Below are 57671 nucleotides of genomic sequence, written 5' to 3'. Positions count from 1 at the left end.
TCATTACACCTTGTTTGACCGGGACGCTACCCCGTTGCGGGCCACTGCCACCTTATCTCTGGTGGCGGATGAGAGCTTTGTTATTCAGACTACCGAGCAACAGTTAAGGTCACCGCCGGTTACTGCGGTTAACGTAACCGATATGCTCTCCCTGCCATTGATTGCACTGGGCGCTGGCGCTTCTCTCGCAGGGGGGATCGATTATCTCTCCCTTGCCTGGCAAAACGGTCTGGATAATCTTGATGATTTTACTCCGGGACAAACGCTACAAGCACGGAGGGAGGTATGAAGATACCCACAATAGCGATTAAGATAGGCGGCAAGGTACTCAATCAGTTTACTGTCATCAGTTTGTCAGTAAATTATTCTATCAATGGCATTCCTTCGGCTAACATCACTCTGGGTATCATCGGTGATACCAGCCATATTTTTGATGCCAAGGCGCAGGCTGAACTGGCAAGTTGTCGTCCGAATCATGAGCTTATTGTGCAGATCCAAAAAAATGTGTTGTTTAAAGGGATCATCGTTCGGCAGACCTTGGGGCTTAAAGGTCAGGACAGTCTGATGATTCTGACGGCAAAACATCCACTGCAAAAATTAACGCATAGTTTCCACTCGCAACTATTCAGTAAACAGAGCGATGAGGCGATTATCAAGAAGCTATTCAGTCAGGCTGGTGTGCCCGTCGCGATAAAACAAGCGCCTCAGCTTAAGACGGTGCATGAACAGATGGTGCAGTTTCGCTGTAATGACTGGACTTTTCTAAAAAGCCGGCTTAGTGCTACCAATACTTGGCTACTCCCCGGCAATGACGCCAATACGTTGGTAACGCCGGAATCACTGAATCAATCAACTGTACATACCCTTCGTCAGCGCGGCAACCACCAGGACGTGGTGCTGTTTGAAGCTAATCTACAATGGGATAATCAGCGCAGCCCCAAAACGATAAGTGTACAGTCTTGGGATATTACCCAACAAAAGCTGTCTCAGGCGATTCAGGCAAAGAACAGCGGGTTTGGTCGCGGTCAGCTTGCTGCGGACATTCTGAAACCGCTTACCGGCCAAGAGTGGCAATGGATTTTCAGCTACCCATTGGATAATGAACAAACCAAGCAGTTTGCTCAAGGCATCATAGGCAACCGACGAAGCCATAATATATCCGGTAATTTTGAGGTTGAAGGTGATGATCGCTATAAACCGGGTGATGTTTTGGCATTAACTGGCTTTGGTCAGGGGATGGATGGTCAGGCGATTATTACCGGTGTAAAGCAGACTATCACTCAGCGGCAAGGCTGGCGTACCCGGTTAACTTTAGGTATGCAATCAGATGTAGAACACGTTGTGCCTCAGGTTAAAGAGCTGCATATCGGGATCGTAGAAAAATACCACCAAGACAGCCAATCGCTGGGCCGTATTCCGGTCAAAATACCGGCTTTAAACTTAACCAACGGCACTCTTTTTGCCCGCTTAAGTAAACCTTATGCCAGCCATGAAAGTGGATTTTGTTTCTACCCGGAACCGGGGGATGAGGTGATTATCGGTTTCTTTGAATGTGACCCCCGTTTTCCGGTGATATTAGGATCTATGCACAACCCTAAAAATAAACCGCCGTTGGAACCGAGTGAAAAAAATCTGGTGAAAACGTTAGTGATTAAGCAAGGAGAGAATCAGCAAGCACTCATATTCGATAATAAAGATAAGACGCTCGCATTTAATAGTGGAAAAAATACATTATCTTTGCAACAGGATAAAGATATCACCATCAGTTCCGCTAAAAATCTCATCACTCATGCACAGGAAATTAATCTCCAGGCCGATAAATCCCTGTCAGCCGCTGGAAAATCTGGGGTTGATATTAAAGGGGCAAAAATTAATTTAACACAATAATAGGGTAGTGAGATGGCAGATAAAATATTAGCTGATATTTATGGTCGGGGTTGGGCATTTCCGCCTCAATTTTCTATTAAAGATAATGCGCATTCTGAAACACAATCTGGCGTAATAATGGCGGAAGGAGCAGAGCATGTCCGCCAGAATATGAAAATTCTTTTTTTAACTGAACCTGGTGAACGGATTATGCGTGAAGATTACGGTTGCGGCTTAAATGATTATATGTTTGAAAATATCAGTGACGAATTGATGGCACGGATTCAAACGCGTATTGAAGAACGCGTATTACGTTATGAACCCCGTGCAGCAGTGACTGAAATTCAGGTGAGTCAGGGAGCAGATTTGCTTAATACCTTACATGTTCAGGTGACTTATGCCCTAAGGGGCAGCGAAATCAGCCAACAAATTGAAGGTATTCTTGAGATTGGTGAAGGGCCGATACGGGTGATCTTATGAGTAAACAACTGGTTATTGATGGCGACATCCTGCTATTCGAACCCTTGTTCGGCAACCGGCAGGTCATCATTTTGGGGTTGGCAACCATCAGGGGCAGTGGGCACGTGCAAATCCGGGGAAAAAAGATCGTGATTGTGGGAGATGAAAAAAAGGTACAGTTTCAAGCGCAGTATATTACCCCGAGTCACCCGATACCCGGCATGGGCATGGTCACCATTGCTCAATTGGATACCAGCCAGCAGGTAAACTTTTGCCGTAGCCCTGTCACGATGATTGTTGTTGGGCAGCAATTTATTGCCCGTTTTACGCCGTCACAACCGGCAAATAATCCATCGACCGGACCGGATGTAACAGTCCCAAGTATGGGAAAAGGCCGTTTTATTGCCAGTCAGTATACTGTCAGTGCCGGGTAGATAACCTCGCTAATCTTATTTTTAAATAACAACGATCTCCTGAAAACATATTAAGGTTATATTCAAATAACAGGTGGTATAAATATGGGACAGACCGGATTAACGAATAAACTTGCCGCTATCGTATCGGATACTGATTTTAAACTTGATGAAAGAAGTACACTGGATATTTTAAACTGGCTTAAAGAATACGCTGAAAAAATCCCTTTCGATCAAGAGAAAAAACAGTTCTGGAGTAGCTTCTATTTTTTTCAGAAAAATAACCCTCAGGAATTAGCGAATATTTACCAGAATGCGAATAAAGCAAATGGTCTTTTACCCGCTCATCAGGCTTTTTTACTGGCTTTTTTAAAACTATTAGAAACGACTAAAGCATTATTTAATACCTTTCCGGCTCGGCATCGAAATCTTTATTATCGGGAATTATTGGGCTTGAAACCGAGAGATGCTCAGGCGGATCAGGTGGCGATAGGTATTACCCTGAATTCGGATCGTATTGAATATCTTGTTCCTAAAGGAACCCGCTTTGATGCCGGACATGATAGTGCGGGAAATCCGTTACAGTATGTGTCCGAGTCGAATGTATTGGCAAATCAAGGGGAACTGACCGACTTACGTTGGTGTCGGAAAGAGGGTGATGGCTGGAAATCGGCAATACCATTAAATCTTGCAGATAACATTGTATTCCCTGAAAACGGTATTCAACTTTTTAGCCCAAAGCTTAATGGTGTTCCGGTTCTTTACGGCTATCTGATCACTTCGCCGCTATTTGCGATGCTGGCAGGAGAAAGAAGTATTAAAATAACACTGGCAGACAAGTGGGCAGGTAATGATTGTCACGTCACCGCTAAGATTAGCTCGGGAGATCACTGGCTTTCTCTGTCTGTAAAAAAAGAAAAAGATACCGATGATCTGATGCTTTGCTTATCAGCTAATGATGATCCTATCACTCCTCCTGACAACCTTGATGGAATGACATTTGATGCACCGGTTGTACCAGTGCTTAAATTGGGCACTGCTCAGGGACCTGTGCTGCCCAAGATTAAAGATATTGAGATCAGCATTAACGGCAACCGTAATGTGCACTATGCCTCTGACGGCGGTATTGAACAGACGGATACAGCCAGCTTTCCCTTTGGTCAATTGCCATCGTTAGGTGCTGGTTTTAATTTGGTTGCCCCGGAATGGTATGGCACTGAAAGTGCAACACTCACGATGACTCCTCAATGGGTTGGCTTGCCCAAAGAGGGTTTTAAAGAGTGGTATAAGGAGGTTAAGAAGAATGAAGAGGGCCAAGAACTCTGCCCTGTTTATAGGATTACTGCAAATGATGCATTTAAAGCACAGGGTTACTTAGTCACTCCTCAGAAGAGAGAAAAGCTTAATGAGGTGCAGTCATTATTCAGTGGAGATAAAGAACCACAAGGACAAAGCCTGAAATTTACCTTACCGGCAATGAATTACCCTCTTGCAGACAGCCCAAAGCCTAATGACTGGCCTGCGTCAATACGCCTAGAACTGGTCGAGCAGGATTTTATGCATACCCAATATTGGCAAGATCCTACCGGTAAGAATTTGCCCTATACGCCACAAATCAGTGCGTTGCAGATTCAATTCAACGCTAAAGCTAAGCCTGAGCAATTTACTGTTTATCCTCTGACGCCTTTTGGCCGGGGCGAGGCAGCAACAGAAACGCCGGCACTTGCCAATGAAGCATTTTATTTAGGCTTTACGGGGATACTACCGGGGCAAACGTTATCTCTCTATTGGCATCTAAAAGGCATTAAAGCACTCACTTTATCCTGGTCTTATCTCGACAAGAGCAATACCTGGAGTAAGTTGGATAAATTAGTTGACGATCGAACTCGTAACTTGTTTGACCGGGGGATCTGGCGCACTTTATTGCCACAGGATGCTTCAAATCAAGCAGCTTTGATGCCGACGGGGCGGTACTGGCTCAAAGCAGAGATAACTGATAAGAATAAGACTGATCCTCAGGATTACCCTGGAATTAAGGGCCTGTTGTATAACGCTACCACGGCAACTTTAGCCAACGCAGAAACTGTTGAGCAGGATCATTTTATTAACGGATTGGCCGCTGGCAGCATTAAACAACCTGTAAACACGGTTGTTGCCATTAGCAACGTCACCCAACCTTGGCCTTCCTGGAACGGTCGCCCCCGGGAAACGGAGCAAGACTTCTTAAAACGAATTCCTGTCCGGCTCTCCCACCGTAATCGGGTACTGAGTTGGGGGAACATGGTCACCTTACTAAAAGATCATTTTGTCAGCCTATTTGATGTCAGACACCATTCTGGCGGTAAATTAACCACCATTCCTGCGCCGGGAAAACAACAATTAATTGTTATCCCCGACAACCGTTACAAAGATAATAATGATGCTCTACGTCCAGAGCTGAACCCGGCCCGGTTGGCAGAGATGGTTGAATGGTTAAGTCGATTAAGCAGCCCTTGGGCAACCATTGAAATTAACAATCCTACCTACGTTAACGTCCTGATCAGTTATCAACTGGTGTTTGTCTCGGGTGTTAATCCCGACTATGGCCATCATCAGCTACAACAGGAATTGAGCCGAAACTATATGCCGTGGGGAGAAAATCCGGCTATCGGTGTAACAACCGGTAACTGCATTGATTACTACCAGTTATTAGCCACGATCCAGCAATTCTCTTTGGTTGAACGGGTCATGGGCTTAACCTTGGAAAAATATGGAAAGCAGGCAGGTGCAGTGGGTGAAAGTATTTGGGCTGATGATAATGAAGTATTGATTTTAGTCTGGTCAAAAGAAAAGTTCGATAAGGAGTTAGCACATGAGTAATCAGGATGCTTTGTTTTCCATCGTCAAAGATGATATTGCCTTTGATACCTTACTTAACCAGGCAAAGGCTGTTATTGAACAACACTCCGGTAACTGCTGGAGTGATATGGGTGAAAGTGATCCCGGTGTCACCTTATTGGAAGCTTGTTGTTATGGTGCGTCAGATTTAGCTTACCGCCACTCATTACCACTCAAGGATCTGCTGACGCCCAGTAAAGCGGAACAGACACCCGGCGATGGTATTTTTCCCAAGGAGTTTGGCCCGCAACAAATGCTGACTTGCGGCCCCATTACTGCTGAGGATTATCGTCGGGCATTGCTGGATTTGCATAGTGACGATACAGTTAATGGTTACTTTTTATTTAATGATGTATTACTGATATGTGAACCAGAAGATAAGCGCTATACATACTGGTATAGCAAAACGGAACGAAAATACAGTTTTCAAATGCCAAAATCAGAGGGTGAACAGTTAACATTAAGAGGAAATTATTGGCTTTATTTACTCCCGAGTCGGGGAAGTGAGGATAATAAAACGTTGTCTGAGGATAGATTGAAAGCATTTCTGAAAGATAATCGTAATTTGGGAGAATGGGTTAGTAAGGTTATTTGGTTAAAACCCGTTGATTTACCATTGAAGATTGATATTCAGCTTGCTAATGACGTTAAAGATATTGCTGACATATTTGCGCAAATTTATATGATGGCGGAACAAACTGTACTTGAAAAGCCATTGCGTTATACCACTCAAGAAATGAAAGAAATGGGTTACAGTAATGAAGACATATTTGATGGCCCTTATTTACACCACGGCTGGATACCTAAATTACCGCCAATCAGAGACTATGACGCTTCTATGGTATTAAATTTAAGCCCCTTGGTTAACCGATTATTGGCTATTAAAGGTATTCAAGGCGTTACCCGGCTGGAATTAGATAAGTATGATGCTGGCATTATTTCTCCGCTATCGGGTGATAATTGGTCTTGGAAAATTGTTAAAGGGTATTATCCCAGGCTATGGAGCAGTGACCCCTTAGAATTGATTACCTCATCAGACAGCCCACTCACCATTACCGCCAAAGGTGGCGTTAATGTTACCGTATCTAAACAAGATATAGAGAAAAAGGTCATGACGGAGCCTCTATTTAATACACATCCAGAATTATTGAATTGGGGCAGGCATCGTAAAGCCCTGGATTACTATCCGGTGAGTAATAAATTACCTGCCTGCTATGGATTGCAAACTCATAAACATACCCTACAACAAGTGCAGTTACACCAATTTATACTGCCTTTTGAACAAATGTTAGCTAACAGCTGCGCCGAACTCGCTTTATTGCCAAAACTATTGGCTTTTAAACAACGAGGAAATACGGTATATGGTGCACAATGGCCTTTTAAGGAGAATACAGTCAGTCATAAAGTCCATCAAAATATAGAATCTGATTTAACAGAAAAGCTTCATAATGATTCATATATCTCTCATAAAGGTATTCTTCAGGAGAGAAACTATGCAAAAGAGCTGGCTATCCTTGAATATCTGTTAGGCTATTTTGGTACTCATCGAGCAGCCAGACCACTTATCCTCAGCCAACAGGATTTTCTGTCCACTCAGCGCGATTATTTGGCTCAACAGCCAGAGTTGGCCTATCAGCGTAATAATATTCGGATTGATAAAGTATCAGCGCTGCAAAAACGGATTGCGGCCCGGCTGGGTTTGGGGAAAAAATGTTTCAATGAAACCCCGGATCTGGCTGACCTTCCTTTTTACTTGATTGAGCACCGTCGGCTCTTACCCGTAAAACCTGATGTGGCATTTGACAGTGAACAAACACCTGATGGATTGGAAATTAAAAGTCATCCTGATTCTAAAAGTCATCACTTAATTATCACCCAGCAAAGTGCAGCAGGGCGGTTATTGCATGGACAGATGATTGATCTGATTATCAAAGGCGATAATGAATTCACGTTGCGGGGCCAAGTGATCACTGAGATTACAGAGAAATCATTTTATCTTGACACCCGTAACAGCGTTGTTTTGGAGTACCGGTTGAACGAAGTGCAGCAGGCATTTACGGATGGCAATCTGCGTTGGTGTGATAGCCCGGTGTGGTTGGAGGATATGGATTATCAACTGGTTTATGCTGATGATGCAGATCAAAATGGTGATGAAGATGAACGTTGGATCACTTCCAGCCCTCAAAGCCCCTTTCCTGCTATGATCAAAGAAGGTGACGAAATCACGTTAAAATATAAAATTACTTCCTATGAACCAGTCAAAAAAATATCAGCTAACACGAAATCCCCATCTGACTATATGCTTAAAGCTTCGGTAAAAAAATTCGATCGTATTAAGGGTAAAATATTAATTACACGCAATAAAGACACCAAGGTTGCTTTCCCACAAAGGGAAAATGCATGGCGTTATCGCTGGTATTTCTCCAGTGCAGAATATGCTCATACTGATCGTTTTTCATTTGTCGTCAGCGTAGTGATTAATCGTCAGTTAATTGAGAATAAAAATGTTGATCCTCACAAACTGGAATCGTGGGTAAAAACCGAGATTTTGGCTGAATTTCCTGCTCATGTTTCCATGATTATTCACTGGTTATCCCCAGAACATTTCAGGAATTTTTCCAGCACTTATAAGCGTTGGCAAAATAATGGTACTCCTTTAGGGGATGAAGCATACCATATTTTAGAAATGTTAACGCTGGGACGTCTGCCTTCTGCATTAACTGGCATAGGGAATATGAGAATTGCCACTAAAGAACAGAAAACTGAGGTCATGGGTAAATCTGAAACAGAATGGCATTCTGAATTCATTGAGAGTAATCAATTACTATATATACCGAAAGTTCAAGAAAATATTCATCGTAGTAAAGAGAATGGAAGAAATCCATTAGTTGAAAATTCTCAATTTCAGTCTGGGGATAATAAAGACAGAGATTAATTTATCTATAGGTAAAAAGCGGATTAATATAGTATTACAATAAAAGATACTTGTTGTACTATTAAATTCGTTATCTTTAATTATTACTATGTCATTATGCAGTCATAATTTTAGGATGTTAGCAATAGAATAGACTAATATATAAGGTGATAAAAATGGAAAAGAAAAATAATATATCTAATTCAGAACTTAGTTCAGAAAATAATAATAACAAGGCAGATCTCTCAGCAGATGATTTAAAAAAACGCTTTAAAGCAGGTAGCATTCCATTACAAATTGATTATGAACACTTAATTGATATTGCTGATATTGGTCGCAAAGCAACCGGGCAAGCACCGAAACAGAATGGACCAGGAGCAGGATTGAAACTGGATGATAATGGTACACTTAATTTAAAAATAGGCACTATCACCAATAAAGACTTTTCTCCCTTAATGTTAAAAGAGGATATTTTGTCTGTAGACCTTGGTAGTGGTCTGATTAATGAGAACAATGGGATATGTGTTGGTCAAGGCCATGGCATTGTTGTAAATACAGATAATGTGGCTGTTAAAGCTGCCAACGGTATTACCGTTGGTGAAAAAGGGGTGGAGGTTAAGGCTAAGAATAATGGCAGTATTTCCGTTGACTCAGATGGCATAGCTGTTAAGTGTTGGAAAGGGGGTGGGATTGTAGTAACTGATAATACGGGTCTTTATTTAAAATTGGAGGGAGGAGATGGAAGTAACGCTTGGAGTGGTGTAAGTGGTTTGAGTTTGAGTGAGAGTGGTGTAAAAGTTAAAGCTGGTAATGGTATTAAGGTTGATGGTGATGGTGTAAAAGTTAAAGCTGGTAATGGTATTAAGGTTGATGATAAAGGTGTCAGTATTGATCCTGACAAAGTACTCCCCAGAGGAATGATTGTGATGTTTTCTGGCAATAGTGCCCCTACAGGTTGGGCATTTTGTGATGGAGGAACTTATAATGGAATTACAGTGCCAGATTTAAGAAGTCGTTTTATAATGTGTGGTGAAACTATTTCTGAGACAGGGCAAAGTAGTAGTAAAGCCAGTAGTAATGGCAATGGAAAAAATTTTTCCAGAAATACAACATCAACTACAGTTTCAGTAAATGTTACTGTGCAAAACAAGACATTAACAGAATCACAAATACCAAAACATAAGCATATCGGGGGCCTTCCCTATATTGAAACTCTGGGATTTGCATACGATCATACGAATATAGGATCAACAAAATACCAAATAAATAATACCGCCTCCTCTTCCCTATGGCACCCAGAAGCACATGGAGATGATCATCATCCATATACTTCAGAAGTGGGTGGTGGGCAAGGACATGATCATGAGGCAACAGCATCATCCCCTTCACATACTCACAGTGTTGATGTAGTTCCGCCTTATTATATTCTTGCTTTTATTATGAAACTTTAGTTCCATTCAACACAGACAAACTTGAATCATCTATTATTCTCTAATTATAAAGGACATATTAATATGATTTCAGAGCCAAATCTGTTGCGTCGAATTACCATTACTATTGAGGCTAATAATCAACAGGAAGCTAAAAAAATATTTCATGGCTCTCTACTGAATCAAGTCAATATATATAATTTATTCGATTTATACTTTAATGAATATACTATTAACAGAAATATATATTTAGAAACATTATCCCTAAATCTTGGTGAAATCGAGTTGCATGATTTCAATTCAGTGTTTCCGATTCGGCTTAACGCTGCTCTAAGTAAAGCATTGGATCAATATCAGACGAATAATAAGGTGAAAATTCTTACAGAAGATCCAATAATACCCGAAAGTACTTGTAAGCCCTCTTTATTACATAGTAGTTCTTTGTCCAATATCGAGGAATTTATTCAGTATTTATATCAAAAAAGTTCTCAGTTAAATCCTGAAAAGGGAATGGAGAATAATAGAAATATTGATATTAATGTCTATATATTAATTAAACAATTAATGAAAATAGGGAAAAAATTAACATTATTACTGGCAAAAAGCTGTCTATCTGAACACAGCTTGCAGCGGCTTTTATCAATCAATCAATCTGCTTTATTAACCGCTATTAATCGCAAGTTATCAGAGGATACTGATATATTTCAGCATCAAGGAAAGGCGGTTTATTCCTGGCAACTGGTATTGAATGCATTGGGATATATACATCGGCATGATATGCAGGAAATACCTAAACCAGATGTGAAAGTGATATTATATATCACGGCTGAACTTGAAAGCAGCATACTTGATGTTGTGTCTATTATTACGTTATTTCGCCAGAATATAGCAACTGAGAATGCCTTATTAAATGAATGGTTGAAGCCACTTTGGCAAATAGAATTGATTCCACAACTTTGTAAAAAACACCTCTCTGTTCAGGAATGTGAAAATTTAGTTAATCGTTTTGGTTGTGAAAACCAGAGTTTTAGAGAACAAGCTCTACGGAAAATAACCGAAGTTGATCCATTATTAACTGAATTATTACAGGCACTGGAGACAAAGCCTCGGCAACATCTACCACTATTAAATCAGCATCAATGTTCATTAATAGCCACAGCGATTCAAAAAGGAGAGGTCAAAGCTCAAAATATTCTCCAGCTATTTCAACATCCAGCGTTATATAACAGAGCAGGTACAATTTGGTTAGTACCGCTATGGCAATTAGTTCCTGTTTCACAGGTATGTAAGAAACATCTTTCTGCTAAAGAATACCAAGATCTTTCGCAACGTTTTATTCTAAATGATGCAGATAAAAAATTAATTACCGAGGATCGACAAGCATTATTGACATTGGATAACCTAAGCATTACAGGTAATCACTGTAACCAACCACGAATTATCAATAGATCACACGTTGACCGGGTTTTATTGACTAAACAAATTTTTCCGTGTCAGGTCAATAATGCTGGAATATTGGTTTTATGGCCGATGTTACCTGCGTTATTTAATCAGCTTGGTTTGCTTGATGCACAGAAATTTATCCACCGTCAGGCTCAGTTCAATGCTGTGGGTTTCCTTGATTACCTGATTTGGGGAAACGAAGAAGTACAAACAGAACAAAAGATCTTGAATAATATCCTGTGTGGGTTAATGGCTGACGAATTTATTGAATTAGCGCCTCTTGAACCAGAAAAACAGTTAATAATAGAACAATGGCTGGATGCTGTTATCAGTCAATTTCCTACTTGGAAAAAATTAAGCCGTAATGATGCGCGCCAACTGTTTTTACAACGACCGGGTGAATTGTTGATAGATGATCAGGAAATAAAAATCAAAGTACAGCATCAACCATTTGATTTATTATTAACCGACTGGCCGTGGCCATTAAATATGGCAAAACTTCCCTGGCTAAAGTGCCCTTTACAGATTGACTGGCAAAATATTTAAAAGGTTTATATGAACTCTTTACTTAAAAAGAATCACTGTATGGTGGCTGAATTATGCTGGATTTATCCCCATCTGGAACGTATTGATTTGTGGTTACAGCATTACTATTATCAAAACAGAGATAAATACGATTCCTTACCAGAGAGTTTTTTACTCACCGAAGATGAAATAAAACAACGTCTGGTGACACCATTAGGTATTCCTCATTGGATAATTAAAGAGGATGATATTGTTAACCTGGCTGAAATCGAAGAAAACCCATCTTTTGATATATTATCCTTATTGGTTGAACGTTTTGAACTCACTGAATTTGAGCGTGATGCTTTATTATTAGGTTTATTACCCCATTTCGACAACCGTTATCATGCGTTATTTGCTGCTTTGCATGGTAACAGTAAGAAACAGTGGCCGAGTTTTGCTTTAGCGATTGAATTATTTAGTGAACGTCAAAGTGATCGGCAATTACTGCAAAACAGCTTCTTACCGCAAACACCGTTAATTCGTAACCACTTATTACGGCTCAGTAACTATGAGGAACCTATTTGGCTACAAACGCAGTTTTTAACTCACAGCGCTGTCTGGCATTTTCTATCAGGACAGAGGGTTATTCTACCACCATTGATAACTTGTGCTTACTGGAATACTCCGGCTTCACAAACTTGGTATCCATCAGCTCTTTATTATTCACTTGAAAAGATATTATTGAATGAAACGCATGAAATACGTCCGCTGGTAATATTAAAAGGAAAAGAGGGGAGTGACAGAGAATTAGCCGTGAGTCATATTATGGCATTTCATGGTATCAGTACTTTAACCCTTAATTTAGCCTGCCTCCCAGACGAAGAGAACTTAACTGCAATATCTAACTTACTAATAGATGCAATACGGGAAGCCCGGTTACACGATGCCTGTTTATTAATTCGCAATTTTTCTTTACTGGCAGAGGAAAAGAAAATATTGAATAGCGAGTTATCTGCTTTACTGAATCAGCCAAAATTACGTGTAGTGTGTTTGATAGAGCCGCGAGACTCATTAGTGTGGATTAAACATTTGCCTATGGTGCAAATCGATATGCCGATAACAACACTGATAGAGAAAAAAATCATGCTGGAAAAAAGCTTACCAAGTCATGCCGCAGATGAAATTAATATTACTCAATTATGTCAGCGTTTTTCATTTACAGCGGAAACCTTGCCGTTAATCCTTAAAGAAGCTTGTCAATACCAAATACTTCGACAATCGGAAGGCCAATTGGAAGAAATCGATCTGCGTCAGGCATTAAGTTTCCGTGCTCAACAGAACTTAGGTAAATTAGCGCAGCGGATAACGCCAAAACGCAGTTTTAATGACTTAGTGGTTTCTGATGAATTAATTCAACAATTGAAAGAAATTATTGCCGCTATTAATTATCGTGATCAAATATTAGGTGCGGGTTTTCAGGAGAAAATAAGCTATGGTACAGGTATTAGTGCTTTATTTTATGGTGAATCAGGGACGGGTAAAACGATGGCCGCAGAGATTATTGCCGGGCATTTGGGGGTTGATCTGATTAAGGTCGATCTTTCTACGGTGGTGAATAAATATATTGGTGAAACTGAAAAAAATATTTCCCGCATTTTCGATCTGGCCGAAGCGGATTCTGGTGTTCTGTTTTTTGATGAAGCCGATGCCTTATTTGGCAAACGCAGTGAAACCAAAGATGCCCAGGACAGACATGCTAATATTGAGGTTTCTTATCTGTTACAACGGCTGGAGGATTATCCGGGATTAGTTATTTTAGCCACCAATAATCGTAGCCATCTGGATAGCGCGTTTAATCGCCGTTTTAGCTTTATTACCCATTTTACTTATCCTGATGAAGAGCTACGTAAAAAAATGTGGCGGGCAATTTGGCCTGAACAATTGAGATTATCGGATGAGATTAATTTTGAACATTTGGCTAAACGTGCCGATATAACCGGCGCTAATATCAGGAATATTGCTTTATTATCATCAATGTTGGCAGTAAATGATAATAATGAACAAATTGAAAATAAATATATCGAGCGAGCAATTATACTTGAATTGAATAAAATTGGGCGATTGGTTTTTTAAATATTTGTTAATTTTGGAGTCGATATGGAAAATATCATTGATCCTGATAATGCTATTGTGGAAGTTAATAATGCATTAAAAGATATTCTATTTCAGTATTTAACGAATATTGATATTCGTTTTGATCTGCCAGAAATGGATTTAATTCCATCGAAGCCGACAATAAGTGTATTTCTTTATGATATACATGAAGATTTACAATTACGTTCTGCTGAACCAAGGCGTTATAACCCTGCAACTAATTTATTATTACCAGGATGGGTAAATATTAATTATAATTATTTAATTACCTACTGGCATTCGAGTAAACCATCAAGTGATGGTTGTAGTCCAGATAGTCAGCCCGATAATCAGGCTGCAAAAATAATGACTGGTGTTTTGAACGCGTTGATTAATAATCGTCAATTATCTAAAATTCCCGGCGCATATACCAGAGTGATCCCACCGCAGGAAAATTTAAATAGCTTGGGTAACTTTTGGCAGGCTCTCGGTAACCGTCCACGCTTGTCTTTATTGTATTCAGTTACAGCACCTGTAAAACTTCAAGATGTTATAAATATGGTAGAACCGGTTAGAGAGATTTCCCATTCTGTGGTTCAAAAATCAAATTTGATTAGCACGCAAATAAATCAAGCTTTGTCGGAAAAATTATGCGTTGATTTAGGTGGTACAGAAGATGTACGTTTTGCTCTTGCTAAAGTGAATCTGAAAACTGAATTTACCACAGAGGGTAATGAAAATCGGGAAAATGAGAAAATTATTCTTAAGGTTTCTGGTATTACTTATTCGGATTATTTATCTAAAATAAAAAATATTATTTTAGCATGGAAAAATAGTCAAGATGCCGTAGTTAGTGTAAATGGTATAGGTATCTTTATTGCTAAAGAAAATTCTGATAAGTTAATTGGAATCTAAAATTATGGTTTAACTATCTCACCCATTTATCTTGCAATATTCTTCACTATCTGATTTGTCAGAAAGTGTTTGATTTATTTTGGATAATAAAAAAAAGATAGATAATATGGTTCAAAAAGAAAACAAAGGTATAAATATAGCGGTATTATAGAAAGATATTTAGATTAAATGCATTATTCAGGATAATGAGAAAATCATTAAGAGTTATTATTTATTTAAATGTTTGAAATTGAATTGTTAAATCGATTTGATGATAATTTTAAATGTAACAAGTTCAGCTATTATAGAGGATTTATAAATGTTCAAAAATGATGTTTATGAAAAAACAGTTAAATCTGGCAAAGGTAAAACTTCAGATGGAATGCTATTGGATGCATTATATCTGGATATCCCTAATGCTAGAGCCGTCATGTCTGCTTATAAGAAAAAGACGCCTAATTTACCTGACTTTGAGGGCCAATGGAACGAAAACGTACGCTAAGAAGATAATTCATTGTTTGTACTGAAATTTAATGACCTCAGTTCTCCCTTCAGAATATCCTCCGGTAGCGTTTATGACCGGCATTACCCGTTCCGTGCTTTTCAACCGGAGCGGTCTGCTAACAAAAAGGACATTTTACTTCGACGGTTGCCATGATAATTCTCCAGAAAAATGCTAGTTATTGAACATTATCAACCTATTGAATAAATTGGAAAAAAATTTACTCCGGCAGCCAGCTCATGCCAAAGATAATGTCGCTGCAAGGGTTTTATTGAAGGTGTAACCAACAAAGCATTTTAAATGCTACTATTAAATGAGGGATCAAACATCTGAGTCACTAACTGTGAATTGAATTAGTTTATACCTGTGCTCATTGAAACTGCTTGATTTTCGCCCAAATGAGGTTCAGGGTATCCGTCATGAAAATATTCATTACCGATGAACAAAAAGCCGAACTTGAACACCTCCATCACACCTGCCGTGATAAGAGAGAGTGTGATCGCATCAAAGCGGTTCTCCTGGCCTCTGAGGGCTGGAGTTCTGTCATGATCGCTCAGGCCCTGCGCCTGCATGAAACGACCGTTAATCGTCATATCAGCGATTACCTTAATCACCGTAAAATCAAGCCCGAAAATGGCGGCTCTCAGAGCCATCTCAGCGAAACACAGACGCAGGAACTTATCGCCTATCTGACCGCGGATCTTCTGCCTACCACACAGGCGGTTATCCGCCTTGTCAAAGAAGCGTGGGATATCCGTTACACCGTTCCCGGCATGAATAAATGGCTGCACCACAAGGGATTCAGTTATAAAAAGCCGACCGGCGTGCCACACAAGTTCAACGCGGAACAGCAGCGGGCCTTTATAGAAACCTACGGGAAACTCAAGCAGGAAGCCGGAAACCATGAGCCCATCCTGTTCATTGATGGCGTCCATCCCACGCAGGGGACGAAACTGGCTTATGGCTGGATGCGTAAAGGTCAGAAAACCGCGGTGAAAACCACGGGAAGCCGTACCCGTCTGAACCTGATGGGGGCCCTTAATCTGGCTGATATTAGTAAAACGGTAGTACGCGAGTATGACCGTATCGACAGTTATCACATCGCCGAGTTTTTCATTGCCATCCGTGAGACCTATCCGGTCAGTCAGAAGGTTCATATTATCCTTGACGGAGCCGGTTACCACCGAAGCAGGCTGGTGAAAGACTGGGCTTATGTGATGAATATTGAGCTTCATTACCTGCCACCGTACAGCCCGAATCTGAACCCGATAGAAAGGCTGTGGAAGGTGATGAATGAACAAGTCAGGAATAACCATTATTTCGCCTCGACGACCTTGTTCAAGCAGGCAATACATCGCTTTTTTACGGAAATATTACCGGAACTGGCCGGGAACCTGTCGTGCCGTATTAATGACAACTTCCAGGTTATGAATCCTGCATCTTCAAGTTAAGCGGGTATATATTTAATAAACCATTACTACGGGGTATTTATGACATATTCATTTGAAAAAAAACCAATGAATTCCAAAAAGAAAGAGCCAGATGACAATAATTTTGAGCATGAAGGCATTCTGGACGCTATAAAAAATGAAAGTTTATATGAAAGACTTCAGCGTATCGGAAAATCACATAGCAGAGAGTTTTATGGTGAAATAAAGCATGACACAAATTTCAATAATATTGAAAAAACAAGGAATGAAAGCATGTTTTCGGTGAGGTTAATTAGAAATCCTGACAGTGTTATCAGTACAGTTAATAAATTGGCTATGAAGTTAAGCGAAGTTATTTCTGTTGCAAAGAAAAATGGTAATGCAGGTGAGGAGCTTATTAAGTTTCTTGAAAAAGACACAGGGAGTGATGGTCAGTACGGAAGAATATACGGGGAAATAGATGGAATCCTTCAAAGTAAGGCATCAACCCCTTTAAATTTCATCCAAAAAATGCTGTTAATTAAATCTTTTGGAGCCTTTTTAATCGATTTTGTTTCAAAAAAACCCGAAAGATATTCGGCGTTACTGCTTGGCAAAAGTGCTGAAAACCTTTCATCTGCGATATCGGAATACAGACCTGACGACTTGTTTAATGTGAGAGGGCGCTCTGGGATTAAATCTGCCGAATACAGGGAGGATAGCGGAATACTTGATAAAACAACTTTTAATGGGATGAGTGATAATGATAAGAACCTCCTGATAATTCCTGGGTTAACGAAAAAACGCCCCTTATTCAGAACATTCACTAACGAAAAAATAAACGATCAAAAAGTTCTATCCAAATTTGTTAACAGAACGTTTAATGCTGATAACCCATTGATAGCATCAATTTCTGGGAGTACATCTTGTATTATGGTTTCTTCATATATTTTAGAGCAAACGATGAGCCAAAATGATAAGTTTAATCTAGCTAAATCTGCGGTTGCTTTTCTTGTCGGGGGGGGCTATCACTCTGCAACCGAGATATTAGATGTTGCATATCCCGGCTTATCATTTGATCAGCTAAGTAAAGGGAATTGAGAGGTCTGATGCTGAGTAGAACGAAAACTCACGCTAAGAGGTTATGGTATCGCAATCCTGTTTAAAAAAACGTTGCGCGTAGGCAAGGAAAGGCTTGAATCGTTATGCTTCGCTCAGTATTTTATAGACCGTAGAACGAGCAATACTGAGCTGACGGGCAATTTCCGTTGCGCCAGTGCCTTTCTGATGAAGCGTCGGCACGACGTTTCTGTCCACGGTACGCCTGCGGCCAAATCGGATGCCTTTCAGCTTCGCTTCCTGTCTGCCCTCATTCGTGCGCTCCAGTATTCTCTGCCGTTCAGCCTGTGCCACAGCCGACAGGATGGTAACCACCTATTACTGGTAAGGTGGAAAGTGCGGGCAATAATTTTTCATCGACATTATCTCGATATAAGAGATCACAAGAATCACCAATATAAATATACCCGTTATCTTTCAAGTTGCCTCTTTGTTGGCTGCACTCGCTCACCCCGGTCACATAGTTCGCTATGCGCCCGGGGATTCGCTCCCTTGCCGTCTCGATGCATCTTGAAATCTATAGGGTATATACAATCAGTAGTGTTAGGAGACGCATCTGTAATGGTTGTATAAAGAAATATGGTAGGTGTGTCTATTTTTTCTGAACTATATATGGTGTGTTATTTATGCATGAGGATTATGTGAGTCACTTCATCGTAAAAGATTTGATCACGCCTCAGGCATTGAGTTTCCTTCTTATTTATTAATTTTTTTATGTTAAGGCCAGATTAATTCGATAAGAGCAATTTTACAGCAGACCTAATAAGAGTTAATTTTCCTTCACCGTTTCAATTATCCAATCTTTGAAAAAACTGACCTTGGTAAACTGTTCTGCTGGTTTTAGGAGTGAACGAGATACCAGCCCAGAAACGATATCATCTTTATTACTTGTTTTAACCATCAATGGCCCTCCTGAGTCCCCACCGCCGACACCTCCATTTTGATTACCAGAACAAATATTTATTGCCGGATCGTAATTTGTATCAGGGTATCCCGGAGGAACTTCGATACATTTCTTATCATCAAGGATATATTCATCGGTTTTCATTAATATATTCGGTGTTGATACACTTTCTGTTTTTCCAAAACCAATAACCGTTAATTCTGTATCAACTGGCAGATCAATAGTTTCATCTATTCCATTGAGTTTTGCAAAAGCATCACTGTTTGCATCTCGGTTGAGCTTAATGAGCGCTATGTCATATTGCCCCCGTTTTCGTGCAAACCATTTTGGATGAATAATAATTTTTTCAATATCAACTTTATCCTTATAAATTGGTGTAGGTTTATACCTTTCTAATCCTACATAGATTGTGGATTTTATATTATCATCTTCAACGCAGTGAGCTGCTGTTAAAACCCAACGTTTATTGATTAATACCGAGCCACAACGGTGCCCTTCAATGTTTCCATTTTTTGTGTTAAGTGCTGAATAAAATGGAAATTCACCCGGTTCCGCAGGTTGACCATTTATTATATCTAATTCTCTGGCGCTGTTTGCCATTAATGAGAATGAGAGCGTGCCGATAAAAACTAGAGTAAAAAGCAATTTTTCTTTCATAATATAATCCTTGTATAATACGATGGCAGAGATAAAATTCCATTGTATACTATATCAATATGGTCTGGCAGAATAACAACTATATGTATATTTATACCTCATTTATAATTAATGGATTTTTCTTATTTGAAATCAAGGAAAATAAACACTTATTATTAAGTAACTTGGTTTTTACAATACGGATAAGTTTTTTTTAACATGAATTCAATTGGGGGATTATATTAGGTAAGGGTAGGGGATTTTTATCTAGTGCTGTTTCGGAAAAATGGATAACAAGAGGATTGGGATAATGTTTTACTGCCAGAGTCAATATTCCGATGACCGAGAGATAAAACTCAGCAGAAAAGTCATTGGATTATTCATGTGTTGATTCGGCCTCTTATGTAAGAGAGGCTGAATTAATATCACTTTATTGAGTGGGTGTTTATAACACCAGATTAAGGATGATCACCCCACACAAGCCAATTACCCAGACAATAGTGGTTGACATTGACCAGACAATCATCTGTTGTTTGACATCTTTAATTCCTATCATTCGGTTAACCACCCAGAATAGGCTGTCATTAAAGTAACTGAAGAATAGCGAACCCATAGCTGCCGCTTGTGCGGCAACCAGCATATTGATCCCCGGAATCTGACTAATAATTGGGGCAGAAATAGAAGCGGCAGTAATCATTGCTACGGTGGCCGAGCCTTGAATTAAGCGAACCAGTGTTGCGATAATAAATGGGATCAACACCGGTATCAGAGGCAAGTTCGCTATGTGCTGTGCCAAAATAGTACCGGTTCCACTTTCGCGCAATACCGCCCCTAATGCACCGCCAGCTCCCGTCACCAGCAAAATAATGCCGGCAGCCTGTAAACCTTCTTCCAGACGATCCATGACTTCATGTTTACTGGCTTTTGGCATCAGGGTATAAACTGCCAGTAATACACTTATTGCCAGGGCAATAACTGGCTCACCAAGGAAATCAAAAGCCTGAAAATATAAGTTGTTTTCCTGCCCGAAGAAAGTTTCGGTGCTCAGTAACAGCCCGTTAATGGCTTTAATGAAGATCAATGTAATAGGAACGATAATCGGCATCAGAGAGAGAAATAGACCGGGCAGGGGTTTATTTACTTTTTCTTCCATATAGCGCTGCTGGATTTCTTTCAGGTCCTCAGTTGCGGCTGTTTCGTCAATTGGCTGAAATTCTGGATATTTTACGGCTAACCATTTGGCATAAAACACGATGCCGATAACACAAGGAACGGCCAAAACCATACCGGCCAGCATCATGGTGCCGATATCTACGCCAAAGATAGCTGCAACACCCAGTGGTCCCGGTGTTGGCGGGACGGCACTGTGGGTAACAATCAATCCACCGGCCAATGCGACGCCAAGCGTCAGCAGATTGCGTTTGCCTTTTTTAGCCAGAGCCTTAGCCAGTGGATAGAGGATAACGAAAGCAGAGTCGACAAAAATCGGAATGCTGACGATATAACCGGTAATCGCTAATGCCCACTCTTCGCGTTTTTTACCTAACCATTTGATAAAGCTGTAGGCTATCTGTTCAGCCGCGCCGGAAACTTCCAGCACTCGTCCCATCATGACACCCAAACCGATAACAATACCAATACTGCCCAGTGTAGAGCCGAAGCCTTTAGTCATGATATCGATGGTATTCGCTGCGGTTAAACCACCCGAGATCCCGGCGATCACCGCTGCAATCAGCATTGCCAGCAAAGCATGAACACGGGTACGCAGTACCAGAAAGATTAGGGTAAATACGGCTATACCCAAACCAATGACCGGAATGTAGCGTTCCATAATTAGCCTCCCTTCTGGGGCGGGTTATTGGCGATAAAAGCCCGGATTGCATCATGGAAAGTGCCATCTGCATGGAAACCCAATGACAGCCCATGGCTGATATCAAAGTTACCCGGCCAACTGGCGACAATGCGGTTAATGTTTTCATCCGGTTCGAAGCGGATCAGATCCACGGTTTTTTGCCCGGCAATTTCTGCCAGTGCGTCAATCATACCCTGAACAGTGACACTGATACCGGGTAAATTGACTGTGCGGGAAAGGCCAAATTTCTCCGCCGGAATTTGAGTGGCATGAATAAAGTTGCGGATCACCGTTTCAGGGCTGGAAATCCATAAGGTGAGATCGCGGGAAACCGGGCAGATGCTGCTTTCTCCATGCAAAGGTTCACGGATAATGCCACTGGCAAAAGAGGATGCGGCTTTGTTTGGTTTTCCGGGGCGAACACTGATTGTCGGCAGGCGGAGTACCCGGCCATCCACATACCCTTTGCGGGAATAGTCGTTAATCAGCAATTCACACATGGCTTTCTGTGTGCCATAGGATGATTGAGGATTAACCGCACTCTGTTCGGTGATAGTCGCCGGTAATTCTCCACCAAATACCGCAAGGGAACTGGTGAAAATCAACTTCAATTTTGGATTTTTGGCCCGTGCGATTGCCAATAAATTTCGGGTAACATCAAAGTTAACTTGCAAACCCAGATCGAAATCATTTTCAGCATGGCTACTGACAATGGCGGCTAAATGAAATAATACGGTACTGTTTTCATCAATCAGCTTTTCCGCCGCATTTGCCTGAGTTAAATCCAGTGCCAGACACTGGACGCGAGGATCATTGACCGGTGAAATAGGGCGTTGAATATCGGTCAGTATTAGCTGATCAAAATTTAACTCATGGTTGTCTTCTAGCAAAGCACGGGCGAGTTGCTGGCCCAGAAAACCTGCGCCACCAGTGATTATCACTTTCATGTGACTCTCCTGTTTAACCAGTATATTGATAGAGATTGTCCGATATTCATGTACATAACGATAAATAAAGTCTCTGCGCTCTGATGGGAGCATATTTTCTCTTGGTTATTTCTGTGCTTTGATCAACCAACCCAGACCGTCTTCAGTGTGGCCGGCGGGGTGATATTCGCAACCCAGCCACCCTTGATAACCCATTTCATCCAGTTTATTAAACAGCCACGGGTAGTTTACCTCGCCGCTATCGGGTTCATGACGTTCCGGCACAGAGGCAATTTGGATGTGGCTGAATTTTCCCCATAGTCGCTCAATGGTGCGCAGTAAATCCCCTTCCATAATCTGGCAGTGGTATAGATCCAACTGGATAAAAACGTTTGGACGATCAATTTCTTTGAGCAATACTTCGGCCTGGCGTTGAGTTGTCAGAAAATAACCCGGCATATCACGGGTATTAATCGGTTCAATTAATATATTGATATTATGTTCTGCCATGACATTTGCGGAATGTTGAATATTTCTGATATAACACTCACGCTGTTGTTCCGGTGTAAACTGTTTATTCAGCTTTCCTGCCATAGCATGAATTTGCTTGCAATCCAGCGCTAACGCGTATTTCAGGGCAATTTGTACACCTTCCGCAAATTCTTTTTCACGTCCGGGAATAGAGGCTGTTCCTCTTTCGTCTGCCGCCCAGTTTCCGGCTGGCATGTTGAATAAAACCTGTGTTAATTGATGCTGTTTTAACAGGGCAGCAAGATCTTCTGCCGCTGCTTCGTAAGGAAATAGATATTCAATACCTTTAAATCCGGCTTTGGCTGCGCGGGCAAAACGTTCTGTAAAAGGCACGTCTTGGAACATCATGCTCAAGTTTGCCGCAAATTTAGCCATGATGAATTCCTTGTTGGTTTACTCAGTTGTTTGGGTAACGCGTTTCAAGTTCCTGTACTTGTTCTTCATTTAGCGTAGTGAAACCGTGTGGTAATAATGTCAAATAGAGCCGTGCGGTATCTTCCAATTCTTTTATCTCCTGGTGGTAGATATTTCACCAGCGGCAGTTTACCAACCCGCATGACATAGTAAGGTGTTATCGGTGGCAGACAATTACTGCTGTTAAGTCGCCAAAACTGGCGTTGGTCGGCGTAATGATGATCGGGCTATTTGCCAACTTAGCGCTTGTTCATACATGAAATATCTCTTGTGCACGCAGGAAGAAATCCGTATCGCCGAAGTTACCTGATTTTAATGCCAACCAATAATTGTGTTGTAAATCGTGTACCCAGGGTACGCCAGGGGCAATAGGTGCACCGATACTGAATTGTCGGATGTTCAGACTTTGTACTATTTTACCGGCAGTTTCGCCGCCTGCGATAATAAATGTATTGAACCCTTGTTGATGCAGGCTTTTTACAACGTCGGAGAATGTGTTTTCTATTGCTTCACTGGCAATGGTTGCACCATATTGTTGTTGGATTTTCTGCAATATTTCCGGGGGTTGAGTCGTGTATAACATTGGCGCTAAGCCGTTTTCAGATTGTTGAATTATCCAGGTTACCAGTTGTTTGGCATACTGTGGATCATTGATGCATGAACCGATATTCAGGGCTTTGGCAGGAGCCAGTTTTTGGTATTGAGCAACTTGGTGGTTAGTCATAGCGGAGCAACTGCCGGAAAAGATGACGGTGCGCCTATTCTGGGCTGGTGGTGTTGCGCCTTCCGGCTGGCGTGGTATCAATGGTTTTCCGGTATCTATGCTGGCAAGTGCAGCACCAAGACCGGAACCACCGGTGACTAATTTCAGTTCTAAGGCTGCTCTGGCAGTAGGTAGCAGGTCATTCATGGTCATGGCATCTATTACCGCGTAACGTATGCCTTGTTGTTGTAAATGATGTAGCCGATCGCGGATTGCCTGTTCCCCCTGATGAATACATATCAGATCCACCAAATCTGCTTTTCCCTGGGCTTGTTGTTCTATCAGGCGTATCAGATTGGCATCTGTCATGGGGGTTATGGGATGGTGCTGCATACCACTTTCGTTAAGTAGTTGACCGTTGACAAACAGATGTCCATGAATAACTGTTCGACCGTTGATAGGGAGGGCTGGGGAGATTAGCGTGATGTCTGCTTTTAATGCGTCCATCAGAGCATCGGTTACCGGCCCGATATTGCCTTTGTTGGTGGAGTCAAAAGTTGAGCAGTATTTGAAGAGTATTTGCTGACAGCCTGCCTTCTGGTGTAACCAGCGACAGGATTTCAGCGCGCTGTTTATTGCCTCATCTACCGGGCAGGAGCGGCTTTTCAGGCTGATAACAATCGCATCAATATCTTGTGAAATAACGGTATTTTCATCAGGTGTATCCAGCAACTGAATAACTCGCCAGCCGCTTTGCACCATAAAACCTGCGATATCGGTTGCGCCGGTAAAGTCATCAGCAATAACGCCCAATTTAATGGTCATTATTTTCTCTCCGGCAAAGTGATGCCTTTAAATATTTTGATAACCGCGCTGTCATCCCATTGACCCAAACTTTCGTTACTGGCGGTGAGGAACATTTGGTGTGCAGCGGCTTTAGGGTTCATGATGGTTCCCTGGTGTTGCTGTTTTTATGATTATTTCACACGCTATTTCACAAATATACGACTGTTATCACATTCGAGCATCCTATGCGTGAAGTTGATTTTTCTTATAATTATTTGATTTGTAAAGTTTATGTTGGATTGTTGTGAAGTGTTAACTTTCACATAAAGGTGTGATGAAAGATATGGCTAGATACATTTAAGATCGGGTAAGCGAATTTCGCTTAGTGCTTTGTTTGGATATCCAGGAATAACAACTTGTTTTTTATGGTGGTGGGGGAAGGATTCGAACCTTCGAAGTCTGTGACGGCAGATTTACAGTCTGCTCCCTTTGGCCGCTCGGGAACCCCACCAGATTTTGAAAAGTATCATTGTTGCTTACAGCGGGCGGAATCATATCAAATGAACCGCCGCTGTAAAGTCTATATTTGAAAATAAGTTACCGCATGCTGTTTTTTTGCTCCGAGCGAGTCAGTTGTGAGCAATAAGCAAGGGATTTTATGCGGCTAAAGAATGACTGTACGGTTTCCATAAACAAAAACCCGTTGAGCAAGAACCCAATATAAAGCGTGGCTCAGTACATTTTTTTCAACATCCCGGCCTGCTCTCATCATATCTTCAGCTGTGTATGTATGGTCTATGTTAATGACATTCTGGGTAATAATTGGACCTTCATCCAGATTATCATTCACGTAGTGGGCTGTCGCTCCTATGATTTTTACGCCTCTTTCATATGCCTGATGATAAGGGCGCGCCCCGATAAATGCAGGTAAGAAAGAGTGGTGAATATTAATAATCTGATTTGGGTAATGCCGGACAAATTCCGGTGTCAGGACACGCATGTATTTGGCAAGTACCACGTAATCAGGTTGGTACTGGTCGATCTGGGCAATCAGTTTTTCATCGTGTTGCTCACGGGTTAAACCTTCATGGCTGATTAAATGGAAAGGAATACCAAATTGTTCAACTAATGATTGTAATGTTGCGTGGTTGCCGATAACCGCAGCGATTTCAACATCAAGCCCATCGTAAGCGCTTTTCATGAGTAAATCCCCAAGGCAATGCGCTTCTTTTGTCACCATAATAACAATACGCCGCCGACCCGCAGTGTTTAATTCCCGCTGAGAACCCACCGGCAGCGCGTCGTCTAAGTCAGCCAGAAATGTTTCATCGTTGAAAATTCCTTCAAGCTCAGTACGCATGAAAAAGCGGCCGGTATGATGATCGACGAATTCATTATTTTGAACGATATTCAGTTGGTGCTTGTAGCAGATGTTAGTAATTTTGGCGATTAATCCTTTTGCATCAGGGCAAATAGTGCGCAAAATTTTCTTTTGTACATGTTGGTGTTGCATGAATGGGATGATCCTTAAATCTTTTTCACTTTTTGTCTGTGGTGTTTAACCACAACATTTTTTGTATTTTTTACCTGAACCGCATGGACAGGGGTTATTACGGCCAGTTTGAGGTTTAACGCCGTCAATATAATACCAACGCTGGTCTATACGAAGAAAACGTGAACGCTCATGAATAAGTTGTTTATCTTGGGCTTTCTGATCAAGAAAGCAAGCCGAAAATTCAACATAGGCTTCGTTATCGTTTTTACCTTTTTCAGTTGCGATAACATTTAATCCGAACCATTGGGTAGCAATAAAACTCTGCTCTATGTCTGAACGCAACTTTTCAGCATGGCAGTCAGGATGCCAACTGGCAATAAGATAATCAGCATTATGTTTTACATAGGCACTGTATCTGGAACGCATCAAAGATTCGGCGTTGGGGGCAGGTTTTGTGTTTTTGAGATAGAGAGAACAACAATCCGCAAAATCTATTCCACTGCCGCAAGGGCATAACTCTGTCAAAATAACTCCAATTGTAAAGGGTGAAATACCATTTTATGCGTTTTCTATTGCAAAGAAACGTAAGAGAACAAATGATAGTCACTTTATTGAACTAATATGATTGATAGTACCTAAGAACAGGTGAAAGTCGCAATATTAAGCTAAGGGAGCGTGTTTATGGAAAAAGCACTGGCAGGCAAACAGATTCTGATTGTCGAGGATGAATCTGTTTTCAGTTCTTTGCTGGCTGGGTATTTGCGAACGTTGGGCGCTAAGGTCTTGGTCGCATCTAATGGTGCTATTGCACTACAGGTGTTGGGTCGCGAAGCTCATATTGAGCTTATTTTATGTGATTTAGATATGCCGGTTATGAATGGCATTGAATTTGTTGCGAAATTGACTAATGAGGGGATTAATATTCCAGTTATCATTATTTCAGCGACTAACAAGATGGCAGAAGTTGATGAAGTGCTTCGTTTAGGTGCAAAAGATGTTTTATTAAAACCTGTTGCAGATCTAAATGAGATAAAAAAGGCAGTGCTGGCCTATTTACATCCAACTGTTTTTATGTCTGGTGCAATTGAACAGAATAACTTGAATAAAGATTGGCTAACGCTAAAGCATAATTCAGATGAAGCATTAAATATGCTTAAGCAGTTACAACCCCCGGTTTCTCAGGTGATTGCCCATTGTAAAGTCAATTACCGAAAATTAAATATGATTGATAAACCAGGATTAATTCTCGATATGGCGGCGTTATCTGATAATGAATTAGCGTTTTATTGTCTGGATATCAGCCGTTCAACAGAGTATGGTGTGATTTCAGCATTATTACTCAGAGTGGCATTTAACAGTTTGTTGCAAGAGCATATCACTCATCATTCCCGGCGTTTACCCAGTATGGCAGGTATTCTAAATAGGATTAATAACTTGTTGGGAAATGCAGGGTTACAAGGGCAATTTCCATTACTGCTCGGATATTATCATACAATCAATAAAACGGTTCTGCTTACTTCTGCGGGGTTACATGCCAGTATTAAGTCGGGTAACCGCCAAATCCAATTAGATAGTGGTGTTCCTCTTGGGACGTTGAGAACAATTTGTTCGAACCAAGTTTGTTCTCATAGTGCTGAATGGCAATGTCGGATTTGGAATACAGATAGTCAAATAAAATTGATGCTTTCCTCAATGTATTCCAGATGAATATTACCAAGGTGGGATTTTGTTTAAAGCAGATATTAAACATCAGGTCACGGTGATGTAATTAAACAGAATGGCGCTGTTTATCGGATAGAATTAGCTGGTATACTCGGTTCATTACGCTTGGAATCTATCTAATCAGGCTATTTTATTCGCCGCTCTTTAGTGCAAAGAGCGGATTTAGCACGGCTCAGATAAAAGCGATAACTTTTGAGTGTACTATTAATGTGACCAGAAGGGCGGGCAAAGCGATGTGTTTGATGCGTCGGTTTTTGTATGTTGCCCACGCTCACGTTTTCTTGACAAGAATGGTCCGCAATAATGACGCCTTATTGGAATAGGTTCTTAAAGAGCCGGCACTGATTTTGAGTTGAAGACGGATTTGTTTCAGCCAAAAAAACATCAGGAGAAAAGATTAATGCCATCAGTAAGTAAAATAGTAAAGAAAGCCGTTATTCCCGTTGCGGGATTAGGAACAAGGATGTTACCCGCTACGAAAGCAATTCCGAAAGAGATGTTGCCGTTAGTGGATAAACCTCTTATTCAGTATGTTGTTAATGAATGTATTGCCGCCGGCATTAATGAAATTATCTTGGTGACTCATTCATCAAAAAATTCAATTGAAAACCATTTCGATACCAGTTTTGAGCTGGAAGCTATCCTTGAACAAAGGGTGAAACGTCAGCTACTGGATGAAGTTCAATCTATTTGTCCAAATCACGTCACTATTATGCAAACTCGCCAGGGAATTGCTAAAGGATTAGGTCATGCGGTGTTATGTGCCAAGCCCTTAATTGGTGATGCGCCTTTTGCGGTGATACTCCCTGACGTTATTCTTGATGAGTACAGTACAGACCTGACTAAATATAATCTGAGCGAGATGTTGGCTCGTTATAATGAAACGGGAGCCAGCCAGATATTAGTAGAGCCTGTCCCTCATGAAGAAGTTTCCAGTTATGGTATTGTCGATTGCCAGGGAGAAAATTTGCAACCCGGTGAGAGCAAACCCATTAGGCGTGTGGTTGAAAAACCTAAACCGGAAGAAGCGCCGTCAAACCTTTCTATTGTTGGCCGTTATGTGTTGTCTGAAAAAATTTGGCCATTATTAGCAAAAACAGCGCCAGGTGCCGGAGATGAGATTCAACTTACCGATGCTATTGCTATGTTAATGGAAAAGGAACCCGTGGAAGCCTATCACTTGCGGGGGGTAAGTCATGATTGTGGTAATAAGCTCGGTTATATGCGGGCGTTTGTCCAATATGGTATGAAACATCATGCCTTAGGCAAAGAGTTTACTGATTGGCTAGTGGCTTTGCAGAATCAAGCTAAAGAATAATCTTGTGGAAATTTTTAGGTATCATATGAAAGTTACAGTATTTGGTATTGGCTATGTTGGTTTAGTTCAGGCTACGGTTTTAGCTGAAGTAGGGCATGATGTCCTTTGCATTGATGTAGATGAAAATAAAGTTGAAAATCTGAAAAATGGTCAAGTCCCCATTTTTGAGCCTGGTTTAGCCCCGCTGGTTAAGAAGAATTATGAAGAAGGCCGCCTGAATTTCAGTACTGATGCAAAGGCCGGTGTTGCTCACGGTAAATTACATTTTATTGCGGTAGGTACGCCTCCTGATGAAGATGGTTCAGCGGATTTGAAGTATGTCTCCGCCGTTGCCCGTACTATTGCGGAATACATGGATAGCTATAAAGTTATTATTGATAAATCTACCGTTCCTGTTGGTACAGCAGATAAAGTTAATGGGGTTGTCAATGAGACTCTGCGTAAACGCAATATTGATATCCCATTTGATGTGGTTTCTAACCCGGAGTTCCTCAAAGAAGGGGCGGCTGTTGCAGATTGTATGCGCCCTGAGCGGATTATTATTGGGTGTGACAACAACAGAGTCGTTGACTTGATGCGTGAATTGTACGAGCCATTTAACCGTAATCATGATCGTATGATTGTGATGGATATCCGCAGCGCAGAACTGACGAAATATGCCGCTAACTGTATGTTGGCAACAAAAATCAGTTTCATGAATGAGATCGCTAATTTAGCTGAAATGCTGGGAGCGGATATTGAGCATGTTCGTCAGGGAATAGGTTCTGATTCCCGTATTGGCTATCATTTTATCTATCCGGGCTGTGGTTATGGTGGCTCATGTTTTCCGAAAGATGTGCAGGCGTTAATTCGTACCGCAGAGCAAATTGGCTATCAACCCAAGATTCTTCATGCTGTAGAACAAGTGAATGAACTGCAAAAGAGTAAATTACCTTCTTTTGTCAAACGCCATTTCGGTGAAGATTTATCCGATAAGACATTGGCTGTTTGGGGGTTATCGTTCAAACCGAATACTGATGATATGCGTGAAGCATCAAGCCGTGTTTTGATGGAAACATTGTGGCAGGCAGGAGCCAAAATACAGGCTTACGATCCTGAGGCTATGCAGGAAGCTCAACGTATTTATGGTCAGCGTGATGATTTATCATTGATGGGCACTAAGGAAGCGGCTCTGAAGGGGGCGGATGCCCTGATTATCTGTACTGAATGGCAAAGTTTCCGTGCGCCGGATTTTGATGTCATTAAAGAGTCTCTCAAGGCACCGGTTATCTTTGACGGACGGAATCTTTATGATCCTGAACGCTTACAATCCCGTGGCTTTACTTATTATGGGATTGGTCGTGGTGCATCCATTAACCCAGTTATCTGAGTAATACGATGAAATTCTTAGTCACAGGTGCGGCTGGTTTTATTGGCTTTCATGTGAGCCAGCGATTATTACAAATGGGGCATGAGGTTGTGGGTATCGATAATCTCAATGACTATTATGATGTGAATCTCAAACAAGCACGGTTAGATCTATTACTTGATAAGCCAGGCTTTAAATTTGAAAAGCTGGATTTAGCTGACAGAATAGCCATTCCCGATCTTTTTGTGCGACATCAATTTCAGCGGGTTATCCATCTGGGAGCTCAGGCTGGTGTTCGCTATTCGTTGCAAAACCCAATGGCTTACATTGATTCGAATATAGTCGGGCATATCAATATTCTGGAGGGTTGTCGCTATAATAATGTTGAGCATTTATTATATTCTTCTTCCAGTTCTGTTTATGGGTTAAATAGAAAGCAACCGTTTTCGACAAACGATTCAGTTGATCACCCAGTTTCACTATATGCGGCAACTAAAAAATCAGATGAATTAATGTCTCATAGTTACTCTCATCTTTATCAGTTGCCAACGACAGGTTTGCGATTTTTCACCGTATATGGCCCGTGGGGACGTCCTGATATGGCTTTATTTAAGTTCACTAAAGCGATGTTATTAGGGCAGCCTATTGATGTTTATAACCACGGTAGCATGGTTAGAGATTTTACTTATATAGATGATATCGTTGAATCAATAATCAGGTTGCAAGACATCATTCCTGCATCAAATGAGAGCTGGATGGTTGAGGATGGGCAAATATCTGCCAGTTCTGCTCCTTACCGTATTTATAATATTGGTAATGGTCAACCAACTAGACTAGGTGATTTTATTGAGGCAATAGAAGAGTCATTAGGCATTCAGGCCAAGAAAAATTTTATGCCTATGCAAGATGGTGATGTTCTATCGACCTGCGCTGATTCAAGTGACCTTTTTCAAAAAATAGGATTTGCCCCCAATACGTCGGTAAAGCATGGTGTGAAGCAGTTTGTAGAGTGGTATTTGAATTTCTATCATCAATCCAAATAAGAAAAAAGGAGCCATTGGCTCCTTTTCTATTGAATCACTGACAGCGACCTAAGAGAAGTAAATAACTGTACCTGCTTGGTTATTAATTTGCCTTAGCATTGGCTAAGTTAGTAACTAGCGCTGCTTCATAACAAAGAAATGGCACAGCAGGTTGTCACTTGATTAAATGCCTGCTGTTCAATGATGCTTAAGTTCATATAACAGGCATTAATCCGTTTGTCAGTTAAACCGTTTATATAATAAAAATACCCTTGTAAGAGGGTATTTTTATAATTAAATCAGTTTAAAAACAATATGTTAGAGCAAGAAGCTTTCCAGAGTTTTTCCTTCGTCTTCAATTGCTTTTTTGATAACAGCCGGTGTACGTCCCTGGCCAGTCCAGGTTTTAGTTTCACCGTTTGTATCAACGTATTGGTATTTAGCTGGACGCGCAGGGCGTTTTGTTTTACCAACAGATTTGCCGGAGCTCATTGTCTGAAGCAATTCACTTGGATCAATTCCTTGATCAAGAATCATTTTACGAACTTCTTCCAATTTACGTGCACGTTCCTCGGATTCAGCTCTTGCCTGACATTCTTCTGCACGGCGTTCTTCAACAGCGACGGTCAGTTTTTCAAGTATTTCTTCTAAGAACTCAAGTTCACATTCTCTTGCTTGAGCTCGTAAAGTACGGATGTTATTTAAGGCTTTTAAATCGCTCATTGTCCTGGTCTCAAATTATTAATGATGATGGCTGATGTGGATATAATAATAGAATGCTATTTTATTTTCTGCAATAGTCAATTTCTCATATTCGGATAAAATGACTCTTTTTTTTTAAACGTAATTTCTTTACAAAAGTTATATAGCGCTTTTTATACAGCTATTTCGATTGTCATTCCACAATAACATGTTCAGGGTACCTTTAACAAAGGGCATGATTATCTCTCTAATTTATAAACCAAGCATATACTAAATCGGTAAGTAATTTTAACTGTTTCTTATCATACCTGCTAAGGCGAAATAATACTAAGTTAAAAAAAACTTATGACTAATCCATGAGTTATCGTCGATTTTCTGTGACTATTTTCTGGAAGTAAGTCACGCACATTATTAATTTGTATACAATATGCAACAAATCAGTCTGGCTTTCATTTCTTAATTTAAACATGAACATTTGTCGTTCAAATGCGCTTTATTACCCATTTGATGTGATCATGGTCATGGATCATTAAGACATCACTAAGCTAAATATTTCTGTATATCAATTGGTACAGCTTACTATGATGGATAATCACCACTAAAGTTTATGGTAAACTCATCTGACTATATGGCTTTATAAATTTTGTTAAGAGGCAGGGCCGATGGCTCAACTTTATTTTTATTACTCCGCAATGAACGCCGGAAAATCGACATCACTGTTGCAATCCTCTTATAACTATAATGAGCGAGGGATGAGAACGTTGATTTTTACCGCAGAAATTGACACCCGGTTTGGAAAAGGAAAAGTCAGTTCTCGTATTGGATTATCTGCTGATGCATTCCTGTTTAGCCAACAGACAGATATTGGTGAGTTAATCAGAACTGAAAATATGCAGGAAAAAGTGCATTGTGTGCTGATTGATGAGTGTCAGTTTCTCACAAAAGCGCAGGTTGAACAGCTATGTAAGGTGACTGACTACGATGATATTCCGGTTCTTTGCTATGGATTGAGAACGGATTTCAGTGGGGAGCTTTTTAGCGGTAGTCAGTATCTTCTGGCATGGGCTGATAAGTTAGTTGAGCTGAAAACTATCTGCCATTGTGGGCGTAAAGCAAGCCGTGTGTTGCGTTTTGATAGCGAAGGTGTGGCCATTTATGATGGCGAACAGGTTGATATTGGCGGCAATGAAAAATATGTGTCTGTTTGTCGTAAGCACTATATGGATGCTATCAGCAAGGCTAAGGCAAGATGAAGATAAGTATATAAATTATCATCCTGTTGTCTGCGGTAAAGCTTCCTTAAACCGTTTGAAGGCGCTTGAATTAACATTGAGGAAAATGGGGCAGAAGTAAAGTTAAAGGGTGCGGATATCAGGCACCCTTTAAGTGGTTTAAATCAGTTAACAGCCTGTTTTTTCCGGGGGTTCTGGTGTGATTTCTGTTTCTGTGAATTCACGTCCATAGAATGAATCCAGCAGTAATTGTTTCAGCTCAGAAATCAGAGGGTAACGTGGGTTAGCACCGGTGCATTGGTCGTCGAAGGCATCTTCAGACAACTTATCAATTTTTGCCAGGAAGTCAGCTTCCTGAACACCGGCTTCGCGGATAGATGCTGGGATACTCAGTGTTGATTTCATCTCTTCCAGCCATGCCAGCAGTTTTTTGATTTTTGTTGCCGTATGGTCGCCGGCCGCAGACAAACTAAGATGATCCGCAATTTCAGCATAACGACGGCGGGCTTGCGGGCGATCATATTGGCTGAATGCAGTCTGTTTAGTTGGGTTATCGTTAGCGTTATAGCGGATAACGTTACAAATCAGCAGTGCGTTAGCAAGACCATGTGGAATATGGAACTCCGAACCCAATTTATGCGCCATAGAGTGACAGACGCCCAGGAAAGCATTAGCAAATGCAATACCTGCAATAGTTGCAGCATTATGAACCCGTTCACGGGCAATTGGGTTTGTGGCACCTTCGTGATAGCTGGCTGGGAGGAACTCTTTCAGCAGTTTCAGCGCTTGCAGTGCTTGTCCGTCAGAGTATTCGTTTGCTAGGACCGATACGTAAGCTTCCAGGGAATGGGTGATTGCATCCAGACCACCAAAAGCACACAGTGATTTTGGCATATTCATCACCAGGTTGGCGTCAACGATAGCCATATCAGGAGTCAGGGCATAATCAGCCAGTGGATATTTCTGACCGGTTGCATCGTCAGTGACGACGGCGAAGGGTGTCACTTCAGAGCCTGTACCGGAAGTTGTGGTAATCGCTACCATTTTCGCTTTAACCCCCATTTTTGGGAATCGGTAGATACGTTTACGGATATCCATAAACCGCAGGGCTAATTCTTCGAAATGCGTTTCAGGGTGTTCATACATCACCCACATAATTTTGGCCGCATCCATTGGAGAACCACCACCCAGGGCAATAATGATATCCGGCTTGAATGAATGCATTTGTTCTGCGCCTTTACGCACAATGCTTAACGTTGGGTCTGCTTCAACTTCAAAGAAAACTTCGGTTTCTATCCCGTGGGATTTCAGCACATCAGTGACCTGATCAGCATAGCCATTATTGAATAAGAAACGGTCTGTTACGATGAAGGCACGTTGTGCGCCATCAGTTGCGACTTCCTCTAATGCGATAGGCAGTGAACCGCGGCGGAAGTAAATTGATTTCGGAAGTTTATGCCACAGCATATTTTCTGCTCTCTTCGCCACAGTTTTGGTGTTGATGAGATGTTTTGGCCCTACGTTTTCAGAGATGGAGTTTCCTCCCCATGAACCGCAACCCAGTGTCAGAGATGGCGCGAGTTTGAAATTATAGAGATCACCGATACCCCCCTGAGAAGCAGGTGTATTCACCAGAATACGGGCTGTTTTCATTTTGTCGCCAAAGGATTTGATTCGTGCCGCTTGATTGTCCTGGTCGGTATACAGGCAGGATGTGTGACCAATGCCCCCCATTTCAACCAGTTTTTCTGCTTTCTCTACCGCGTCTTCAAAATTGTTACTACGATACATCGCGAGTAATGGCGACAGTTTTTCGTGGGCAAAGGGTTCCGCTTTATCAATCAGGTTGACTTCGCCAATCAGGATCTTGGTTCTTTCAGGAACATGAATGCCTGCCATTTCGGCAATTTTCGTTGCGGGCTGACCAACAATCTCCGCATTTAGGTTACCGTTTTTCAGGATGATATCTTGAACCGCTTTCAGTTCCTTACCTTGTAACAGATAACCTCCATGAGTAAAGAAACGTTTACGCACTTGATCATAAACAGAATCCACTACGATAACAGACTGTTCCGAAGCACAGATAACGCCGTTGTCGAAAGTTTTGGACATCAGAATAGAGGCAACCGCGCGTTTAATATCAGCTGATTCGTCAATGACGACCGGTGTGTTACCGGCACCAACACCGATTGCCGGCTTACCAGAGCTGTATGCCGCTGTTACCATACTTGGGCCACCGGTCGCGAGGATCAGGTTGATATCCTGGTGGTGCATCAATGCACTGGAAAGTTCAACAGACGGTTCATCAATCCAGCCAATAATATCTTTTGGTGCGCCGGCTTCAACCGCTGCACACAGAACCAATTCAGCTGCTTTATTCGTTGCTTTTTTAGCGCGTGGATGGGGTGAAAAAATAATCCCGTTACGGGTTTTCAGGCTGATTAGCGCTTTAAAAATAGCGGTAGATGTCGGGTTAGTCGTTGGCACGATACCGCAGATTAAGCCAATAGGTTCGGCGATAGTGATGGTGCCGAATGTTTTGTCTTCGGACAAAATGCCACAGGTTTTCTCGTCCTTATAAGCGTTATAGATGTATTCGGAAGCGAAGTGGTTTTTGATCACTTTGTCTTCGACAATACCCATCCCTGATTCCGCCACGGCTAATTTTGCTAAAGGGATGCGTGCGTCTGCCGCCGCAAGGGCCGCGGCACGGAAGATTTTGTCAACTTGCTCCTGAGAAAAATTGGCAAATTCACGTTGTGCTTTTTTAACCCGGGCAACCAGCTCGTTCAGTTCAGTAATATGAGTTACAGTCATAAAGAAATACTCCTGGAAAATATTAAAAATATTTTAATATCAATAAATAAGTGATTTTTAGACTATTTAACTTGGTGATTTTATGATGGCTACAGATTACCATTTGGTATTAAGTAGATATTGATCTTAATCACATAAATCCCAAGCTGACTCCTTTCAGCTTGGGTGAGTGATCATTATTGTCACTTGGGTGATAAAAGCGCTAATCAGGTTGAGTTTTTAACCTAATGAAAAAATCGGGTTAACGATTTGTTATATAAGACATTTTAAATTGAAAAATGAATCGCAGTCGATGGAATGCGGAACTTTATCAGTATAAAGTAAAGGAAAAATTAAGTTTTCTATGATTTTTGAGTGAGTGATCATATGAAAATATTGTCATTAACACTGCGTAACTCAAGAGGGGTTATTCGTGGGTGATTTACTGTTGGATCTTTCTGGTTATATTAAATTTTTTGTTGGGCTGTTTGCACTCGTCAATCCTGTTGGTATTTTGCCGGTTTTTATCAGCATGACTAACTACCAGGCCCAGGCCGCCCGCAATAGAACTAATTTTATCGCCAATACCTCTGTTGCCATCATTTTATGGATAGCTTTGCTGCTGGGTGATTCGATACTGCGGATGTTTGGCATTTCCATCGACTCTTTCCGTATTGCTGGTGGGATTCTTGTTGTGACCATCGCTATGTCGATGATTAACGGTAAACTTGGGGAAGACAAACAGAATAAGCAAGAAAAATCAGAAACAGCCATTAGAGAGAACGTTGGTGTTGTGCCGCTGGCACTGCCGTTAATGGCCGGTCCTGGGGCAATCAGCTCTTGCATTGTTTGGAGTTCTCGCTATCAGGGATGGCAGAATTTTATTGGGTTGGTGTTAACCAGTGCATTGTTTGCTTTTTGCTGTTGGTTGTTATTCCGATCAGCTCCCTTAGTCGTCAAATATCTTGGGCAAACAGGCATTAACGTTATCACCCGAATTATGGGGTTGCTATTGATGTCTTTGGGAATCGAACTGATTGTGACAGGGATCAAAGCATTATTCCCAGGGTTACTTTGATACGATTGACGATAAAAGGTGTTAGATTTTTCTCAAGTCAAATTACAAATTATAATATTCTTGTCATTTTTATTATAAAGCCTGTTTTATGGGCTTTTCTCACTTATTTTACTGGTACTTCCTGAATTTTATACAAATAACCCAATATTTTTCTGAATTATTCTTGTCTGTTAGTTCAATCTGTAACTGGTTGCTTCCACCGTAGTTTTGTGATGAATGTAGGTTTTTAATTTGCATTGATTGCAATTTGTTAAAATTATGTTTATTTTCATCTCTGGACTACCTTTGTTTACTATTTTAGTTAAGCAAATTGTTAATAAAATGATATTTATCAATTGCTTATGTTGTTGTCTGGGGTGTTTTATCAATTAATGTAATAGAATGCATTGAGTTGTTTGTAAGGATGGTTTTTACAATATAAGAAGGGTATTTTAACAATTGATATGATAAGTCACCTTTAATATTCAATCCGTTACTTTGGGCCAAATAATGTGAAGATACCGGCCTTGATGGGATATATGCGAAGTGAATGAACAGGTCCACCAAACTGGAGGTAAAAAATGAAGATCAAGCAATTAAAATTACATAAGTTTGTTTCCTGTATATTTTTATTATCGGTATTTCCTGTTGCGACCGTGTTTGCCGCTGAAGTTCCAGATGGTGTGAAGCTCGCGGATAAACAGCAGATTATTATCAATAATGGCACAGAAGTTGCGTCACTTGATCCACATAAAGTCGAAGGTGTGCCGGAAACCAACATTATTCTTAATCTCCTGGAAGGATTAGTCAGTACGGGTTCCGAGGGAGAAACTGTTCCGGGCGTTGCGAGTCATTGGGAAAATCAGGATTACAAAGTTTGGACTTTCTATCTGCGTGATAATGCGAAATGGAGTGATGGAACCCCCGTCACTGCACATGATTTTGTCTATAGCTGGCAACGATTAGCTGATCCAAAGGTGGGTTCACCTTATGCCAGTTATCTTCAATATGCTTACGTTGAAAATATTGATGATGTTCTGAAAGGTAAAAAATCACCTGACCAGTTGGGGGTTAAAGCGCTGGATGATCATCGTTTGCAGGTTACTCTGACGCATCCCGTGCCTTATTTCGTCAATATGCTCAGTCATACGGCAATGAAACCAGTGAAAAAGGATCTGGTCGAAAAATTGGGTAATAAATGGACGCTGCCGGAAAATTATGTGGGCAATGGGGCGTATCGGTTGAAAGAGTGGGTGGTGAATGAGCGGATTGTGATTGAACGTAATCCACAATACTGGAATAACGGCAAAACAATTATTGAGCAAGCGACGCTTTTACCACTTCAGTCCGAAACCAGCGGTGTTAACCGCTACCGTAGTGGGGAAATAAATATCACCAACAGCGCTATCCCTCCGGATCTGTATCGGAAAATGAAAAAAGAGATCCCTGATCAGATACGCGTCAGCCCTTATCTCTGTACGTTCTATTACGAAATTAACAATAATAAACCCCCGTTTACTGATGTAAGAGTCCGTGAAGCCGTTAAGTTAACTCTCGACAGGGATATTATTGCGGGAAAAATTATGGGGCAGGGGCAAATACCGGCCTATGGTTTTACGCCAACGTTTATCGGAGGTGGTGATTTTGCTAAACCAGAGTGGGCTGGCTGGACACAGGAACAGCGTAATAAACGTGCCAGAGAATTATTGGCGCAGGCGGGTTTTAATCCGGCGAATCCGCTGAGGTTCACATTGCTGTACAACACCTCTGATCAAAATAAACAGCAAGCTATTGCTGCCGCTTCCATGTGGAAAAAGAATCTGGGAGCTGATGTGATTTTACAGAATCAGGAATGGAAAACTTCTCTTGAAAGTCGCCACCAAGGGAATTATGAGGTTACCAGAGCGACCTGGTGTGCGGATTACAATGAACCTACCGCGTTTTTAAATATGTTGCTTTCTCATAGCAGTAATAACACGACTTTTTACCAGAATAAAAATTTCGATAGCTATCTGGAGCAGGCGTTAGTCGCTAAAGATGCGGTTGCGCGTAAGAAATTATACCAACAAGCTGAATTTCAACTTGATAAAGACTCGGTATTGATTCCCGTTTATTACCGGGTGAGTGTACGGCTTGTTAGCCCATCAGTGGGAGGGTTTTCAGGGAAAGACCCATTGGATTATATGGATATTAAGCGACTGTATATGATAAAAAACTAGATATTAGTTTTACTCAAAAGAGTTACTGGCCCTGCAAACAAAATCGTTCCTTTTGAATGCAGGTAATAATCCGACCCGTATTTCTGGGCCGTCGACTGATAAAAAGTCTGACGATGTAAAATTGGAGTAGAAAAAGATGAAAAACACAACTAAGAATAAGTTACTTACTGTCAGCATCAGTGCTGTGCTAAGTATGGTAGTGGCGAGCCAGGTATTTGCTGCAAAAGTGCCTGATGGTGTTCAATTAGCTGATAAACAGGTTTTAGTCCGTAATAACGGCGCTGAACCGCAATCGCTGGACCCACATAAGATTGAAGGGGTGCCAGAATCACATTTGGCTCGCGATTTGTTTGAAGGTGTTGTAATCGTTGGCCCGTATGGTGGAATCTTGCCGGGTTCTGCAACCCGTTGGGAAAATAAAGACTTTACCGTTTGGACATTCCATATGCGTAAAGAGGCTAAGTGGTCTAATGGTGACCCTGTCACTGCTCATGATTTTGTTTACAGCTGGCAGCGTTTGGCTGATCCCAATACCGCTTCTCCTTATGAAAGTTATCTCCAGTATGCCCATATCATCAATATTGATGACATCATTAGTGGCAAAAAGAAACCAGATACTCTGGGTGTAAAAGCACTGGATGATTATACATTGCAGCTCACATTGAGTGAAGCGGTTCCTTATCTGCCAAGGCTTTTGGCTCACTCCTCAATGTCGCCGGTTCATCGGGCTACGGTGGAAAAATATAACGAAAAATGGACTCAACCGCAGAATTTTGTCGGTAATGGTGCTTATAAACTGAAAAACTGGGTGGTCAACGAACGTATTGTGATGGAACGTAGCCCAACATACTGGGATAACAAAAATACGGTTATTGATCAGGTCACTTTCCTGCCAATTTCATCAGAAGTGACGGATGTAAACCGTTATCGCAGCGGTGAAATTGATATGACTTATACCAATTTGCCGATTGAGTTATTCCAGAAACTGAAAAAAGAGATCCCTAACGAGCTGCATATTAACCCACATCTATGTACTTATTATTACGAAATTAATAATGAAAAGCCGCCATTTAATGATCCTCGCGTCCGCACCGCATTGAAATTGGCGATGGACCAAGACATTGTGACCAATAAAGTAAAAGCACAGGGTGATATCCCTGCTTACGGCTTTACACCTCCGTTTACTGATGGTTTTAAAGAGATAAAACCAGCATGGTTTACTGATTGGAACCAGGAAAAACGTAACCAGGAAGCCAAAAAATTACTGGCCGAAGTGGGTTATACTAAAGATAATCCATTGAAGTTTAACTTGCTTTACAATACCTCTGATCTGCATAAAAAAATTGCAATCGCAATAGCTTCTGTCTGGAAGAAGAATTTAGGTGTTGATGTTCGTTTGGAAAATCAGGAGTGGAAAACTTTCCTTGATACCCGACATCAGGGCAATTACGATGTCGCCCGTGCTGGTTGGTGCGCCGATTACAATGAACCTTCCTCATTCCTTAATATGTTACTTTCTTACAGCAGTAATAACACCTCTCACTATAAGAGCAGTGAATTTGATAAACTGATGAAAGAATCCCTGCAAGTAAAAACTGATGATGAACGTGCGGCTGTTTATCAAAAAGCGGAAGCGCAGTTAGACAAAGATTCAGTCATTGTTCCCCTTTATTACTATGTGAATACCCGGTTAGTGAAGCCCTATGTTGGTGGTTATACAGGGAAAGATCCTTTGGATAATTTACGTACCAAAGATTTTTATATTATCAAACACTAATAGTTGCAGGGCGGCCCGGAAAGGGCTGCCTTAGTGTCAGATTATTTTAAGGCCAGGGTTTAGGGCCAACACATAGGAACGGGCAATGCTTAAGTTTATTTTACGCCGTTGTTTAGAGGCGATCCCGACACTTTTTATTCTTATCACTATTTCGTTTTTCATGATGCGGCTGGCACCAGGCAGCCCATTTACCGGTGAGCGGAAATTGCCGCCAGAAGTTATGGCAAATATTGAAGCGAAATATCATCTGAATGACCCCATGTATAAACAATATTTTAATTACTTAATCCAGCTTTCCAAAGGGGATTTTGGGCCTTCTTTTAAATATAAGGACTACACAGTTAACGATCTGGTCGCAACGGCATTTCCGGTGTCGGCCAAATTAGGGGCGTCGGCATTTATTATGGCGGTTGTGCTGGGGGTCAGCGCCGGGGTTATTGCTGCACTTAATCAGAACACAAAGTGGGATTATACCGTGATGGGATTTGCCATGACGGGGGTTGTTATCCCAAGCTTTGTTGTGGCACCGCTATTGGTGCTGGTGTTTGCTATTCATCTTAAATGGCTGCCGGGAGGAGGCTGGAATGGCGGGGTGCCAAAATTTATGATCTTACCCATGGTAGCACTGTCTTTGGCCTATATCGCCAGTATCTCGCGTATCACCCGTGGTTCGATGATAGAAGTGTTGCACTCTAATTTTATCCGTACTGCACGTGCTAAAGGGTTGCCATTACGTATCATTATATTCCGTCATGCTTTAAAACCCGCATTGCTACCGGTCATCTCTTATATGGGGCCTGCTTTTGTCGGTATTATCACCGGCTCAATGGTGATTGAAACAATTTTTGGTTTACCGGGAATAGGGCAGTTATTTGTTAATGGGGCGTTGAACCGTGACTATTCATTGGTATTAAGCCTGACTATTTTGGTTGGTGGCCTGACTATTCTGTTCAATGCGATTGTTGATGTGTTGTATGCCGTCATCGATCCGAAGATCCGTTATTAAGACTGGAGCGCGCAATGATAGTCAATAAACAAAACAGCGAAGCTCTGGAAAATTTCTCTGAGCAACTGGAAATTGAAGGCCGTAGTTTGTGGCAGGATGCACGACGTCGTTTTATTCACAACCGGGCAGCGATTGCCAGTTTGTGCTTGCTATCTTTGATTACTTTGTTTGTGATCCTGGCACCGATGCTGGCCCAGTTTACTTACGATGATACTGACTGGGCCATGATGTCTATGCCACCTGATTTTGAGTCTGGTCACTATTTCGGTACCGATTCCTCTGGTCGTGATTTACTGGTACGTGTTGCTATTGGTGGACGTATTTCATTGATGGTTGGGATTGCCGCAGCTTTGGTTGCCGTAGTCGTTGGAACTTTGTATGGTTCATTATCCGGTTATCTGGGCGGAAAAATAGATTCAGTGATGATGCGCCTGTTGGAAATTCTGAACTCATTCCCATTCATGTTTTTTGTGATCCTGTTGGTGACCGTTTTTGGACAGAATATTTTGCTGATATTTGTCGCGATTGGCATGGTGTCATGGTTGGATATGGCGCGTATTGTCCGGGGGCAGACACTAAGCCTGAGACGTAAAGAATTTATTGAAGCAGCGTTGGTGTGTGGGGTGCCAACCCGTTACATCGTGTTACGCCATATTGTCCCTAATGTATTGGGCGTGGTGGTGGTTTATGCATCTTTATTGGTTCCAAGCATGATTCTGTTTGAATCATTTCTTAGCTTTCTGGGATTGGGAACGCAGGAGCCATTAAGCAGTTGGGGAGCGTTGTTAAGTGATGGTGCGAATTCGATGGAAGTTTCCCCGTGGTTGCTGATGTTTCCTGCCGGTTTTCTGGTGGTGACACTGTTTTGTTTTAACTTTATCGGCGATGGCTTGCGTGATGCCCTCGATCCGAAAGATCGTTAAGGAGGTAACATGAACAGCGTTAAAAACCAGAAAAGTTCTGAGCCGTTGTTAATTGTTAAAGATTTGAACGTGACTTTTAGTACCCCGGATGGGGATGTTACCGCGGTGAACAAGCTGAATTTTGATTTACGGGCAGGGGAAACGCTGGGAATCGTCGGTGAATCTGGCTCTGGAAAATCACAAACTGCTTTTGCTCTGATGGGATTGCTTGCCAGAAACGGCACGATTGGCGGCTCTGCTATTTTTAATGGCAGGGAAATTCTTAACTTGCAAGAGAAAGAACTTAACCGCATGAGAGCGGAAGAAATATCCATGATATTTCAGGATCCAATGACCTCTCTCAATCCTTATATGCGTATTGGTGACCAGCTCACAGAAGTATTAATGCTGCATAAACGTATGAGTAAAAGTGAAGCATACCTTGAATCGATTCGGATGCTGGATGCCGTCAAAATGCCGGAAGCGCGTAAACGTATGAGCATGTACCCTCATGAGTTTTCTGGTGGTATGCGTCAGCGCGTAATGATTGCAATGGCATTATTATGCCGGCCAAAATTGCTGATTGCTGACGAGCCGACAACTGCACTTGATGTTACGGTTCAGGCACAGATTATGATTCTGCTGAATGAACTGAAACAGGAGTTTAATACTGCGATAATTATGATTACTCACGATTTGGGGGTAATTGCCGGTGTTTGTGACAAAGTGCTGGTGATGTACGCTGGGCGGACTATGGAGTATGGCACGGCTCGCGAAGTGTTTTATCAGCCAACGCATCCTTATTCTATTGGCCTTCTTAATGCTGTACCTCGTCTTGATGGTGATGAAGAATCATTGACAACAATTCCGGGGAATCCGCCTAATTTATTACGGTTGCCGAAAGGGTGTCCGTTCCAGCCACGCTGTCAGTTTGCAGTAGACCATTGTGTAGATTGTGAACCAAAGTTAGAGGCATTTGGCAATGGGCGTTTGCGAGCTTGTTTTAAAGCACCGGGAGAATTGGTATGAGTCCGATTGAAGAAAGACGCGTGCTGCTGGAAGTAGCCGATCTGAAAGTTCACTTTGATATCAAAGATGGCAAACAATGGTTTTGGCAACCAGCAAAAACTCTGAAAGCGGTTGATGGCGTCACGTTGAGGTTGTATGAAGGGGAAACCCTTGGTGTGGTTGGCGAATCTGGTTGCGGTAAATCGACTTTTGCCCGTGCAATTATCGGATTGGTCAAGTCTTCCGGTGGCTCGGTCACTTGGTTGGGAAAAAGCCTGCTGGATATGAATGATAAACAGTGGCGGGATATTCGCAGTGATATCCAGATGATATTCCAGGACCCACTAGCATCCCTGAACCCGAGAATGACGATTGGCGATATTATTGCTGAACCACTGCGCACGTATCATCCTAAGATGAAAGAGCTGGAAATCAAAGACCGGGTAAAAGCCATGATGATGAAGGTTGGATTGCTGCCGAATCTGATTAACCGCTACCCGCACGAATTCTCTGGTGGTCAGTGTCAACGTATTGGGATTGCCCGTGCGCTTATTCTTGAACCTAAGTTGGTGATTTGTGATGAACCGGTATCTGCACTTGATGTCTCCATTCAGGCTCAGGTGGTGAACCTGTTGCAGGAATTACAACGGGAAATGGGGCTGTCGCTGATTTTTATCGCCCATGATCTTGCGGTGGTTAAGCACATATCTGACCGTGTATTGGTGATGTATCTTGGGCATGCGGTGGAGTTGGGCACTTATGATGAGGTTTATCATAATCCACAGCATCCTTATACCAAGGCATTGATGTCGGCAGTGCCGGTGCCTGATCCAGATAAAGAACGAAATAAACATATTGAGTTACTGGAAGGTGAATTACCGTCACCGATCAATCCGCCATCAGGTTGTGTTTTCCGCACACGTTGCCCAATGGCCGATCCTGAATGTGCTAAGACGCGACCCTTGATGGAGGGGAGTTTTCGTCATGCGGTGTCTTGTTTGAAGGTTGATCCGTTGTAATTGTTGATGATGTTGTCATATTAGATGGTGCACTTTGCTTGGTAATTTATTGGTTTTTTAATTGCAACTCCATGAAATTACTGGGGTAGTGTATCATTTACTTGCAGATCATAATAAATAGTTGACTTTTAATAAATAAAATGTTAAATATTTTTGTGTTGGAAAAGTGTTAATTAAATAAATGTATTTTGTTGACATATATTTAGCGTAACTGAGTTTTATCTAAGTAATGGAGACGTTAATATGAACAATATCGATCTCTCTAAATTATTTACCCCGAAAGGTCATTTGTACACAGCTGTTGTTCTCATCAATCGAAAGTAAGCGTCATCTAGTGCGATTAAAGTGTCCAAATATCTGGACACTTTAACACCTTTATTAATGAGGAATTTGTCATGACTGCTGCCATTGAGAAGAATAAATCGTTTTTTGAAGATGAAGTGTTATCTTCGTTAAAATACCTGTCTGAAAACTTCAATATAGCCTTCAGTGATAAGTTAAAAATCAATTATAATTGGAAGGTTTTTGCCAACTATTTTTTGTGCGTTGATGCGATAAAAGAGCAAGACCAAAAAAATGCAGAAATTTTCTTAAAATCTGCGTTGAATAACTTGTCTACTCACAGCCCTAATACAATGGTTCCTGGTAGACCGGAAATATTAGTTATTACTGATGCTAACATCTCAGAAGAGGTAGCAAAAACCTTAAAAGATATCTATGACAAACCGGATAATGACGTCAATGACGATGGTGTTTATGCATTCGGCCCATTCATGGGGAACTCAGAAGAAGAGATAACCAAAATACATCAATCATTGGATCTCATGAAATCTGTTTCACCCTATTACTACAACTTTGTCAATTCGTTAATAAAGCACATTGTTTTGGTTGGTCAAACTGAACGTGGGGGGATAAAATCGGGGTCAACATTAAAAACGTTGGGATGTATCATCATTTCTCCCAATACGAAGGAAGAGATTAGTTCAATAAACCAATACATTGAAGATTTGGTTCATGAGGCATCGCACTCAAAATTATTTTTGGAGCAAACTAAAGATCAGCTTGTCTACAACCCGGTAGAGAATCTCTACACGGCACCATTTAGAAAAGATAAAAGGCCAATGTCTGGTATCTATCATGCCAATTATGTGCTTGGCAATATCGTGTCTTATTTCAGACAGGCTGTTAAAGTTTCTTCCAAAAACGATCTCAATAACAATACGAAGTTCTTGGAAAGAGCATTAACTCGGTATAATGAAACATACAATATCATAGAACAGTATGGTGACCTAACAGAAAGGGGTTATGCGATATTCAAGGAAATGAAGGAACGAGTTGACCAATGTTTAAATTAAAAAGCAGTCAATCACTATATTTTTTAATTTCATACATCCTCAACTCGATGAATAATTGGGTTTTTAAATTTATCGCTCCGTTAGTGCTTTATTCAGAAACAAAATCATTGCAAATGATGACGATTAGCTATGGATTGCTATTTACACCAAACATCATTGCACCTCCGATAGCTAATCTACTCGAAAACAGGCTTGCAAAAAAAGCAAGCCTATTAATACTGAATTTAATTGGTTTGTTTTTATGTCTTTTTTCCTATATCTACTTTGAGATTAATTTTAGTAACCTTGTTTTTTTTATGGTGGTATTTTTGTTATCATCCATTCTTATCTTATACCAAACCATTATCCACAGTATATTAAAAGAGATATTGCCACATAAAGAAGATATGGAAGAAATGAGCAGGAAAATTGCTTTTGTCGATAGCCTGTTTCCTGCTATAGGACCAATGATCGGCGCAACCATATTAAGTTATTTAGGTTATAATAATGTATTTCTTATTATTGGTGTCATATATGTGATCTCTATATTTATTTTAGCTAAAATAAATATAGAGTTGAGAATAAAAACCACCGGTGAGAATTTCATCTTAAAAACCATCAAAGGTTTTAGACTTATTAAGGATAATTTGTTTGTTAATTATTTGATGAGGCGTTTTTTCTTTTCAAACATAGCGTTACATGGATTTCAATCTATACTGACGTATTTTTTAATCGAAAAATTTAATTTAACAGATATAAAGTTAGGATTATTCTTTGCTATTTCCACTATCGGGTTAATTATAGGAGTAAGGATCGGCAGGATTATGTATAAGAACAATGTTAATAAATGGCATTTAATTTCCATTACAGGGATAGTATGTTCTTTGTGCTTAATTTTCATACCCATAACCAATAATATCTATATTGCATCAATAGCATGGAGTATTGTTATGTTGTTGAGTGCCATCAACTTAATTGTCTTTTATACTGAGAGACAGACTAATTATCACCAAGATGAAGTGGTGAGCGTTATTTCTGCATCCTACATGATTATCTATTCTGCAATACCGTTTGGCTCTGTTGTTTCTTACATTTTGTCACGTTATATGCAATCAAATGATGCTATGATGATATTAGGTACTTATTTATTTATCATCAGCATTTATTTCTTATATGAGGCGCTGAGGAGTACAAAAGTAAAAGATGAAATTGATGTATCTTAAGATTATCTGTACTCTATTCTGTGAGGGATAGGAATCACCGTTTATTCCTTTGATATCCGCTCAGGATAATGGATTACAGACATGGTTTGTTACCCACATTGGTTTGAATAACTTATATAGTCCTCCATGTCAGTCACGGACAAATGGTTTCGGGGATTTCAAACGTGAGTCGTTGAAATTACTCTTCCACAAAATATGGCAAATCTGGTGGGATTTCTCCCTGCAAATCAAAATGCGGGCAAAAATATCATTAATCTCAGCATCCTCAGATTCTGCTAGCCCGATAATCACCTCTGCGAAAAAATCAGGGTTCAGATCGAAATCCACATGTTCAAGCCAATCCTCGGAAGGATCCAGTAATTCTGCGCCGCCCCGTATTTCGAATTGTAAGCTAAATAGCAAAATATCCGCAGGATCAAGATTGGATGAAGCCAGCTCAAGAAAGATGTCATACGCTTTCTCAAGGGTTTCATCTTCTGTCATTCGGTTGTTGAGATCTAAGTCCATCGTTTGTGAAGGTTTGTTGTCCATATCAATTCATTTGTCAGTAGTAATGATGGGAGAATTAAAACATGATGAAGCATTGATTGGTACCCCCATCTTGTCAAGACGAGGGTATTGGTCACAGTAGTGGGCTGAAAAAGTAACAAATACGTTCAATTATCCGATGCCACAAAGGGCGCTGTTCCCACTCATGGATTTCCAGCAATGTAGAATGGGCCATGTAATCGTATTGCACCAGAGTCAGGTCATTACCAAAGTTTTCGTCATCAATAACCACGGTAATTTCAAAATTCAGCCACAGGCTGCGCATATCGAGATTAACTGAGCCAACCATACTGAGTTGGCCATCAACCAAAATGCTTTTGGTATGTAATAAACCCTCTTCAAACTGATAAATCTTAACTCCCGCCTTCAATAGTTCAGAAAAGAATGCACGACTTGCCCAGCGAACCAGGAAAAAATTATTTCTGCGAGGAACAATGATAATAACTTCCACACCTCTTAAGGCCGCAGTGCAGATAGCATTCATCAGGTCATCACTGGGAACAAAATAAGGGGTAGTTAATATCAATTGCTTACGGGCAGAGAAAATAGCCGTCATTAAAGATTGTTGAATTAACTCTTCAGGGAATCCTGGACCAGAGGCAATAATCTGAGTTGTATGCCCGCTGGCTTGTTCAAATGGCATGATATTGTTGTCTGGTGAGGGTGGAAAGATGCGTTGACCTGTTTCCATTTCCCAGTCACAAGCGTAAATAACCCCCATCGTCGTGGTAACCGGCCCTTCCATTCGCACCATGATGTCGATCCATTGTCCAACGCCGGCGTCTTGCTTAAAGAAGCGTGGATCTACCATATTCATACTGCCAGTGTAAGAAATATAGTCGTCTATCAGGATAATTTTACGATGCTGGCGCAGATCCATCCGACGTAGAAATAGACGGAAGATATTGACTGGTAAAGCTTCAACAAATTCAATTCCTGCCTGGCGCATGATATCCGGGTATTGGCTACGGCAATATAACCAACTGCCGGCTGAATCCACCATAACACGGCATCTGACTCCTCGATGTGCGGCGGCCATAAGGGCATCAGTCACTTGTTCAACCAAGCCGCCGGATTGCCAGATATAAAACATCATTTCAATGCTGTGTTTCGCATTATCAATATCTTTGATAATGGTTTTGAGTGAATTGTCATAGGTTGTCAGCAGTTGGATCTTGTTGCCTTTAACGCCTTCAAGCCCTTGCCGCCGTTCGCAAAGCTGGAATAAAGGTGTCGCGACTTCGCTATTTTCCGTGGCGAAGATATGACGAGATTTGCGCAACTCTTCAAGCCATACCGCTGTTGACGGCCACATGGCTTTTGCCTGTTCAACTCTGCGTTTTCCCAAATGCAGCTCACCAAATGACAGGTAAGCGATAATGCCAACTAAGGGCAGGATATAAATAATCAGCAGCCAGGTCATAGCGGAAGTGACAGGCCGGCGTTTTATTAAAATACGTAAGGTGATACTGGCAACGATCAGCCAATAGAAGAAAATAGCAAGCCAACTTAGGACGGAATAAAAGGTTGTCATGTTCGGCAATCAATCCTGTTTTGTTCAGACATCTTTGGTGGCGTTTAACACGGTTTCCCCGAAACACGGGATATAAACGATCTAATTAACTTGATGAATTTACCAAAAAATCGGCAAGTATACTGCAAGCATCATACTCGATATTGGTCATTTCGCACTATTGACATAAAAAGTACTATCCAGATACGCCTTGGATATCTTTTTTAAAGGCCTATATAATAAGCGTGATATTTTTTACAGGTATAATTGTATGAGACATAGTCGGAATGAAGTAGGACGATGGCGGAGATTGCGTCAGAATTTCAACCGCCGTCGCCGTTGGATGGAAGGGCAATCAAGACGTAATTTGCGTATTTATTCACTACGTAAATTAGATGTTTATAAACAGCGGCGAGCTTTATTGTTTGTTCAACATAGTGAATGGATGCAGTAAAAAAATAATATTTTTTGGCCTTATATTCACGCTCACCTACAATCTTTATTGAATATGATTGCTATTTGCATTTAAACTAGCAGTTATTCGAGGATTGACTATTATGCTGCTAATCAAGAACTCCCTTATGCGTTGGATACATTGGCCAATATTATTATCAGTTTGTTTGCATGTTTCTGTTGCTGCCGCACTTTTTTGTTCTGTGATACCGGAAAAACAGCCTGATGCTGCACTTATGTCTGTAGCTATGATTCAGTTAGCTGCCGAAGAAGCTCCGGTTTCACAACCTGCGGTACCTGAACCCGAGTCAGAGCCAGAGGAGCCGGAACCTGTTCCAGAGCCGGTGATCCCAAAGCCAGAGGTGAAGAAGCTGAAGCCGAAACCGGAAGTGAAGAAGAAGGTTGTTAAAAAGCAATCGGAGCCAGTTGAGAAGACAACTGAACAACTGGAAAAGCCACTGGTTAACCGTACTGATAATAATCAGAATAAACCGGCAACTAATACGGCAACTAAATCACAGAATGGGCCAAAAGCATTAAGTAAAGCGTTACCCATTTATCCATCCAGAGCGGCAGCATTGGGGATTGAGGGTAATGTTAGAGTCAAATATGATATTGATGAAGACGGTCGGGTAAAAAATATCGAAGTGATTGGTGCCAATCCACCCAATGTTTTTGACCGGGAAGTGAAAAAAGCAATGAGAAAGTGGCGTTATGAAAAAATACCCGCTGTTGGCTATATCACAACAATAGAATTCAAAATGACCGGTATATCTCAATCCTGATCGGTGGGAAAATGCAGATAAAAAAGGAGCATGATTCAGATGCTCCTTTTTTTACATTAATAATCAGGCTTATTCGTCAGTGCTGCTGGTCAGTTGGAATTGGGTTTTGCCTTCGGGTAACCGGCGCGGGGTATTATCCTCATTAACAGCAACATAAGTGAATACCGCTTCGGTTGCACGATAGCGTTGACCTACAGGCTCAGATGCTACTTTCTTCACCCAGACTTCGATGTTAATCGTAATCGAACTGTTGCCGGTTTTGAGGCAATGCGCATAGCAGCAGACGACATCACCAACAGCGACAGGTTTAAGGAAAGTAATACCATTTACTCTGACAGTGACAACACGGCCTTCTGCAATTTCTTTTGCCAGAATTGCGCCACCAATATCCATTTGTGACATCAGCCATCCGCCAAAAATATCTCCATTGGCGTTGGTATCAGCGGGCATAGCCAGTGTGCGGAGGACTAATTCTCCGTTAGGTAATTGTTGTTGTGTCATTGAAAACTTTACTTTATTTGATGAAAAAACAATACCTGCCTACTAACGAGAGCAGGCAGGTATCCATTTGAATAGGGTTACTTCTGTTCGCGTGGCAGATGACGATAAATATATACTACACTGAGCACGGTGAAAACCAAGGTTAGGGCAGTCAGACCAAATACTTTAAAGTTAACCCAGACATCTTGCGGTAACCAGAACGCGACATAAATATTGGCCAGCGCGCAGGCAATAAAAAACAGCGCCCATGCCATATTGAGTTTATTCCAGACAAAATCCGGTAAAACCAGCTCTTTTCCTAGCATTTTCTGAATAAGTGGTTTTTTCATGAACCATTGGCTGACGAGCAAGGCTAATGCGAATAAGGCATAGATTACGGTGACTTTCCACTTAATAAAGAGATCACTGTGGAAAGCTAAGGTCAGAGTGCCGAAAACAGCAACCATGATAAAAGTGATCAGAGAAGATTTCTCTACTTTCCGGTAGATGAAATAAGTTATCGCTACAGCTAAACCGGTGGCGGCGATCAGAGCCCCGGAAGCATAGAAAATATCATACATTTTGTATACAACAAAAAATACGACTAAAGGTAGAAAGTCTAAAAGTTGTTTCATGTTTGAACCTATCGTAATTCCGGCAACTGACTCTATCCGATTTTGGTGGTTGAATATACTAAGCGGCAACAGTATGGCTTTATTTATCGATAAATAAAGATTTTTATCGATCTGTTTCGCACAATTTTACCATAAAGAGCGACGTAATTAACTTCCTGTTGTCAGTGAGCATATAACACAGCATTATAGCCAAAACCCGTTGAAAAATAAGAGGGCATAAACCAAATGCAGTGGAAAAAACTACAGCGTTGGATGCCAGGGTTGGGCAATTTTTCTCATTATCGCAAAGAATGGTTTAGTCATGATTTAAGGGCAGGGCTTTCTGTGGCCGCAGTAGCTCTGCCGGTGGCTATTGCTTACGCTGAATTAATGGGAATAAGTGCAATTATCGGTCTCTACGCATGTATCTTGCCAATGTTCACTTATGCGTTATTTGGCACTTCAAGACAGTTAATTGTCGGGCCAGATGCAGCAACGTGTGCTGTTATTGCAGCAGCAGTTGCGCCCTTGGTTTTTGGTAATGAAGATGTACGTTGGCAGCTTACGATCGCGATGACTTTAATGACAGGGATATGGTGTATTCTCGCGAGTCATTTCCGATTAGGTGCGTTTGCTGATTTTCTTTCAAGACCGATCCTTAAAGGATTAATGAACGGTGTGGCATTGACAATCATGGTGGATCAGTTGGCTAAAGTCTTTGGCTTTGCCGGCGTACCTGTTGGATTGATTGAACGGGTGATCGCATTGCCTGCCAAACTAATGAGTACACATTTACCGACATTGGCAATGTCGGTTGCGACGATGTTGATTTTGCTGACTGTACGTTTCTTGCGCCCGGCCTGGCCGGGGCCTTTGTTGGCAATGGTATTAACGACGTATGTAAGCTGGCAATTTGGGCTTGAAAAATACGGGATTCAGATTGTTGGCAGTGTCAGCGGTGGGGGATTGCCTGTTGTGCCAATGCCTGATTTCCAACCTGGAATTATGCGTGATCTGGTTATCCCATCCCTGAACCTTGCCGTTATCAGTTTTGTCAGTTTTATGATGACGGCTCGTAGTTTTGCCAATAAAAACGGCTATCAGATTGATGCGGATTCTGAGCTTAGGGCCTTAGGTATTGCGAATATTGCTTCTGCTTTATCACAAGGGTTTGCTGTCAGTGCTGCCAGCAGCCGAACGGCGGTTAATGATGCTATTGGTGGGAAAACGCAATTGGTTTCTGTGATTGCCGCTGTGGTTATCTTGCTGGTTTTGCTGTTCATGACAGGTTTCCTGGCGCATATTCCATTGTCATCTCTTGGTGTAGTGCTGATTTATTCGGCATCATCATTGTTGAATTTACGGGGGATCTGGTCACTGCGGAAACGAAATCGTCAGGCATTCACTTTATCACTGTTTACCCTGATTTCAGTGTTGGTGGTTGGTTTGATTAACGGTGTTGGTTTTGCTGTTCTGCTTGGCTTATTGCAGTTTTTGCGCATTGTCTTCCGCCCGACAGATCAGCTTTTGGGCGTTAATGAACAAGGGATGATTCATTCCATTAACCAAGGCAATGAGATTAAACCGGTAGACGGTGTGATGATGTACCGATTTAACTCACCATTAACTTATTTCAATGTCAGTTATTTTAAAAAACGGGTGTTGCAGCATGTAGACAGGGCGAAAAAACGTCCGGGTTGGTTAGTTGTTGATGCGGCTGTGAGTTTTACCTATGACGATGTAAGTGTTTTTGCGGCTATTGATGAACTGATTACTGAATTGAAAGTAAAAGGTGTCACACTGGTGCTCGCTGGCCGACGGACAGAACTTACCCGCTGGATAAAACAAAATAAACTGAGAAGCAGTGATGACGATCTAGTTGTGGTGCCCGATCTCTATTTTGCTGTGCGAATGATTCAAAGTAAGCCCGAATGGTACTCTAATTACATCAAAAGATAATTAAGAGAAATACGACTGTAATGCTTAGTATTTTGCTTTATTAAACGGGAACTTAACAATAAATGGAATTTTGTTGTTTTCTATTGGTTACTGATAAATAATACCTCTCCGTAATTATTTTTTTCTATATTTTATACAATATTAGGGATTTTCAATGAAAAAAACACTGGTAGCTTCAGTGGTGGCTGTTGGTTTATCTGCATTCGCATTTGCTGCAAATGCGAGCGGTGAAAGTACGATTTCTGGTGGCTATGCTCAGAGCCATGCAAAGTTTGACGGTAAAAAGGCTGATGATAACCCAAAGGGCTTCAACCTGAAGTACCGCTACGAGTTGGATAATAATTTTGGTGTTATTAGCTCACTTACATATACATATTTAGGTTACGATTATTACCGGGGCGGCAAAAAAGTAGCTGAATCTGATATGGATTATTTTTCCCTGATGGCGGGCCCTACATATCGTTTTAATGAATATGTTAGCGTATACGGTATGGTTGGTGCTGCACATGGAAAGGTTAAACTCTCAGATTATGTTGGTACAATGAGTGGCAGCAAGAGTAAAACATCTGTTAGCTACGGATTGGGATTACAGTTTAACCCTATGCCAAATTGGACTATCGATACCTCTTATGAATATTCAAAATTGGATGAGCTTAAGATAGGTACTTGGGTAGTTGGCGTAGGTTATCGATTCTAATCGAAATCTGCTAATTTGTATTTAATTAGCTACCTCGTCTACAGAAATTCCCTGTTGTATAAGCAGGGAATTTTTTTTGATTTTATCCGGATAGTCAAGCTGCAAAACATACATGGACATAAACGGTTCATGTTGTATTGCTTCAGCCCCATAGCTTTTATCGCTATGGGGTTTGTTTGAACAGCTATTTTATATTCATTTTTGTTGTGAAGAGGCAACCAGCATATATAACCTGAACAGATAAATTAACAGAATAGCTGAGATCAGGTTATTAAATACGCCAAGCATGATTCCCGCCATCTCACGATGAATGAATGTCAGATGGTCAATAATAAACACCAGTAAGAGCTTTGCGGTCAGCCATAACAGAATTGCCGGAACCAGCAAACGAATATTGGCAAATGCCAGTTTCCAACTTATTTTCATAGAGGCAAAAATACCACAACGTTCAGCGGTCATAATAACCGGTGATAAAGCCAGGGCGATAGACAAAATAATACCTGGTACCAGCATGAGCATCAAACCAAGTTGGATCAGCAGAGTGCAGATAAGTAGTAGCAGGAACAGTTTTGGTAATTGGCTTGCTGATAAACCAATTGCCTGTAATGAAGAAATACGATTTCCCGCTGAAACTGCCGTGACCAACGTCAAGACACCACCAACCAGTAGTACATTGCCAATCATACTGGAGAAAATAGTGCCTATTCCCGCCCGCATGATCATAGACTGTTGCTCTGGGGTCATTTGGGACACCATATCCTGAATACCTGCTTTACCTGAAGTTGCAAAAGTGAATTCTGCTTCTGTCAGCAGCTTCATCTGTTCGCTATCAGGGATAAACAGGTGACCCAATAGGGTAGTCACCAGAGCCGCCAGAACGGCCAGAGTCAGAGTACTTAACAGTTGATTCTTGAAAAAGTTAAAACTGTCACGGTACAGGGTATTCGCCGTGATTGGCATGAAGACAGCTCCTATCAGGTTAAACAATACAATAATACACAGCGGTTAATTGTACTCTGTTATGGGCAGATGTGGATAGCTGAAAGGAGATTATGCGGATAAATTAGTGATTGTCTGTGATTGTTGATGAAAGGAAAAAATGCTTCATGTTATCTTTTTAATATGAAAATAAACATAAATTTAACCTTGTTAAAACATAATGGAAGTATCATCAGATAAAATATTTGAATTAGTATATAAATATAAAAAATATCCAACTAATTAATAATAAATATTGATTTGTGTCAATTTAAAATAATTCCTATTTGAAATAATAATATCGCAAATATACGATTTTTATTAAATTCTTTAAAAGATGTGATCTATCTTGGATCATAATTTTAAATATATGGCTATATTTTTATTGACTTTTAAATCACAGGAATGGGATGAATAATGAAAAAACTTTCTGCATTTGTATTAGCAGCGGCAACTTTAGCACCATCGTTCGCTTTTGCTCATGAAGCGGGTGATATTCTTTTCCGCACGGGTACTGCAACAGTAAGGCCTAATACGGGTTCTGATAATGTATTAGGGGTAGGTTCTCTTAGTGCGGATAATAATACCCAGATGGGTTTAACCTTCGGTTATATGATTACCGATAATATTGGTATTGAATTACTCGCTGGGACACCTTTCCAGCATCAGGTAAGTTTACCGGGTGCTGGTAATATTGCCAAAATAAAGAGTCTTCCACCGACATTAATGGCGCAATACTATTTCGGCTCTAAAGAAAGTCATTTTCGCCCTTATATTGGTGTTGGTTTGAACTATACCACTTTCTTTAACGAAAAATTCAATGGTAATGATGCTGTTAAAGGCAATAATTTACACAGTCTGGAGCTGAAAGATTCCTGGGGTGTTGCCGGGCATGTTGGCTTAGATTATGAGTTAGATCAAAACTGGATGCTAAACGCATCTGTGTGGTGGGTGAACATTGAAACTGATGTGAAATTCAAAGCAGGTGACAAGAGCCATAAAATTGATACCCGGCTTGATCCGTGGGTATTTATGTTTGGTGTCGGTTATCACTTCTGATAAGAACCGCGTTTGTTTAATGTGAGTTGTATGATATGAGAAAATGGGGCAGATTTTGCCCCATTTTTTATACTAAAGCTGAGTGGCAGATTTCATTTTTGATACAAACTCAGTAAGTTTTTTCAGCATTATTTCTGGTTGAGAAAGATTTTCTTCAATAATTTTGATTACGGCAGATCCGGAAATTGTACCAACTGCACCACTTGCTAACGTTTCTTTTATCTGTGCAGGTTCTGAAATACCAAATCCCTGTAATGGTGGTGCAGCATGATATTCCCGCAACTTGTTGACCAAATGATTTAAAGGATGTTCAGCGCGTCGTTCTGTGCCGGTAACGCCTGCTCGGGATAATAAATAGGTATATCCCCGGCCGTAAGAGGCGATTTCACGTAATAATTCATCTTCTGCGTTCGGAGGACAAATAAAGATAGGAGCAATACCGTATTTCATTGCTGCGGTACGGAATGGCCGTGATTCTGATACAGGAACATCTGCAACTAATACAGAATCGATATCTGCGTCTTTGCAGCGGCGATAAAACTCGTCTATGCCATTATGAAAAATCAGGTTGGCATACATCAATAAACCAATGGGAATATCAGGATATTTTGTCCGGATTTTTGCCAACAGTTCAAAACAAAGAGTGGGGGTAACATTTGAGGAGAAAGCGCGCAGATTGGCATTCT

The 57671-nt window shown here is 41.1% G+C and carries 47 protein-coding genes, 1 tRNA gene and 3 pseudogenes (2 of these 51 running past the window's edge); 32 read left to right on the top strand and 19 right to left on the bottom strand.

Annotated elements, in window-relative coordinates; translation table 11 throughout:
* The 13 genes from ACGF63_RS01930 to ACGF63_RS01870 form a co-directional block, all read left to right on the top strand.
* A protein-coding gene (locus tag ACGF63_RS01930; RefSeq protein ID WP_036849563.1) for a hypothetical protein crosses the window boundary here: on the top strand, positions 1-289 show its final stretch. It extends 395 nt beyond the left edge of the window; only the last 289 of its 684 coding nucleotides appear in the window; its start codon lies off the left edge, out of view; it ends in the stop codon at positions 287-289.
* Positions 286-1887, top strand: coding sequence for a phage baseplate assembly protein V (locus ACGF63_RS01925; protein ID WP_036849564.1), 1602 nt, complete (start codon positions 286-288; stop codon positions 1885-1887). The genes ACGF63_RS01930 and ACGF63_RS01925 overlap by 4 nt, the downstream gene beginning before the upstream one ends.
* Before the next feature lie 12 nt (positions 1888-1899).
* Positions 1900-2346: a GPW/gp25 family protein gene (locus ACGF63_RS01920; RefSeq protein WP_036849565.1), complete on the top strand. Its 447-nt coding sequence runs from the start codon at positions 1900-1902 to the stop codon at positions 2344-2346.
* The gene (locus ACGF63_RS01915; protein ID WP_036849566.1) at positions 2343-2759 is read left to right on the top strand and encodes a hypothetical protein; all 417 of its coding nucleotides are present in this window, start codon (positions 2343-2345) and stop codon (positions 2757-2759) included. Before ACGF63_RS01920 ends, ACGF63_RS01915 begins: the two co-directional genes overlap by 4 nt.
* An 84-nt stretch (positions 2760-2843) precedes the next feature.
* Positions 2844-5597 (top strand): hypothetical protein, encoded by a 2754-nt coding sequence (locus ACGF63_RS01910; protein WP_387628494.1) that lies wholly within the window; start codon positions 2844-2846, stop codon positions 5595-5597.
* Positions 5590-8550 (top strand): hypothetical protein, encoded by a 2961-nt coding sequence (locus ACGF63_RS01905; protein ID WP_387628492.1) that lies wholly within the window; start codon positions 5590-5592, stop codon positions 8548-8550. The genes ACGF63_RS01910 and ACGF63_RS01905 overlap by 8 nt, the downstream gene beginning before the upstream one ends.
* Positions 8551-8705: 155 nt before the next feature.
* Positions 8706-9980: a tail fiber protein gene (locus tag ACGF63_RS01900; protein WP_152961920.1), complete on the top strand. Its 1275-nt coding sequence runs from the start codon at positions 8706-8708 to the stop codon at positions 9978-9980.
* 63 nt (positions 9981-10043) lie between these two features.
* Positions 10044-11948, top strand: a complete 1905-nt coding sequence (locus tag ACGF63_RS01895) for a contractile injection system tape measure protein (protein WP_152961922.1) — start codon at positions 10044-10046, stop codon at positions 11946-11948.
* A gap of 9 nt (positions 11949-11957) precedes the next feature.
* Positions 11958-14042, top strand: a complete 2085-nt coding sequence (locus tag ACGF63_RS01890) for an ATP-binding protein (RefSeq protein WP_387628490.1) — start codon at positions 11958-11960, stop codon at positions 14040-14042.
* A gap of 24 nt (positions 14043-14066) precedes the next feature.
* Positions 14067-14957 (top strand): DUF4255 domain-containing protein, encoded by an 891-nt coding sequence (locus ACGF63_RS01885; RefSeq protein ID WP_132351491.1) that lies wholly within the window; start codon positions 14067-14069, stop codon positions 14955-14957.
* 298 nt (positions 14958-15255) lie between these two features.
* On the top strand, positions 15256-15438 hold the full coding sequence (locus ACGF63_RS01880; RefSeq protein WP_387628488.1) for a hypothetical protein: 183 nt from the start codon (positions 15256-15258) through the stop codon (positions 15436-15438).
* 419 nt (positions 15439-15857) lie between these two features.
* Entirely contained in the window at positions 15858-16889 is a 1032-nt protein-coding gene (locus ACGF63_RS01875) for an IS630 family transposase (protein WP_387628486.1), read from the top strand.
* A 39-nt stretch (positions 16890-16928) separates the two neighbouring features.
* Entirely contained in the window at positions 16929-17948 is a 1020-nt protein-coding gene (locus ACGF63_RS01870; protein WP_387628483.1) for a hypothetical protein, read from the top strand.
* 102 nt (positions 17949-18050) lie between these two features.
* On the opposite strand, the pseudogene ACGF63_RS01865 reads toward ACGF63_RS01870, so the two are convergent.
* The 11 genes and pseudogenes from ACGF63_RS01865 to ACGF63_RS01815 form a co-directional block, all read right to left on the bottom strand.
* Positions 18051-18281, bottom strand: a pseudogene (locus tag ACGF63_RS01865) (helix-turn-helix domain-containing protein); the annotation flags it as partial.
* 454 nt (positions 18282-18735) lie between these two features.
* Positions 18736-19527, bottom strand: a complete 792-nt coding sequence (locus tag ACGF63_RS01860) for a trypsin-like serine protease (RefSeq protein ID WP_051477386.1) — start codon at positions 19525-19527, stop codon at positions 18736-18738.
* A 424-nt stretch (positions 19528-19951) separates the two neighbouring features.
* On the bottom strand, positions 19952-21337 hold the full coding sequence (locus ACGF63_RS01855; RefSeq protein ID WP_036846839.1) for a GntP family permease: 1386 nt from the start codon (positions 21335-21337) through the stop codon (positions 19952-19954).
* A 2-nt stretch (positions 21338-21339) separates the two neighbouring features.
* On the bottom strand, positions 21340-22305 hold the full coding sequence (gene denD / locus ACGF63_RS01850; RefSeq protein WP_387628479.1) for a D-erythronate dehydrogenase: 966 nt from the start codon (positions 22303-22305) through the stop codon (positions 21340-21342).
* Positions 22306-22410: 105 nt separating this feature from the next.
* A complete protein-coding gene (otnI, locus tag ACGF63_RS01845; protein WP_070974755.1) occupies positions 22411-23190 on the bottom strand; it encodes a 2-oxo-tetronate isomerase in 780 nt (259 codons plus the stop codon).
* 22 nt (positions 23191-23212) lie between these two features.
* Positions 23213-23417, bottom strand: a pseudogene (locus tag ACGF63_RS01840) (aldolase); the annotation flags it as partial.
* Positions 23418-23479: 62 nt separating this feature from the next.
* On the bottom strand, positions 23480-24757 hold the full coding sequence (otnK, locus tag ACGF63_RS01835; protein WP_387628474.1) for a 3-oxo-tetronate kinase: 1278 nt from the start codon (positions 24755-24757) through the stop codon (positions 23480-23482).
* A pseudogene (locus tag ACGF63_RS01830) lies at positions 24757-24867 on the bottom strand (oxidoreductase); the annotation flags it as partial. The gene otnK and the pseudogene ACGF63_RS01830, both read right to left, overlap by 1 nt.
* 277 nt (positions 24868-25144) lie before the next feature.
* Positions 25145-25229 (bottom strand) — tRNA-Tyr (locus ACGF63_RS01825).
* Between the two features lie 153 nt (positions 25230-25382).
* Complete coding sequence (purU, locus tag ACGF63_RS01820; protein ID WP_152961932.1) at positions 25383-26231, bottom strand: formyltetrahydrofolate deformylase; 849 nt, start codon at positions 26229-26231, stop codon at positions 25383-25385.
* Between the two features lie 45 nt (positions 26232-26276).
* Positions 26277-26738 (bottom strand): YchJ family protein, encoded by a 462-nt coding sequence (locus ACGF63_RS01815; protein ID WP_152961934.1) that lies wholly within the window; start codon positions 26736-26738, stop codon positions 26277-26279.
* A gap of 156 nt (positions 26739-26894) precedes the next feature.
* Between ACGF63_RS01815 and rssB the strand changes: the two genes are divergently transcribed.
* From rssB to ACGF63_RS01795, 4 genes are all read left to right on the top strand, one after another.
* Complete coding sequence (gene rssB / locus ACGF63_RS01810) at positions 26895-27920, top strand: two-component system response regulator RssB (protein ID WP_152961936.1); 1026 nt, start codon at positions 26895-26897, stop codon at positions 27918-27920.
* 415 nt (positions 27921-28335) lie between these two features.
* On the top strand, positions 28336-29253 hold the full coding sequence (gene galU, locus ACGF63_RS01805) for a UTP--glucose-1-phosphate uridylyltransferase GalU (protein ID WP_036846854.1): 918 nt from the start codon (positions 28336-28338) through the stop codon (positions 29251-29253).
* 25 nt (positions 29254-29278) lie between these two features.
* Positions 29279-30622, top strand: coding sequence for a UDP-glucose/GDP-mannose dehydrogenase family protein (locus ACGF63_RS01800; RefSeq protein ID WP_036846855.1), 1344 nt, complete (start codon positions 29279-29281; stop codon positions 30620-30622).
* 8 nt (positions 30623-30630) lie between these two features.
* Entirely contained in the window at positions 30631-31644 is a 1014-nt protein-coding gene (locus tag ACGF63_RS01795) for an NAD-dependent epimerase (protein ID WP_036846858.1), read from the top strand.
* A gap of 297 nt (positions 31645-31941) precedes the next feature.
* Here the strand turns inward: ACGF63_RS01795 and ACGF63_RS01790 are convergent, their stop codons facing one another.
* Complete coding sequence (locus ACGF63_RS01790) at positions 31942-32346, bottom strand: H-NS family nucleoid-associated regulatory protein (protein ID WP_036846861.1); 405 nt, start codon at positions 32344-32346, stop codon at positions 31942-31944.
* Positions 32347-32987: 641 nt separating this feature from the next.
* Between ACGF63_RS01790 and ACGF63_RS01785 the strand changes: the two genes are divergently transcribed.
* Positions 32988-33578 (top strand): thymidine kinase, encoded by a 591-nt coding sequence (locus tag ACGF63_RS01785; protein ID WP_036846863.1) that lies wholly within the window; start codon positions 32988-32990, stop codon positions 33576-33578.
* Positions 33579-33725: 147 nt separating this feature from the next.
* Here the strand turns inward: ACGF63_RS01785 and adhE are convergent, their stop codons facing one another.
* Complete coding sequence (adhE, locus tag ACGF63_RS01780) at positions 33726-36374, bottom strand: bifunctional acetaldehyde-CoA/alcohol dehydrogenase (RefSeq protein ID WP_152961938.1); 2649 nt, start codon at positions 36372-36374, stop codon at positions 33726-33728.
* 412 nt (positions 36375-36786) lie between these two features.
* Between adhE and ACGF63_RS01775 the strand changes: the two genes are divergently transcribed.
* The 9 genes from ACGF63_RS01775 to ACGF63_RS01735 all read left to right on the top strand — a co-directional run bounded on the left by ACGF63_RS01775 (position 36787) and on the right by ACGF63_RS01735 (position 47898).
* Entirely contained in the window at positions 36787-37431 is a 645-nt protein-coding gene (locus tag ACGF63_RS01775; RefSeq protein ID WP_387628465.1) for a YchE family NAAT transporter, read from the top strand.
* A gap of 560 nt (positions 37432-37991) precedes the next feature.
* Positions 37992-39629: an ABC transporter substrate-binding protein gene (locus ACGF63_RS01770; RefSeq protein ID WP_152961940.1), complete on the top strand. Its 1638-nt coding sequence runs from the start codon at positions 37992-37994 to the stop codon at positions 39627-39629.
* Positions 39630-39765: 136 nt separating this feature from the next.
* The gene (gene oppA / locus ACGF63_RS01765) at positions 39766-41406 is read left to right on the top strand and encodes an oligopeptide ABC transporter substrate-binding protein OppA (RefSeq protein ID WP_152961942.1); all 1641 of its coding nucleotides are present in this window, start codon (positions 39766-39768) and stop codon (positions 41404-41406) included.
* 85 nt (positions 41407-41491) lie between these two features.
* A complete protein-coding gene (gene oppB, locus ACGF63_RS01760) occupies positions 41492-42412 on the top strand; it encodes an oligopeptide ABC transporter permease OppB (RefSeq protein ID WP_152961944.1) in 921 nt (306 codons plus the stop codon).
* Positions 42413-42426: 14 nt separating this feature from the next.
* Positions 42427-43335, top strand: coding sequence for an oligopeptide ABC transporter permease OppC (gene oppC / locus ACGF63_RS01755; protein ID WP_036846881.1), 909 nt, complete (start codon positions 42427-42429; stop codon positions 43333-43335).
* 9 nt (positions 43336-43344) lie between these two features.
* Positions 43345-44343 carry an ABC transporter ATP-binding protein gene (locus tag ACGF63_RS01750; protein WP_152961947.1) on the top strand — a complete coding sequence of 333 codons (999 nt, stop codon included), beginning with the start codon at positions 43345-43347 and terminating at the stop codon, positions 44341-44343.
* Positions 44340-45341, top strand: coding sequence for a murein tripeptide/oligopeptide ABC transporter ATP binding protein OppF (oppF, locus tag ACGF63_RS01745; protein ID WP_036846889.1), 1002 nt, complete (start codon positions 44340-44342; stop codon positions 45339-45341). Before ACGF63_RS01750 ends, oppF begins: the two co-directional genes overlap by 4 nt.
* Positions 45342-45736: 395 nt before the next feature.
* Positions 45737-46696, top strand: a complete 960-nt coding sequence (locus ACGF63_RS01740; protein ID WP_152961950.1) for an aKG-HExxH-type peptide beta-hydroxylase — start codon at positions 45737-45739, stop codon at positions 46694-46696.
* Positions 46684-47898 carry an MFS transporter gene (locus ACGF63_RS01735; RefSeq protein ID WP_070974753.1) on the top strand — a complete coding sequence of 405 codons (1215 nt, stop codon included), beginning with the start codon at positions 46684-46686 and terminating at the stop codon, positions 47896-47898. The genes ACGF63_RS01740 and ACGF63_RS01735 overlap by 13 nt, the downstream gene beginning before the upstream one ends.
* A 129-nt stretch (positions 47899-48027) precedes the next feature.
* Here ACGF63_RS01735 and ACGF63_RS01730 read toward each other — a convergent pair whose 3' ends face one another.
* Positions 48028-48405 carry an HI1450 family dsDNA-mimic protein gene (locus ACGF63_RS01730; RefSeq protein WP_152962279.1) on the bottom strand — a complete coding sequence of 126 codons (378 nt, stop codon included), beginning with the start codon at positions 48403-48405 and terminating at the stop codon, positions 48028-48030.
* A gap of 115 nt (positions 48406-48520) precedes the next feature.
* Positions 48521-49981: a cardiolipin synthase gene (gene cls / locus ACGF63_RS01725; RefSeq protein WP_070974751.1), complete on the bottom strand. Its 1461-nt coding sequence runs from the start codon at positions 49979-49981 to the stop codon at positions 48521-48523.
* 250 nt (positions 49982-50231) lie between these two features.
* On the opposite strand from cls, the gene ACGF63_RS01720 reads away from it, so the two are divergent.
* Both ACGF63_RS01720 and tonB read left to right on the top strand, forming a co-directional pair.
* On the top strand, positions 50232-50414 hold the full coding sequence (locus ACGF63_RS01720) for a YciY family protein (RefSeq protein WP_036846910.1): 183 nt from the start codon (positions 50232-50234) through the stop codon (positions 50412-50414).
* A gap of 103 nt (positions 50415-50517) precedes the next feature.
* The gene (gene tonB, locus ACGF63_RS01715) at positions 50518-51198 is read left to right on the top strand and encodes a TonB system transport protein TonB (RefSeq protein WP_152961952.1); all 681 of its coding nucleotides are present in this window, start codon (positions 50518-50520) and stop codon (positions 51196-51198) included.
* 69 nt (positions 51199-51267) lie between these two features.
* Here the strand turns inward: tonB and yciA are convergent, their stop codons facing one another.
* Positions 51268-51699 (bottom strand): acyl-CoA thioester hydrolase YciA, encoded by a 432-nt coding sequence (gene yciA / locus ACGF63_RS01710; protein WP_036846911.1) that lies wholly within the window; start codon positions 51697-51699, stop codon positions 51268-51270.
* A gap of 77 nt (positions 51700-51776) precedes the next feature.
* Entirely contained in the window at positions 51777-52313 is a 537-nt protein-coding gene (locus ACGF63_RS01705; RefSeq protein ID WP_036846912.1) for a septation protein A, read from the bottom strand.
* Positions 52314-52538: 225 nt separating this feature from the next.
* On the opposite strand from ACGF63_RS01705, the gene ACGF63_RS01700 reads away from it, so the two are divergent.
* Positions 52539-54251, top strand: a complete 1713-nt coding sequence (locus ACGF63_RS01700) for a SulP family inorganic anion transporter (protein ID WP_036846914.1) — start codon at positions 52539-52541, stop codon at positions 54249-54251.
* A 154-nt stretch (positions 54252-54405) separates the two neighbouring features.
* Positions 54406-54948, top strand: a complete 543-nt coding sequence (locus ACGF63_RS01695) for an Ail/Lom family outer membrane beta-barrel protein (RefSeq protein ID WP_036846916.1) — start codon at positions 54406-54408, stop codon at positions 54946-54948.
* A 195-nt stretch (positions 54949-55143) separates the two neighbouring features.
* Here ACGF63_RS01695 and ACGF63_RS01690 read toward each other — a convergent pair whose 3' ends face one another.
* Positions 55144-55908 carry a YciC family protein gene (locus tag ACGF63_RS01690; protein WP_132351441.1) on the bottom strand — a complete coding sequence of 255 codons (765 nt, stop codon included), beginning with the start codon at positions 55906-55908 and terminating at the stop codon, positions 55144-55146.
* A gap of 435 nt (positions 55909-56343) precedes the next feature.
* Here ACGF63_RS01690 and ompW point away from each other — a divergent pair, with 435 nt between their 5' ends.
* On the top strand, positions 56344-56985 hold the full coding sequence (gene ompW, locus ACGF63_RS01685; protein WP_036846919.1) for an outer membrane protein OmpW: 642 nt from the start codon (positions 56344-56346) through the stop codon (positions 56983-56985).
* A 72-nt stretch (positions 56986-57057) separates the two neighbouring features.
* On the opposite strand, the gene trpA is transcribed toward ompW, so the two are convergent.
* Positions 57058-57671: the 3' portion of a tryptophan synthase subunit alpha gene (gene trpA, locus ACGF63_RS01680; protein WP_387628453.1), read on the bottom strand. Its footprint extends 193 nt past the window's final position; 614 of the gene's 807 nt are visible here — the last part of the coding sequence; its start codon lies off the right edge, out of view; it ends in the stop codon at positions 57058-57060.

The sequence above is a fragment of the Photorhabdus sp. RM322S genome (assembly GCF_042879395.1).
Classification (GTDB): domain Bacteria; phylum Pseudomonadota; class Gammaproteobacteria; order Enterobacterales; family Enterobacteriaceae; genus Photorhabdus; species Photorhabdus khanii.
The sequence above is the reverse complement of the archived record's forward strand: the minus strand, read 5'-3'. Positions and strand labels throughout refer to the sequence as shown.

Bases quoted from the DNA above. Each gene is read 5' to 3' on its own strand.
- purU (WP_152961932.1), bottom strand. From the start codon at position 26,231: ATGCAACACCAACATGTACAAAAGAAAATTTTGCGCACTATTTGCCCT.
- otnI (WP_070974755.1), bottom strand. From the start codon at position 23,190: ATGGCTAAATTTGCGGCAAACTTGAGCATGATGTTCCAAGACGTGCCT.
- ACGF63_RS01730 (WP_152962279.1), bottom strand. From the start codon at position 48,405: ATGGACTTAGATCTCAACAACCGAATGACAGAAGATGAAACCCTTGAG.
- ACGF63_RS01855 (WP_036846839.1), bottom strand. From the start codon at position 21,337: ATGGAACGCTACATTCCGGTCATTGGTTTGGGTATAGCCGTATTTACC.
- ACGF63_RS01905 (WP_387628492.1), top strand. From the start codon at position 5,590: ATGAGTAATCAGGATGCTTTGTTTTCCATCGTCAAAGATGATATTGCC.
- adhE (WP_152961938.1), bottom strand. From the start codon at position 36,374: ATGACTGTAACTCATATTACTGAACTGAACGAGCTGGTTGCCCGGGTT.
- cls (WP_070974751.1), bottom strand. From the start codon at position 49,981: ATGACAACCTTTTATTCCGTCCTAAGTTGGCTTGCTATTTTCTTCTAT.
- ACGF63_RS01785 (WP_036846863.1), top strand. From the start codon at position 32,988: ATGGCTCAACTTTATTTTTATTACTCCGCAATGAACGCCGGAAAATCG.
- ACGF63_RS01875 (WP_387628486.1), top strand. From the start codon at position 15,858: ATGAAAATATTCATTACCGATGAACAAAAAGCCGAACTTGAACACCTC.
- ACGF63_RS01885 (WP_132351491.1), top strand. From the start codon at position 14,067: ATGGAAAATATCATTGATCCTGATAATGCTATTGTGGAAGTTAATAAT.
- ACGF63_RS01870 (WP_387628483.1), top strand. From the start codon at position 16,929: ATGACATATTCATTTGAAAAAAAACCAATGAATTCCAAAAAGAAAGAG.
- ACGF63_RS01900 (WP_152961920.1), top strand. From the start codon at position 8,706: ATGGAAAAGAAAAATAATATATCTAATTCAGAACTTAGTTCAGAAAAT.
- ACGF63_RS01890 (WP_387628490.1), top strand. From the start codon at position 11,958: ATGAACTCTTTACTTAAAAAGAATCACTGTATGGTGGCTGAATTATGC.
- ACGF63_RS01895 (WP_152961922.1), top strand. From the start codon at position 10,044: ATGATTTCAGAGCCAAATCTGTTGCGTCGAATTACCATTACTATTGAG.
- ACGF63_RS01795 (WP_036846858.1), top strand. From the start codon at position 30,631: ATGAAATTCTTAGTCACAGGTGCGGCTGGTTTTATTGGCTTTCATGTG.
- denD (WP_387628479.1), bottom strand. From the start codon at position 22,305: ATGAAAGTGATAATCACTGGTGGCGCAGGTTTTCTGGGCCAGCAACTC.
- ACGF63_RS01735 (WP_070974753.1), top strand. From the start codon at position 46,684: ATGTTTAAATTAAAAAGCAGTCAATCACTATATTTTTTAATTTCATAC.
- ACGF63_RS01860 (WP_051477386.1), bottom strand. From the start codon at position 19,527: ATGAAAGAAAAATTGCTTTTTACTCTAGTTTTTATCGGCACGCTCTCA.
- ACGF63_RS01695 (WP_036846916.1), top strand. From the start codon at position 54,406: ATGAAAAAAACACTGGTAGCTTCAGTGGTGGCTGTTGGTTTATCTGCA.
- ACGF63_RS01720 (WP_036846910.1), top strand. From the start codon at position 50,232: ATGAGACATAGTCGGAATGAAGTAGGACGATGGCGGAGATTGCGTCAG.
- ACGF63_RS01750 (WP_152961947.1), top strand. From the start codon at position 43,345: ATGAACAGCGTTAAAAACCAGAAAAGTTCTGAGCCGTTGTTAATTGTT.
- oppA (WP_152961942.1), top strand. From the start codon at position 39,766: ATGAAAAACACAACTAAGAATAAGTTACTTACTGTCAGCATCAGTGCT.
- tonB (WP_152961952.1), top strand. From the start codon at position 50,518: ATGCTGCTAATCAAGAACTCCCTTATGCGTTGGATACATTGGCCAATA.
- oppC (WP_036846881.1), top strand. From the start codon at position 42,427: ATGATAGTCAATAAACAAAACAGCGAAGCTCTGGAAAATTTCTCTGAG.
- oppF (WP_036846889.1), top strand. From the start codon at position 44,340: ATGAGTCCGATTGAAGAAAGACGCGTGCTGCTGGAAGTAGCCGATCTG.
- otnK (WP_387628474.1), bottom strand. From the start codon at position 24,757: ATGACCATTAAATTGGGCGTTATTGCTGATGACTTTACCGGCGCAACC.
- ACGF63_RS01920 (WP_036849565.1), top strand. From the start codon at position 1,900: ATGGCAGATAAAATATTAGCTGATATTTATGGTCGGGGTTGGGCATTT.
- ACGF63_RS01800 (WP_036846855.1), top strand. From the start codon at position 29,279: ATGAAAGTTACAGTATTTGGTATTGGCTATGTTGGTTTAGTTCAGGCT.
- ACGF63_RS01880 (WP_387628488.1), top strand. From the start codon at position 15,256: ATGTTCAAAAATGATGTTTATGAAAAAACAGTTAAATCTGGCAAAGGT.
- ACGF63_RS01790 (WP_036846861.1), bottom strand. From the start codon at position 32,346: ATGAGCGATTTAAAAGCCTTAAATAACATCCGTACTTTACGAGCTCAA.
- ACGF63_RS01740 (WP_152961950.1), top strand. From the start codon at position 45,737: ATGACTGCTGCCATTGAGAAGAATAAATCGTTTTTTGAAGATGAAGTG.
- yciA (WP_036846911.1), bottom strand. From the start codon at position 51,699: ATGACACAACAACAATTACCTAACGGAGAATTAGTCCTCCGCACACTG.
- ompW (WP_036846919.1), top strand. From the start codon at position 56,344: ATGAAAAAACTTTCTGCATTTGTATTAGCAGCGGCAACTTTAGCACCA.
- ACGF63_RS01700 (WP_036846914.1), top strand. From the start codon at position 52,539: ATGCAGTGGAAAAAACTACAGCGTTGGATGCCAGGGTTGGGCAATTTT.
- ACGF63_RS01770 (WP_152961940.1), top strand. From the start codon at position 37,992: ATGAAGATCAAGCAATTAAAATTACATAAGTTTGTTTCCTGTATATTT.
- ACGF63_RS01910 (WP_387628494.1), top strand. From the start codon at position 2,844: ATGGGACAGACCGGATTAACGAATAAACTTGCCGCTATCGTATCGGAT.
- oppB (WP_152961944.1), top strand. From the start codon at position 41,492: ATGCTTAAGTTTATTTTACGCCGTTGTTTAGAGGCGATCCCGACACTT.
- rssB (WP_152961936.1), top strand. From the start codon at position 26,895: ATGGAAAAAGCACTGGCAGGCAAACAGATTCTGATTGTCGAGGATGAA.
- galU (WP_036846854.1), top strand. From the start codon at position 28,336: ATGCCATCAGTAAGTAAAATAGTAAAGAAAGCCGTTATTCCCGTTGCG.
- ACGF63_RS01705 (WP_036846912.1), bottom strand. From the start codon at position 52,313: ATGAAACAACTTTTAGACTTTCTACCTTTAGTCGTATTTTTTGTTGTA.
- ACGF63_RS01690 (WP_132351441.1), bottom strand. From the start codon at position 55,908: ATGCCAATCACGGCGAATACCCTGTACCGTGACAGTTTTAACTTTTTC.
- ACGF63_RS01915 (WP_036849566.1), top strand. From the start codon at position 2,343: ATGAGTAAACAACTGGTTATTGATGGCGACATCCTGCTATTCGAACCC.
- ACGF63_RS01925 (WP_036849564.1), top strand. From the start codon at position 286: ATGAAGATACCCACAATAGCGATTAAGATAGGCGGCAAGGTACTCAAT.